General features: G+C 38.7%; 44 protein-coding genes and 2 rRNA genes (1 of these 46 cut by a window edge). 14 read left to right on the plus strand and 32 right to left on the minus strand.

What is annotated here, in order from left to right; genetic code table 11:
* Window positions 1-480: the 5' portion of a pyridoxal-dependent aspartate 1-decarboxylase PanP gene (gene panP, locus I6F45_RS13870; protein ID WP_024594075.1), read on the minus strand. The gene continues 1,146 nt to the left of window position 1, outside the view; 480 of the gene's 1,626 nt are visible here — the first part of the coding sequence; the start codon lies at window positions 478-480; its stop codon lies off the left edge, out of view.
* Between the two features lie 264 nt (window positions 481-744).
* On the opposite strand from panP, the gene I6F45_RS13875 reads away from it, so the two are divergent.
* Window positions 745-2,628 carry a bifunctional diguanylate cyclase/phosphodiesterase gene (locus tag I6F45_RS13875; RefSeq protein WP_197160823.1) on the plus strand — a complete coding sequence of 628 codons (1,884 nt, stop codon included), beginning with the start codon at window positions 745-747 and terminating at the stop codon, window positions 2,626-2,628.
* A 6-nt stretch (window positions 2,629-2,634) separates the two neighbouring features.
* Here the strand turns inward: I6F45_RS13875 and trmB are convergent, their stop codons facing one another.
* The 5 genes from trmB to mpl are packed head-to-tail and all read right to left on the minus strand — an operon-like array spanning window position 2,635 to window position 6,980.
* Window positions 2,635-3,306, minus strand: a complete 672-nt coding sequence (gene trmB, locus I6F45_RS13880) for a tRNA (guanine(46)-N(7))-methyltransferase TrmB (RefSeq protein WP_197160825.1) — start codon at window positions 3,304-3,306, stop codon at window positions 2,635-2,637.
* Complete coding sequence (locus tag I6F45_RS13885) at window positions 3,306-4,073, minus strand: ABC transporter permease (RefSeq protein WP_007584748.1); 768 nt, start codon at window positions 4,071-4,073, stop codon at window positions 3,306-3,308. The genes trmB and I6F45_RS13885 overlap by 1 nt, the downstream gene beginning before the upstream one ends.
* Window positions 4,074-5,003: an ABC transporter ATP-binding protein gene (locus I6F45_RS13890; RefSeq protein ID WP_024594076.1), complete on the minus strand. Its 930-nt coding sequence runs from the start codon at window positions 5,001-5,003 to the stop codon at window positions 4,074-4,076.
* Window positions 5,003-5,623, minus strand: coding sequence for a flavin prenyltransferase UbiX (locus tag I6F45_RS13895; protein WP_007584746.1), 621 nt, complete (start codon window positions 5,621-5,623; stop codon window positions 5,003-5,005). The genes I6F45_RS13890 and I6F45_RS13895 overlap by 1 nt, the downstream gene beginning before the upstream one ends.
* 1 nt (window position 5,624) lies before the next feature.
* The gene (gene mpl, locus I6F45_RS13900) at window positions 5,625-6,980 is read right to left on the minus strand and encodes a UDP-N-acetylmuramate:L-alanyl-gamma-D-glutamyl-meso-diaminopimelate ligase (protein WP_197160827.1); all 1,356 of its coding nucleotides are present in this window, start codon (window positions 6,978-6,980) and stop codon (window positions 5,625-5,627) included.
* A 251-nt stretch (window positions 6,981-7,231) separates the two neighbouring features.
* Here mpl and I6F45_RS13905 point away from each other — a divergent pair, with 251 nt between their 5' ends.
* The gene (locus I6F45_RS13905) at window positions 7,232-8,020 is read left to right on the plus strand and encodes a hypothetical protein (RefSeq protein ID WP_165728432.1); all 789 of its coding nucleotides are present in this window, start codon (window positions 7,232-7,234) and stop codon (window positions 8,018-8,020) included.
* Window positions 8,021-8,083: 63 nt separating this feature from the next.
* On the opposite strand, the gene I6F45_RS13910 is transcribed toward I6F45_RS13905, so the two are convergent.
* From I6F45_RS13910 to folB, 3 genes are read right to left on the minus strand one after another with little or no spacing between them, the layout of a single operon-like run.
* Window positions 8,084-8,884: an undecaprenyl-diphosphate phosphatase gene (locus I6F45_RS13910; RefSeq protein WP_197160829.1), complete on the minus strand. Its 801-nt coding sequence runs from the start codon at window positions 8,882-8,884 to the stop codon at window positions 8,084-8,086.
* Window positions 8,881-9,369: a 2-amino-4-hydroxy-6-hydroxymethyldihydropteridine diphosphokinase gene (gene folK / locus I6F45_RS13915; RefSeq protein ID WP_007584740.1), complete on the minus strand. Its 489-nt coding sequence runs from the start codon at window positions 9,367-9,369 to the stop codon at window positions 8,881-8,883. The genes I6F45_RS13910 and folK overlap by 4 nt, the downstream gene beginning before the upstream one ends.
* On the minus strand, window positions 9,370-9,729 hold the full coding sequence (gene folB, locus I6F45_RS13920; protein ID WP_007584738.1) for a dihydroneopterin aldolase: 360 nt from the start codon (window positions 9,727-9,729) through the stop codon (window positions 9,370-9,372).
* Window positions 9,730-9,959: 230 nt separating this feature from the next.
* On the opposite strand from folB, the gene plsY reads away from it, so the two are divergent.
* Window positions 9,960-10,571 carry a glycerol-3-phosphate 1-O-acyltransferase PlsY gene (gene plsY, locus I6F45_RS13925; RefSeq protein WP_165736229.1) on the plus strand — a complete coding sequence of 204 codons (612 nt, stop codon included), beginning with the start codon at window positions 9,960-9,962 and terminating at the stop codon, window positions 10,569-10,571.
* A gap of 174 nt (window positions 10,572-10,745) precedes the next feature.
* Here the strand turns inward: plsY and tsaD are convergent, their stop codons facing one another.
* The 3 genes from tsaD to I6F45_RS13940 are packed head-to-tail and all read right to left on the minus strand — an operon-like array spanning window position 10,746 to window position 12,734.
* The gene (tsaD, locus tag I6F45_RS13930) at window positions 10,746-11,759 is read right to left on the minus strand and encodes a tRNA (adenosine(37)-N6)-threonylcarbamoyltransferase complex transferase subunit TsaD (RefSeq protein WP_010554406.1); all 1,014 of its coding nucleotides are present in this window, start codon (window positions 11,757-11,759) and stop codon (window positions 10,746-10,748) included.
* A gap of 38 nt (window positions 11,760-11,797) precedes the next feature.
* The gene (locus I6F45_RS13935) at window positions 11,798-12,388 is read right to left on the minus strand and encodes a YjaG family protein (RefSeq protein WP_007584732.1); all 591 of its coding nucleotides are present in this window, start codon (window positions 12,386-12,388) and stop codon (window positions 11,798-11,800) included.
* A complete protein-coding gene (locus I6F45_RS13940) occupies window positions 12,381-12,734 on the minus strand; it encodes a putative signal transducing protein (RefSeq protein WP_010554404.1) in 354 nt (117 codons plus the stop codon). The genes I6F45_RS13935 and I6F45_RS13940 overlap by 8 nt, the downstream gene beginning before the upstream one ends.
* A 75-nt stretch (window positions 12,735-12,809) precedes the next feature.
* On the opposite strand from I6F45_RS13940, the gene I6F45_RS13945 reads away from it, so the two are divergent.
* From I6F45_RS13945 to I6F45_RS13955, 3 genes are all read left to right on the plus strand, one after another.
* Complete coding sequence (locus I6F45_RS13945) at window positions 12,810-13,232, plus strand: DUF2721 domain-containing protein (RefSeq protein ID WP_007584730.1); 423 nt, start codon at window positions 12,810-12,812, stop codon at window positions 13,230-13,232.
* A gap of 377 nt (window positions 13,233-13,609) precedes the next feature.
* The gene (locus I6F45_RS13950) at window positions 13,610-14,494 is read left to right on the plus strand and encodes a LysR family transcriptional regulator (RefSeq protein ID WP_007584725.1); all 885 of its coding nucleotides are present in this window, start codon (window positions 13,610-13,612) and stop codon (window positions 14,492-14,494) included.
* Between the two features lie 92 nt (window positions 14,495-14,586).
* On the plus strand, window positions 14,587-15,207 hold the full coding sequence (locus I6F45_RS13955; protein ID WP_007584723.1) for a 2OG-Fe(II) oxygenase: 621 nt from the start codon (window positions 14,587-14,589) through the stop codon (window positions 15,205-15,207).
* Between the two features lie 37 nt (window positions 15,208-15,244).
* On the opposite strand, the gene ubiA is transcribed toward I6F45_RS13955, so the two are convergent.
* Both ubiA and I6F45_RS13965 read right to left on the minus strand, forming a co-directional pair.
* Window positions 15,245-16,123 (minus strand): 4-hydroxybenzoate octaprenyltransferase, encoded by an 879-nt coding sequence (gene ubiA, locus I6F45_RS13960; protein WP_165741433.1) that lies wholly within the window; start codon window positions 16,121-16,123, stop codon window positions 15,245-15,247.
* A complete protein-coding gene (locus I6F45_RS13965) occupies window positions 16,120-16,659 on the minus strand; it encodes a chorismate--pyruvate lyase family protein (RefSeq protein WP_165741436.1) in 540 nt (179 codons plus the stop codon). The genes ubiA and I6F45_RS13965 overlap by 4 nt, the downstream gene beginning before the upstream one ends.
* 154 nt (window positions 16,660-16,813) lie before the next feature.
* Between I6F45_RS13965 and I6F45_RS13970 the strand changes: the two genes are divergently transcribed.
* Window positions 16,814-17,212 (plus strand): flagellar basal body-associated protein FliL, encoded by a 399-nt coding sequence (locus I6F45_RS13970; RefSeq protein ID WP_165729393.1) that lies wholly within the window; start codon window positions 16,814-16,816, stop codon window positions 17,210-17,212.
* Between the two features lie 3 nt (window positions 17,213-17,215).
* Here I6F45_RS13970 and glpG read toward each other — a convergent pair whose 3' ends face one another.
* The 6 genes from glpG to I6F45_RS14000 all read right to left on the minus strand — a co-directional run bounded on the left by glpG (window position 17,216) and on the right by I6F45_RS14000 (window position 22,477).
* Entirely contained in the window at window positions 17,216-18,034 is an 819-nt protein-coding gene (gene glpG / locus I6F45_RS13975; RefSeq protein ID WP_165729392.1) for a rhomboid family intramembrane serine protease GlpG, read from the minus strand.
* On the minus strand, window positions 18,031-18,348 hold the full coding sequence (gene glpE, locus I6F45_RS13980) for a thiosulfate sulfurtransferase GlpE (protein ID WP_010554397.1): 318 nt from the start codon (window positions 18,346-18,348) through the stop codon (window positions 18,031-18,033). The genes glpG and glpE overlap by 4 nt, the downstream gene beginning before the upstream one ends.
* A gap of 68 nt (window positions 18,349-18,416) precedes the next feature.
* Window positions 18,417-19,442 carry an L-threonine 3-dehydrogenase gene (gene tdh / locus I6F45_RS13985; RefSeq protein WP_007584716.1) on the minus strand — a complete coding sequence of 342 codons (1,026 nt, stop codon included), beginning with the start codon at window positions 19,440-19,442 and terminating at the stop codon, window positions 18,417-18,419.
* A 50-nt stretch (window positions 19,443-19,492) separates the two neighbouring features.
* Window positions 19,493-20,686, minus strand: coding sequence for a glycine C-acetyltransferase (locus tag I6F45_RS13990; protein ID WP_010554396.1), 1,194 nt, complete (start codon window positions 20,684-20,686; stop codon window positions 19,493-19,495).
* 169 nt (window positions 20,687-20,855) lie between these two features.
* On the minus strand, window positions 20,856-21,419 hold the full coding sequence (gmhB, locus tag I6F45_RS13995) for a D-glycero-beta-D-manno-heptose 1,7-bisphosphate 7-phosphatase (protein WP_024591459.1): 564 nt from the start codon (window positions 21,417-21,419) through the stop codon (window positions 20,856-20,858).
* A complete protein-coding gene (locus I6F45_RS14000; protein ID WP_197142698.1) occupies window positions 21,419-22,477 on the minus strand; it encodes a glycosyltransferase family 9 protein in 1,059 nt (352 codons plus the stop codon). The genes gmhB and I6F45_RS14000 overlap by 1 nt, the downstream gene beginning before the upstream one ends.
* A 122-nt stretch (window positions 22,478-22,599) precedes the next feature.
* Between I6F45_RS14000 and I6F45_RS14005 the strand changes: the two genes are divergently transcribed.
* Window positions 22,600-23,328 carry a 3-deoxy-D-manno-octulosonic acid kinase gene (locus I6F45_RS14005; protein WP_197142696.1) on the plus strand — a complete coding sequence of 243 codons (729 nt, stop codon included), beginning with the start codon at window positions 22,600-22,602 and terminating at the stop codon, window positions 23,326-23,328.
* 31 nt (window positions 23,329-23,359) lie between these two features.
* On the opposite strand, the gene I6F45_RS14010 is transcribed toward I6F45_RS14005, so the two are convergent.
* Both I6F45_RS14010 and I6F45_RS14015 read right to left on the minus strand, forming a co-directional pair.
* On the minus strand, window positions 23,360-24,445 hold the full coding sequence (locus I6F45_RS14010) for a glycosyltransferase (protein ID WP_197160831.1): 1,086 nt from the start codon (window positions 24,443-24,445) through the stop codon (window positions 23,360-23,362).
* Window positions 24,445-25,515 (minus strand): glycosyltransferase family 1 protein, encoded by a 1,071-nt coding sequence (locus I6F45_RS14015; protein ID WP_197142692.1) that lies wholly within the window; start codon window positions 25,513-25,515, stop codon window positions 24,445-24,447. The genes I6F45_RS14010 and I6F45_RS14015 overlap by 1 nt, the downstream gene beginning before the upstream one ends.
* Window positions 25,516-25,726: 211 nt before the next feature.
* Between I6F45_RS14015 and I6F45_RS14020 the strand changes: the two genes are divergently transcribed.
* Window positions 25,727-27,244, plus strand: a complete 1,518-nt coding sequence (locus tag I6F45_RS14020) for a capsule assembly Wzi family protein (RefSeq protein ID WP_197160843.1) — start codon at window positions 25,727-25,729, stop codon at window positions 27,242-27,244.
* A gap of 98 nt (window positions 27,245-27,342) precedes the next feature.
* On the opposite strand, the gene hldE is transcribed toward I6F45_RS14020, so the two are convergent.
* Both hldE and I6F45_RS14030 read right to left on the minus strand, forming a co-directional pair.
* Window positions 27,343-28,782 carry a bifunctional D-glycero-beta-D-manno-heptose-7-phosphate kinase/D-glycero-beta-D-manno-heptose 1-phosphate adenylyltransferase HldE gene (gene hldE, locus I6F45_RS14025; RefSeq protein WP_197160833.1) on the minus strand — a complete coding sequence of 480 codons (1,440 nt, stop codon included), beginning with the start codon at window positions 28,780-28,782 and terminating at the stop codon, window positions 27,343-27,345.
* A complete protein-coding gene (locus I6F45_RS14030) occupies window positions 28,782-29,372 on the minus strand; it encodes an SIS domain-containing protein (protein ID WP_024611243.1) in 591 nt (196 codons plus the stop codon). The genes hldE and I6F45_RS14030 overlap by 1 nt, the downstream gene beginning before the upstream one ends.
* Before the next feature lie 182 nt (window positions 29,373-29,554).
* Between I6F45_RS14030 and waaA the strand changes: the two genes are divergently transcribed.
* Window positions 29,555-30,853, plus strand: coding sequence for a lipid IV(A) 3-deoxy-D-manno-octulosonic acid transferase (gene waaA / locus I6F45_RS14035; protein WP_197160835.1), 1,299 nt, complete (start codon window positions 29,555-29,557; stop codon window positions 30,851-30,853).
* The gene (locus tag I6F45_RS14040; RefSeq protein WP_024598958.1) at window positions 30,850-31,398 is read left to right on the plus strand and encodes a DUF1415 domain-containing protein; all 549 of its coding nucleotides are present in this window, start codon (window positions 30,850-30,852) and stop codon (window positions 31,396-31,398) included. The genes waaA and I6F45_RS14040 overlap by 4 nt, the downstream gene beginning before the upstream one ends.
* Before the next feature lie 72 nt (window positions 31,399-31,470).
* On the opposite strand, the gene I6F45_RS14045 is transcribed toward I6F45_RS14040, so the two are convergent.
* The 4 genes from I6F45_RS14045 to purL form a co-directional block, all read right to left on the minus strand.
* Entirely contained in the window at window positions 31,471-31,800 is a 330-nt protein-coding gene (locus I6F45_RS14045; protein WP_002961068.1) for a YdbL family protein, read from the minus strand.
* 11 nt (window positions 31,801-31,811) lie between these two features.
* Complete coding sequence (locus tag I6F45_RS14050) at window positions 31,812-32,009, minus strand: YnbE family lipoprotein (RefSeq protein WP_002961070.1); 198 nt, start codon at window positions 32,007-32,009, stop codon at window positions 31,812-31,814.
* 2 nt (window positions 32,010-32,011) lie between these two features.
* Entirely contained in the window at window positions 32,012-34,480 is a 2,469-nt protein-coding gene (locus I6F45_RS14055; RefSeq protein WP_197160837.1) for a YdbH domain-containing protein, read from the minus strand.
* A gap of 135 nt (window positions 34,481-34,615) precedes the next feature.
* Window positions 34,616-38,506 carry a phosphoribosylformylglycinamidine synthase gene (purL, locus tag I6F45_RS14060; protein ID WP_197160839.1) on the minus strand — a complete coding sequence of 1,297 codons (3,891 nt, stop codon included), beginning with the start codon at window positions 38,504-38,506 and terminating at the stop codon, window positions 34,616-34,618.
* 211 nt (window positions 38,507-38,717) lie between these two features.
* On the opposite strand from purL, the gene mltF reads away from it, so the two are divergent.
* Both mltF and I6F45_RS14070 read left to right on the plus strand, forming a co-directional pair.
* Window positions 38,718-40,244, plus strand: a complete 1,527-nt coding sequence (gene mltF, locus I6F45_RS14065) for a membrane-bound lytic murein transglycosylase MltF (protein WP_197120088.1) — start codon at window positions 38,718-38,720, stop codon at window positions 40,242-40,244.
* Window positions 40,245-40,407: 163 nt separating this feature from the next.
* A complete protein-coding gene (locus I6F45_RS14070; protein WP_007584688.1) occupies window positions 40,408-40,575 on the plus strand; it encodes a hypothetical protein in 168 nt (55 codons plus the stop codon).
* 2 nt (window positions 40,576-40,577) lie between these two features.
* Here the strand turns inward: I6F45_RS14070 and tadA are convergent, their stop codons facing one another.
* A complete protein-coding gene (tadA, locus tag I6F45_RS14075) occupies window positions 40,578-41,093 on the minus strand; it encodes a tRNA adenosine(34) deaminase TadA (RefSeq protein WP_101162827.1) in 516 nt (171 codons plus the stop codon).
* 178 nt (window positions 41,094-41,271) lie between these two features.
* Between tadA and I6F45_RS14080 the strand changes: the two genes are divergently transcribed.
* Window positions 41,272-42,576 (plus strand): inosine/guanosine kinase, encoded by a 1,305-nt coding sequence (locus I6F45_RS14080; RefSeq protein WP_010554383.1) that lies wholly within the window; start codon window positions 41,272-41,274, stop codon window positions 42,574-42,576.
* A 37-nt stretch (window positions 42,577-42,613) separates the two neighbouring features.
* Here I6F45_RS14080 and glsB read toward each other — a convergent pair whose 3' ends face one another.
* From glsB to rrf (I6F45_RS14095), 3 genes are all read right to left on the minus strand, one after another.
* Window positions 42,614-43,537, minus strand: coding sequence for a glutaminase B (glsB, locus tag I6F45_RS14085; RefSeq protein ID WP_007584683.1), 924 nt, complete (start codon window positions 43,535-43,537; stop codon window positions 42,614-42,616).
* 537 nt (window positions 43,538-44,074) lie between these two features.
* Window positions 44,075-44,189 (minus strand): 5S ribosomal RNA (gene rrf, locus I6F45_RS14090).
* A 62-nt stretch (window positions 44,190-44,251) separates the two neighbouring features.
* Window positions 44,252-44,364 (minus strand): 5S ribosomal RNA (gene rrf, locus I6F45_RS14095); the annotation flags it as partial.

Genomic DNA, 44,364 nt, shown 5'->3' on the forward strand with positions numbered 1-44,364 from the left:
ACTGTGCATCCATTTAGAATAAAATGAATCTTCTTGCCCATAAGCTAAATGATGCATCATTCCAAGCACTTGACGCTCAAGAGGCGTAAACGCTTTAGACGTTTCTATTTTTACTAGATTTTGATTTAGCCCTACCATCAATTTTGACAGCGGTAATAAGAAATGCGGCAAGGCAGAGGTCATGTGACCAATAAAGCTAGGCGCAGCTGTATGCACAGAATGTGCAACAAGTTGCTCCATTATGTCTTGGGCATAAGCAGATACAAACGTTGGATCCTCTGGGATCACTGCCGACTGAAAATCTTTTTCGATTTCATGTAATGGTTTTTCAATTGCCGCTATATTTTCGTTTAGAAAACCTGCTAAATTACTCGAAATTTCAAGCTCGATTTTGCTTAAAGTTGAGTCTGGCGCTTCAGGTACAGTAAATATACGCTTAAGGCTTTCTTTAGAGGCGACGGCACAACGCTTTTGATCCATCTCAATACCTAGTGTGTGTAGCTAAAACACGCGCTTACCCATCAAAAACGCCTACTTATTAGGACATTTAGAGCAATCGTGTTTCTTTAAAAATTGCGCTAACTTTACTGCAATATAACTAAAATGTCTCGTTTAAACCTATAAAAGCAATCAAAGCGATGACAAAAAAATGATAATTTAATTAAAATTCGACTAAACATAATTATTTATTGGGCATTTACTTATTTTGGGTATAATAAATTTGATAACAAAAAAGGGACACATATGCCAGAAGGAAGAGTAAAGGTTAGTTGGATAGTGGCAGGCTTTAGCTTGTTTTTAATAAGCTTGCTTACCTACGTTTACTACACTTACCAAACCACGCGTGCCGAAATAATGCAGTCGGTTGATAATCGCTTACTTAACGCCGCCACCAGCGTTAAACATATTTTAGGTGAGGATTATTTAAGTGCGGTTAATCAAGGCGACAACATAAGTTTTTCTTACTATCAAGATAAAAGTAAACAGCTCTCTGAGTTTGCTCAAGCACTTGATATTGCTTATGTGTATTCAATGATTTTAAAAGACGGAAAGGTTCTTTTTAGCTCATCAAGCTACACGCAAGACGATCAGAATAATGGCAAAGTAACTCAATTTTTAGATCTCTACCCTGAAGCTACCGATGCCAATATAAGTGCTTTTTACTCAACCGAGCCTGTATTTGAAATATCGAGCGATCAGTGGGGCCACTTTAAAACTATTTTTATTCCTTACGTTGACCCTATTAACGGCAATACCTATTTAACGGGTGCCGATATAACTATTTACAATTTAAACGAGAAACTTAAAGAAAGCGTATCAAAAGCAGCTGCAATGGCTAGCTTCTTCTTTTTTATCGCGATACTTGTTGCCGCCATATATATTTATTTACTAAAGCGCTCGTTAGCAACTGACTCAAGTACTGGTTTTTCAAATCATATTGCTCTTGAGTACTTTATTAAAAAAAGTAATGCTCATCACATGCAGTTAGCCGTTATTTGGGTTAATGAAATAGAAGATATAAACAGTTTCTACGGCACTGAAGTGGGTGATAAAGTAATGAAAAACTTACTTATTCACTTTAAACTCAGAAGCTCTGCGCATTGCCATATATACAGACTAGCAACCAACAAAATAGTATTACTCGCGCCTAAAGAAATGAGTAATGACGAATTTACCGATCTCGTAAAAACATATAACTTTAATACCCCAGTGTTAACTGACCCTTTTATTTATATAACTCTATGTGCAGGTATTGCCAGTGGCAATAAATCGCTACTACTTGAAAACGCGCATATAGCGGCCCTACAGGCTAAGCAAGGTAGACACAACGTCGTTAACTACTCAAAAGCACTACACGATGTAAAAACACAATATCAATACAATGTGGAAATGGCTAAAGAAGTACGTGAAGCGTTTGATAACAACCGTATTGTGCCTTACTTTCAACCTATTATTGATACTAATACCAATAAAGTTGTTCAATACGAATGTTTAGCTCGAATGGTAACGGCGCAAGGGGAAGTGTTGAAACCTGATGCATTTTTAAATGTTGTTACTCGATCAAGAATGGACGGAATACTTACCCGTACTATATTTTCACAATGTGTTAGTCGCTTTAGAAAAACCGATATTTGCTGGAGTTTAAATATAACAGCACAAGATATGCTCGACCCTAATTTAAGCGAGTTTATTGCGGACGAACTTAAGCGCTACCCGCATCCTGGTAATATCACACTAGAGCTTTTAGAAACCCAAGCTATTGCCAACTTTTCTGAGGTAAAAGCATTTATTGGAATGGTTAAAACGAAAGGCGTTAAGGTTATTATTGATGACTTTGGTAGTGGTTATTCAAATATATCAAACGTACTTAAGCTGGAAGTAGATGGTATTAAGCTAGATGGCGCACTAATAAAGCAAATAGTGAATGACAAAGATATCTATTTATTTATTGAACATATAGCCAGTTTTGCTAATCAACTTGGTTTGCAATTAATGGCAGAGTCGGTAGAAAATGCAACCATAGTAACCGCACTTAAAAAAGCGAATGTGGTACTAATGCAAGGCAACTACTTTGCCCACCCAGTGTCACATGTTAGTACGGTTATAGAAGAAGAATTAGCACTTTAACTTACTTTAGCGAGGTAAGTTAATAACGAGTCGGTGGCTTTGCTGGTCACTGGCCCAGTATTTACGCTCAAAAGGCGTAATGGCATCGTCTGACTCATAAAGCGTTACATCGCAAGGGTTGCCTGTTAATTCGAGCGCCCGAGCAAACTCCTTAACGTAAATATCCCAATTGCTGCGTACTTCTAATTTTCCACCTAACTTAACAATAAATGGAAAAATAGCTGCGCCATGCCAGCGCCTACGAATATGCTTAGATTTAGGCCACGGGTTTGGATACAACAAATAATGGTGCGTAGGTTGCCAATTAGCAGCTACCGCTAAACGCCAAAAGTCATTTAAGTCTGCTTGCACTAAGATGTACTGACCACTGTCGGTTTGCTTATATTCAACATCGTGCTTATCTAATCGGTGCGACGATTTATCAATACCAATTATAAGTGCATCTGGGTGGCGCTTAGCTAAGTTAGCTGAGCTTTCACCTACGCCACAACACGAGTCTAAAATAAGCGGGCCACTAAAGGCTTGTACTTTAGCATTAACCTCGTCAAATGCGGCTTGGGTGTGTGCTGCAATTGGCTTTTTAAATTCAGCATCTAAGTGCTTATTTACTATTTCATCAAGCTTTTCGTGAATACCCGCTTGATTAGATACAATACTACGTGAATTTGCATCACTCATTAGTGTCTTAGCCCCACACCTTTTTTGATCAATGTAAGCGCTAATGTAAATAACGCTGTTATAAATACTAAAATAACCCCAAGAGCCACGCTCAAATCAACATCCGACACACCTAAAAAGCCATAACGAAATGCGTTAACCATATAAATTATAGGGTTGATTTGTGATACATTCTGCCAAAATTCAGGCAGCAACGTAATTGAATAAAATACACCGCCTAAGTAAGTTAGTGGCGTTAATATGAAGGTGGGGATAATGCTTATATCGTCAAAGCTGTTTGCGTAAATCGCATTAATTAAGCCACCTAAAGCAAACACGGCTGAGGTTAAAATAACCGTTGCCATAATTACAAAAATATTATGAATTTGAATATCAACAAATAATAACGATACACAGGTAACTATAAAGCCCACCATAATACCGCGCGTCATACCGCCACCCATATAGCCTAGAACAATGATGTAGTTAGGTACAGGTGCAACTAAAAGCTCTTCAATGCTTTTTTGAAACTTTGTTGAATAAAAACTAGAGGCTACGTTGGAATAGGAATTGGTAATGACCGACATCATTATAAGGCCCGGTACAATAAACTCCATGTAGCTAAAACCGCCCATATCGCCAATTCGTGAACCAATTAAGTTACCAAAAATAACAAAATATAAGCTCATTGTAATTGCTGGCGGTACTAAGGTTTGCACCCAAATACGTAAAAAACGAATACACTCTTTAATCCATAAACTCTTTAAGGCTACGCCATATTTAAACATTTATTCGCCCCGCCCTTGCTCTAGTAATCCTACAAATAACTCTTCTAGTCTGTTTGCTTTATTTCGCATACTCAATACAGTATTACCTTGAGCTGTTAATGCACTAAACACAGCATTTAACCCTTGTGATTTAGCAACTTCCACCTCAACAGTGCGATCGTCTGTCATGGTAAATTTATAGCCATCAAGCGTTACAGGATTTGCAGGCGTTTTTAAATCTAAAATAAACGTTTCTTTATCAAGCTTTGCAAGCAGTGCTTTAATTGTGGTGTTTTCAACAATTCGACCATTATCGATAATCGCAATGTTTTTACACAGTAACTCTGCTTCTTCAAGGTAATGTGTGGTTAAAATAATGGTAACGCCTTGCTGATTTATTTGGCGTAAAAAATCCCACATTGAGCGACGAAGCTCTATATCTACACCTGCTGTTGGCTCATCAAGTATAAGCAACTTTGGTTCGTGCATAAGCGCACGTGCAATCATTAAGCGGCGTTTCATACCACCTGAAAGCGTACGCGCTTGCTTGTCTTTTTTCTCAAGTAAACCAAGTTGAGCTAGGTATTTATCAGCACGCTTATGGGCTTCAGCGCGTGGAACACCGTAATAACCAGCTTGATTAACAAGTATTTGGCTAAGCGTTTCAAACTGACTAAAGTTAAACTCTTGCGGCACTAAGCCTAAATGCGCTTTTGCGGCTTCTAAATCAGTATCAATATCGCAACCGAATACTTCTACTTTGCCTTTTGTTTTATTAACAAGTGAGGAAATAACACCAATAGTGGTTGATTTACCAGCTCCATTTGGGCCAAGCAAAGCGAAAAAATCACCTTCGTAAACTTGTAAATCAACGCCTTTAATGGCCTCAACACCATTTTTATAAACCTTAGTAAGGCCTTCTATATTTAAAGCAATATTTTGCTTAACCATTACTTACCCTCACCATAACCCCAACGTTTTGTTAGGTTATGTTCAATGTTTAAATGATCTAAAATTCTTGCCACCATAAAATCGACTAAGTCTTCAATACTTTGTGGCTTATGATAAAAACCAGGTGCTGCTGGCATAATAGTTACCCCTAAACGAGATAACTTAAGCATGTTTTCTAAATGAATTTCGTTAAATGGTGTTTCGCGCGGTACTAAAATTAGCTGCCCGCGTTCTTTTATTACAACATCGGCGGCGCGTTCTAGTAAATTATCTGACGCCCCTACCGCAATTGCAGAAACCGATCCTGCACTACACGGGCATACCACCATTTTTTTAGGTGCCGCAGAGCCCGATGCCACAGGGCTAAACCAGTTATCTTTACCGTATACTTTTAACTGCCCAGATTTAGCATTAAACAGCGTACTTAACTGCTCAGTGGCTTTATCTTCGTTACCAGAGAGCTTAATATTTGATTCTGTATCAAGCACCACTCGCGCTGCACTTGAGATAAGTACGTAAACTTGAAATTGCTGTTCAAGCAATACTTCAAGTAACCTTAAACCATAAGGCGCACCTGATGCACCGCTAAAAGCGAGCGTAATTCTATCTTTAAATTGCACACTATTCTCCGCTGTATTTATCAGCTAAACCATCAACAAGGTGTTGATGAAGGCCATTAAAACCGCCATTACTCATAATTAAAATATGTTGATTAGGCTCAATATTTTCAAGCACCGTATCAATAATTGTTTGCGTGCTGCTAAAGCACTGCATGCCTGCTTTATCTGCTTGCTCTTTTAGCGACCAATTTAGATTCTCTGGTTCAAAAAGTAGTACGTCGTCAGCATCACGCAGTGAATCTAATAATGTATATTGGTGCACGCCCATTTTCATCGTGTTTGAGCGCGGCTCTAAAATAGCGATAATTTTTTCATCACCTACTTTTGCGCGCAGTCCTGCAAGCGTAGTTTTAATTGCTGTTGGGTGATGCGCAAAATCGTCATACACCTTAATATTATTAATATCAGCCTTTAGCTCCATACGCCTTTTAGGGCTAATAAATTCTCCTAAGGCATCAATACAATGATCAACAGCTATACCCACATGACGCGCTGCTGCGATAGTCATAATTGCATTTTTAACGTTATGCTCGCCTATTGCTTGCCAGCAAACAGTGCCCTGCTTTTCGTTATTTAAAAGTACATTAAACTCACTACCATCGGCTTTTATTAATTCATAGCTCCAATCATCGCCTAGCGTTTCGCTTTCGCTCCAAAGCCCTTGTGCTATTACGTCATTAAGCGCTACGTCTTGCTTTGGCCAAATTACCTTGCCGCTTTGAGGTAATGTACGCATTAAGTGATGAAATTGTTTTTTTATTGCGTTCAAATCTTCGAAAATATCAGCGTGATCGAATTCAAGATTATTTAAAATAAGTGTACGTGGAAGGTAATGGACAAACTTACTGCGCTTATCAAAAAAAGCAGTGTCGTATTCATCGGCTTCAATAACAAAAAATGGCGTTTCACCCACTTTTGCCGATACACCAAAATTTTGGACTATGCCGCCAATTAAAAACCCTGGTTTTAAACCTGCATACTCTAAAACCCACGCAAGCATACTTGCTGTGGTTGTTTTTCCATGCGTACCCGCTACAGCAAGTACCCACGATTTTTGTAATAAATTATGTTTAAGCCATTCAGGGCCTGAGGTGTAAGGCAGACCTTTATCAAGCACATATTCAACACACGGGTTACCACGGCTCATTGCATTACCGACAACTACCATATCTGGTTTTGGCTCTAATTGAGATACGTCGTAGCCTTGAGTCAGTTCAATGCCAAGCTCTTCAAGTTGCGTACTCATTGGTGGGTAAACGTTTTGATCAGAACCCGTTACTTTATGACCTAATGATTTAGCAATGGCTGCAATACCACCCATAAACGTGCCACAAATGCCCAAAATATGTATATGCATATACTTTCCTTAAATCGTATGCTCACTTTACAGCTATGCAAAGTTTAATGGCGCTATAATGCCAAAATTCGTGCTTAGTTACTATGTACGTCTGCACAATTCACTCGTGCCAAAAACACGTTAATTAGTTTTTTAAACGCTAAAAATCAAAAAATAGGCACGTTCACCTACCCTGTATTGCTTTTAATCAATTATTATCAATGTTATAAACCAGCTTGCTGTATAACTTTAAAACTTAAAAAGGACTTAATATGAAAAAACTATTCTTTATAGCCTGTATTTTACTTAGTCAAAAAAGCTTTGCTTTGGAATTTGCTAAGTACCCAATAGAACTAAGTTCGGGCGAAGGCGTTAATGTTGTTATTGCCCCAACAACAGATAAAAAACAAGCTTTAGTAAAAGTAACAGGCATAAACCATGATATTGATGGGATTGTATTTTTAACCGAATTAAAACCTCATGGTAGTAATAAAGCTTACAAATATACTTACGATGGTACACAAAGAAGTTTAGTAAGTGTTGAGGAAGGCTACCGCTGTTGCTCTTACAATCTTTATATTCCAGACACTCGTGATGGAATTTACTTATCAAAAAAAGAAGAGTCAAACCCTGCCATTGTTGAAGACTTAAAAGCGCAATACGATCAACAGTTAAATAAAGGTACTCAAGCTAAACTAGCGAAGTTTAATCGTGAAAAGCATTTAGGGTATCAACAAAAAAATATAGCTGCCGCTAATAGCGAAATAGATAAGCAATGCGGATTAAAAATAAATACCAATGTTGATTGGGAAAGCATTGATGATGAAAACCTAAAAGAATATCCAGTGGGTTCATTTTGTGCACAAGTTGCAAACGAAATGGCATACATGTGCGAAAAAGACCAAAGTTTTAAAAACGACATAGCTCAGTTCAATGCTATCGAATGTAAATTTACTAATGAGCTAAAACTACGTAAAAATGGTAATACACTTATATTTAAAACAGCGCCAAAAGCCGCTAACCAACGCCGCTTTATTGAAGCTTATTTATTAAATTTATAAGCTGAGTTTAAAACCAAAAAAGCACCTAAAGGTGCTTTTTTTGGTTTTACTAATTAAGTTTGTTTATAGCGTTAAAAATACAATCAAACCTACACCGAGTAATAAACGATATATTACAAATGGCAACATACCCATTCGCTCTATTACTTTTAAAAACATAAATATACATGCATAAGCCGATAAGAACGATAGCACCACACCAAGCAATAATGTATTCCAATCAACTACATGGTCACCCAGTGCAAGCTCTGCAATATAATAAAGCCCCATCATAGAAATAATCGGAATCGCTAGTAAAAACGAAAAACGCGCTGCGCTTTGCTTATTCATATCCAACATTAAACCAGCGGTCATCGTGATACCTGATCGAGAAGTACCCGGGATCATTGCAACAGCTTGTGCAAAACCAATGATAAGTGCCGTTTTCCAATTGAGCTGATAAATAGTTTTAATTTGTTTCCCTTTTGCATCCGCGTACCAAAGCAACAAACCAAATACAATGGTGGTAGTAGCAATTACCCAAGCGCTTCGCAAATATAACTCAATAAAGTCTTTTAAAAGTAAACCTAAAATAGCGGCAGGCACTGTACCTAGTATAATCCACCAGCCTAATTTACTGTCATCGGTAGTGCCTTGCTTACCAAAAGATTTAAACCATGCGCTTAGTATATCTACTACTTCTTTACGAAAATAAATAACAACGGCTATTAAAGTACCAACATGTACTGCTACGTCAAACGCAAGCCCTTGATCTTCCCAGCCTAAAATTTGCGATGGGAGAATTAAATGCGCAGAACTCGATATTGGTAAAAACTCAGTAAATCCCTGTATGAGGGCTAAAATAATTATTTCGATAATACTCATAGGTTAGAAAACTCCACCTTCCATAGCTTTTGTTGAGGGTTATTATATTCATTCCATAACTGCGCAATCGTTTGCTTAGCTACAGGATGATAAAAATCTGGGGCAACCTCACTCAGAGGTTGTAATACAAATGCATTTTTAGTTATTTCATCACGTGGTAATTGCGCTGGGGAATCGCAAGTTACATCATCATAAAACAGTAAATCTAAATCGAGCGTTCGTGGACTAAATTTTTTGTCGTTCGCTGTACGCCCATTATCACGCTCTATTTGTTTTAATAAAGCGCATACATCAGCAAGCGACATATCAGTTGTAGCGCCAACTACTGAATTATAAAAATTATTGCCAGCAAACCCAACTGCTTCACTTTCAAAAACAGACGAGTGCACAATGTGCTCAAAGTGCTGCTTAAGTGCAATTAATGCACATTGTATATAATGCGCTTTATTTATATTTGACCCTAGGCTGATATAAATTTGAGCCATTTAGTCAGTTGCCTTAACACGTGTAATTTCAACACCCACAGTTTGTGCTTGTGCTACTGCTGCTGGTTTACTTACTCTTATAGTAACTTGTGGCGTATTAAACTCGCTTAAAATAATCTCAGCCAACTGCTCAACCAAAGTCTCTAGCAACTCAACAGGTTTTGCAGTGCAGTGCTTAATAACGCGTTCGCTTACTTTTGAGTAATCCAGTGCTAAATTAATATCGTCATTTTCGGCTGCAGGCTTAATATCACTAAGCATTTCAATATCAAAATAAAGGCTCTGTTTACTTTCTTTTTCAAAGTCGTACACTCCAATAATAGTGTCGACGTGCAATTGAGATATAAAAACCTTATCCATTGATACTCCAAATAACAACAAACGACTAAGCAACTATACAAAGCATCAATAAAATTAATACTGTATATGGTTTAGCCAGTGTTTAAATATGTGAAAATAACTTCTACAATAGCAAAATAACCAAACTAGCTATTAAATAGCCTGTTAATAATTTTCACGATAAATTTTGCTGCCAATAATAGCTTAAAAGTACTATCAATTGGTATAGCAATTAAAAAATAAGGAAGCGTGTGTTAGCCACTTTAATGTTTGTTTTAGCTTATTTACTTGGGTCGATTTCGTCGGCTATTTTAGTGTCGCGGTTGTTCAAACTCCCTGACCCTCGTAATAGTGGTTCTAACAACCCAGGGGCTACAAATGTTTATAGATTAGGCGGAGCATTTCCGGCTTGCTTGGTTTTAGTGTTTGATATTTTAAAAGGCACTATTCCGGTATGGGGGGCTTATTTTTTAGAAGTTGAACCTTTAGAGCTTGGTTTAGTCGCAGTAGCTGCTTGTTTAGGCCATATGTACCCACTGTTTTTTAGCTTCAAAGGCGGTAAAGCCGTAGCAACGGCATTTGGCTCATTATTACCTATTGGCTTATCACTGGCTGGTTTACTTGTGTGCACTTGGTTAGTTATAGTGGCAATAACACGCTATTCATCACTGGCAGCGCTTGTAGCTGTATCTTTAGCGCCCTTATATACATGGCTAATAAAACCACTTTATACTCTTCCCGTTACTTTTATCACGTTGTTAATTATATTTCGTCACCGTACTAATATTATTCGATTATTTAGTGGGGAAGAACCAAAAGTAGGCGCTAAAAAAGCACCCACTGATGAAAACGAAAACAGTTAATGTAAGAGTAATACCAATTTTATTAAAAACATAATCATTCTAGCGTATTAAATAACTCACTAACTACGTTAAAAATTATTTATATAGAACAACTATGTATCATAATTTTAGCCTTGTTATTGAGCTATTTTCTTATCGCTATAATAGATCACTAATTTAATGCAATTGGTATAATTAAATAGGCTCAAGGCTATCTATTGGCCAGCGAGGTTTTGTTTTCATATCAAGACTTGCAAACTGACCTGCTTTTAATCGTTGCATTCCTGCATAAGCAATCATTGCACCGTTGTCGGTACAAAATTCAGTACGCGGATAAAAAACTTCGCCTTTCATACCTTTCATTACGCGTTCAAGCTGCAGTCGAAGCTGTGTATTTGCACTTACGCCACCGGCGATTACTAAACGCTTAATACCTGTTTGTTTAAGCGCTCGCTTGCACTTAATAACCAGCGTATCAATAACCGCTGTTTGAAATGCATGCGCTATATCAGCTTTAGTTTGATCGTCGTCGTCATTTTCACGAATAGTGATTGATGCTGCAGTTTTTAAACCACTAAAACTAAAATCAAGACCTGGTTTGTCGGTCATCGGGCGAGGAAAAATAAAGCGCTTAGCAACGCCTTGTTCGGCCATTTTAGCTAAGCGCGGGCCACCTGGGTAGTCAAGACCAAGTAACTTAGCGGTTTTATCAAATGCTTCGCCTGCGGCATCATCAACTGACTCACCTAGTACTTCGTATTGTCCAATACCCGCTACTTTAACCATCATGGTATGACCACCCGATACAAGCAATGCAATAAACGGAAACTCAGGAATATTTTCTTCAAGCATCGGAGCAAGTAAATGCCCTTCCATATGATGAACAGCAACAGCTGGAATATCCCAACCGTATGCTAATGAACGACCAATAGAAGTACCTACCAATAATGCTCCAACTAAACCTGGGCCTGCAGTATAAGCAATACCGTCTAAATCTTCTGGGCCGCAACCCGCTTGTGCAAATGCAGCATCAATAAGTGGTAGCGTTTTACGAACATGATCGCGCGATGCAAGTTCCGGTACTACACCGCCATAATCAGCGTGTACTTTTACCTGGCTGTATAATTGATGAGCTAACAAGCCTTTTTCGTCATCGTATATTGCAATACCTGTTTCATCGCATGACGATTCAATGCCTAAAATTCGCACTGTACTTCTCCTGCCTTTAAAATTTCACTTCGCTGTTTTTATAACGTAAGGCCAATATTTGTTTGGCCATCTTCTAGGGCAAACTTTTTAAGTGCCTTCACGCTATCAGAGGTAATACGCCCCATATTTTCTACAAAATCAATTAGCTCACCTAATACTTCAATTTCGTATTGCATTAATGGATGTTCTCTAACTGCTGTGTTATCAGCAACCTCACCTTCAACCGTCATTTGATATTCAATAAAGCGGGCCACTGTTGCTTGAGATATTTTACTGACACTAATGAACTCTTGCTCATCTTGCGCCATTAAACCATGCATTAAGCTAAGTAAAGACGTTGCAGCATCAATAGCAGGGTAAGTACCAAACATATCAAAATCAGCAAGTTCAGGAACATTCGGTTCTATTTTTTCAACTTGTTTTTCGAGATCTATTTTACTTTTAGGCAGTAATATTTTTTCCCAACAAACATTAAGCGAATTACGAAGTAAGGTTTCATCACCAAACCCCGTTGCTTCGCTAAATAAACCGTAATTTGGCAGCATTCGCTCTATTAAAGCACTTGCCAAAACAGCTTTTTGTAAATAGTTAAGCTCTCTAATACGCTGAAAATTATTTGCTTTAGTCATTCTTTAACGTCTCACACGACCAACAAAAATCAAATGTTGATCCATTATGCTCATTACAGTTAGGGCATACCCAATCTGGAGCGGATTGTTTTACTTGTTGATAGTTTACCAATATTTGGCGCGCATGGCGCTCTTTTATCGCATAAACCTGCACACTAACTTGTGCTTGATCAAATGGAATTTCTCCCAATGCGCCTTGGAGCATCTCACCTTTTATTTTGCATTCAATGCCACTGGTTTGTATTAAACCTTTAATAATATTAGCTTCAAGGGTATTTTCGGCTTTATAAATTGTAACCCATTGAAAAGAGCTATCAGTTGAATTTTTATTATTAATATTTTGCAATATTCACCTCATTTATTTTGTGTTAACAATATCCTACGCTAAATTATTAGCATGCTGCACTTTTAAGGAATAAACATGACACTTACAACCCCGGGCTTACTTTTTCCAGCCATATCGCTGCTATTATTAGCCTATACAAACCGATTTTTAGTTTTAGCGCAATTAATTAGGGAGTTAAATGCGCGCGAAGGTGAATCTATTCGACCTGTTGTAGTCGCTCAAATCACTAACTTACGTAAACGAATAAACTTAATCAGAACAATGCAGGTATACGGCGTAGCCTCTTTTTTACTGTGTACATTTTCGATGTTTGCTTTATTTATTGAATTTAATACCACAGGGATTATTTTATTTGGCATTAGCTTAGCTTGCTTAAGTTTATCGTTATTAACGTCTTTATTCGAAATACATATTTCCTGTGATGCGATTGAAATAGAACTACAAAGCATTGAAAATAAACCATTAAGCAGCCGAATAAATAGAAATTTTGTAAAATAAACTCTCATAGATAAAACACCCTATTATTTGTCATAATCATGTTATATGTGCGCCCTATCTTGGGGCGTACTTTTTTATTAATTAGAACAATTAAACTCCAACCTCCTAACTAACCCACTGAGTTAAAATAACTTTGCCTAGATAGTTAATTGCAAAAATATAGACAAAACACAATAAACAACTAGTTATCAATTAAAAAAGTAATACTATTTGGTCGCTTTCCTCTTTAATTAATACTAAAAGGGGGGTATCCTGCTGGAAACACGTATGAACTTGCAACCGTATTTCAATATAGAATTTTACTAAACTTTAGAATAAAAATTAATATATTTGATATCCGTGGTATCTGCGACTTACTTATAAAAAGGGACTATAAAGTGAGATTTGAACAATTAGAGCAATTTGTAGCACTTGGTGTATTACGTCACTTTAGACAAGCTGCTGAACAAACCCAAATTAGTACTTCAGCGCTAACGCGCAGCATTCAAACACTTGAAAATGAAATGGGATATGAGTTAGTAAAACGCTCAACTCGTTCTGTTAAATTAACGCCTGAAGGCGAACTTTTCCTTGAATATGCTAAAACGACTCTATCGGAACTTGAGCTAACGAAAAAACGGATTTTTCAATCAGTAAACGGTAATGCTAATGAAAAACTTGTTATTGGCTATACCAATAAGGCAAGCAGCATAGTACCTATTTCTTGTGGACAGTTTTTAGCTCAATATCCTCATATAAAAATTGAAATGCAGTTACAAGATCAACAAGAGCTAACACGCAGACTCCAACAAGGTGAAATAGACATAAGTGTATACTCTCAAGCTATTAATAGTATTGGCAGTGACATTCACTTACCTGATCAGCTTGTATTATTTGTTTCAAAAAATCACCCTCTTGCACATAAAAACGATATAAGTAAGCAAAATCTTGATAGCTACCCTATGTTTGGCTGCTTCTCTCAATCTAAACAAGTGCAAACTATGCTTAATGAAGCAATTGATTCTTTAAATAAATCATCAAGTATTAAAGTGGGTAGCATTGAGCAAGTAATGGCTGGTGTAGTTAAATCAGATCACTTTGCTATAGCAAGCATTGAGCATGCAAACACAATCGCAGAGAACTCTGAACTCGTGCAACTAAAAACAAATAAAGATTTAAATCACGAACAACTCGTTGTACAAACAAGCCAACAAACATCTATTACCGAACATGTAGAGCACTTGCTGTCGCTTATAAAAAAAGCGGGAGCTGCATTTAACTAACCCTTCTTTTTGAAAAAGTGCGGCACAATAAACAGTAGCTTTAAATCGCTTTTCGGCTACACTGTCGCACCTTTTTTAAACAGCTGATGTGAATGAACACACTTTTTGGTCCTGATGTCTATTTAGATGATATAGAACGCCAAGGATACACCGTAATTCATAACGCGCTTATTGCCGATTTAGTTAACGATTTAGTTGCAGATTGTCACCGTATAAACCCCCACTTTAGCCTTGCCGGTATTGGTCGATTAAATAACTTACAAATAGATAAAACTATTCGTACTGACAAAACCTATTGGTTTGACGGCAGCTCTCAAGCACAGCTTACGTATCAAGCAATAATGCAAAGTATAAAAACCACGTTAAATCGTAGCTTTTTTATGGGGCTATTTGATTACGAATGCCATTATGCAAAATATACACAGGGTGATTTTTATAAAAAACACTTAGATGCATTTAAAGGTCGATCTAATCGTGTATTTACAACGGTGCTTTATTTAAATACGCCAGAGCAAGGTGGCGAACTTGTTATATATAAACCTAAAAGTAAAGAAGTAGAAATAACCATTAAACCAACTGCTGGCACATTGGTTATGTTTGAAAGCGAACGTTTTGCTCATGAAGTGCTTCCTGCAGTTGACGAACGCTATTCTATTGCTGGATGGTTTAGAAAAAACGCCTCTATTAGCGGCATTATTGATCCACCCCGATAGCTCTAAATAGCGAATTTTAACAGCCTTTATTAAGGCTTTAAAATGCTATTGGGTATGAAAGTAATAACCCCATAAAGATAGCCAAGCCCACATAATGATTATTTAAAAACGCTTTAAAGCAGGCATCTCTTTCACGTTTATGAATAAGCGTTTGTTGATATGCCAATAAACCAGCTGCTACACTCAAACCAACGCCAAACGCGACACTTAAATGATTACTTATACCAATAAACGCAACCAGCGCTATAAATACAGCATTAAGTAAAAAGATTATGTGGCGGTCGAATTTACCAAATAAAATAGCGGTTGATTTTACCCCTATTTTTAAATCGTCATCTCTATCAACCATCGCATACATAGTGTCATAAGCGACTGTCCAGCAAATATTGGCTATAAATAATAACCATGCCTGCTGCGGTAATGCATTTATTGAAGCCATATACGCCATTGGAATAGCCCAACCAAATGCAGCCCCTAAAACAACTTGTGGTAATTGTGTATAGCGCTTCATAAAGGGGTAACAAAAAGCTAAAGCCAAAGCCCCAAAAGAAAGCAAAAGAGTATTAACGCTAAGCATTAATACTAAAATAAACGCAATAACTATGAGCAGTAAAAATAGGCTAAGTGCTTCACCACTACTAACCCGCCCTGAAGCTAGCGGCCGCTGAGCTGTGCGTTTTACAGAGCCGTCTATTTTCCTATCTGCAAAATCATTAATTACACACCCTGCACTTCGCATAACAACAACGCCCAGCGTAAATATAATAAAGTTGAGTAAGCTCGGCATCCCACTATTAGCAAGCCATAAAGCCCAGTATGTTGGCCAAAGTAATAACAAGGTACCAATGGGCTTATCTATACGCATTAGCTGTATATAGTAAGAAATATGTTTTGGCTTTAAAACGGCTAATTTCATGAGTATAAATATGCTCCTGGTAAAAACACTTCACACACTAAAAATTTATATTCTTTGAGTGCAAATACACTTCGACGGCCTAGTAAGTTTTTTTCGGGTAGGTTTAATTTTGCAACTAATTGCTGAACGGGGTGCTTGGCATCAAAATGAGCAATTTCTATATCCGTTCGTTTTAGTGCTGGGTCTTGAAAAATCACATCACCAAGAGGTCGTTCACCCATATTGTGCAAAGGATTGCTCGAATCATTTTTAGGAAGCCAGCTCTGTGCGTATACCACAGGTTTGTTATCGCACAATAAGAGTACTTCTCTATTAATCGCTGTTTTAGCGCTACAGTTTAGTAATAACTTTTGCTCTAGACTTAAAGTAAATAACTGTTCGCTCAATACTCTTACACTAAAAATTTGTGATTTACTTTTTAATTTAGCAGTTAAAGAATTAGGTTCAAAAAGCCATTCTTGCTCTAGAGGAGATAAATCACTTACATATGAAGTGGACTGCCAATTAGCAGATATAGACAGAGGATAAGTAATCACAATAGCTCAACAAAATAAAAAACAACGAGATGATACCATTGCCAAAGCTTTTGAAAAAGTGATGTTTTATAACCATAAATAATTGCTTGGCGCTGTTTATTACCCACTATTAAGTATAAACTATTTGTAACAAGTTTTAAGAAACGCTTTAAATATGAAAAAAATAGTATACGCAGGTCTTTTTACGTTCTTTGTAAGCGTCATAAGCTTTACAGCTCGTGCTGAATCTACAGTTGGTTATTTTGGTTTTGAGCCCGATATAATCACCAACTACATTGGCGCATCAAGTAAGAAAATGGGCTATGTGCGTGTAACTATTGATTTAATGCTTAATGACACTTCAAATATTGCAGTAGTAGAGCACCACACGCCATTACTACGTGATGCCCTAGTAGAAATTTTATCTAAAGAGCCTGAAGAAAAAATAAAATCCCTTACTGGCCGTGAAGAAATACGCGCAAAGTGCGCCGAAAAACTAAAAAGCCTCTTAAAAGAAGAAACAGGACAAGAGATCATCCGTGAAGTCTTGTTCACTAAGTATTTATATCATTAGTATTTAACGTTTTGCGTTAAATACTTTGGCGGTGTAGGCAAAAGCCATACCGCTAACTAATCCACCTAAGTGCGCCCAATTAGCCATACCTACAAACAATACATCTGCAAAACCAAGCACTAACCAAATCAACATAAAACCAACAATAGCCGTACTAACCAGTGCTGGTTTGTTCGGATTTAAAAAGCTATGAATCCAACAAAAACCAAGTAACCCATATACTACGCCACTCAAACCGCCAAAGTTAGGACCAACCATTAGGTATTGCGCCCAATTACTAATAAGTGCAGTCACTAAAAACAAACCTATTAAGCTGAGTTTTCCGCATTGCTTTTCGATATTGTCGCCAAGCGACATCCACCAAATTAAATTAAACACAATATGCATCGCGCTAAAATGCACAAGCGCAGGTGTTAACCAACTGAGCGGTTGTGATGGATTAAATTGCAGAGCTGTATAAATTTCATCAAATCCACCCAATAAAAAAGCGACATAAATAACAATACTTAATATGCTAACAGTTTGGTTAAGCCAGCTAAGCGCTTTAAATCGCGCCATAAGATTAAGTGATTGCCCTTGATATTTAAGCGGCGATTGCGTGCTGCCTACATCCCAAGATGCTTGCTGGTATTTTTCATGATTGGGATTTTGTGTAAATTCAGTCCATAGCGGCTGAACTTGATGAAAGTCCTCTTCAGTCACGCTAATGATGACATTACTACCATCTGCTGAGTGTATCTTTGCATCTAGGCCTTGGCTTTTTAAATAATCTATAAAGCCCTGTGCGGCGCGTGGGTTATTTAAACTGCCAAGCTCTATCATCGCTCTACCTTCTCGCTGTAAGCCGCTTCCCAAGCAGTGAAGCCACCATCCATGCTGTAAACATCTTCAAAGCCTTGTTCAACTAAATAACTAGCTGCGCCCTGAGAGCTCATACCGTGGTAACACACAATAATAATTGGCTGATCGAATTCTTTTTCCATCATAAATTGTGCAATATTACCGTTAGAAAGTGCTTCTGAGCCTGGAATACGACCAGCTTGATACGAATTTGGATCGCGAATATCTGCAATTACAACGTCTTCTTTATCTAGAAGTTCTAACGTTTGCGCTATAGAAATGTGTTTAAATGCCATTGAAGTCTCTTTAATTAATAGTATAAAAAAGGCGGCTAAAGCCGCCCTTCTTGTAATTTAGTTAGGAACTAATCCCAGTTTAAAATTACTTTACCTGACTGACCTGAAATCATCATATCAAAGCCAGCTTGGAAGTCATCCACAGAATACTGATGTGTAATAATTGGGTTCAAATCAAGACCAGATTGAATCAAGCTTGCCATTTTGTACCACGTTTCGAACATTTCGCGACCGTAAATACCTTTAATCACTAAACCTTTAAAAATAACTTGGTTCCAATCAACTGCCATATCAGATGGTGGAATACCTAGCATGGCAATTTTACCGCCGTGGTTCATGTTATTAAGCATTGAATTAAAAGCGCTTGGCACACCTGACATCTCAAGACCAATATCAAAGCCCTCTGTCATACCTAAGTCTTTTATTACATCTTCAAGCTTTTCGCTTGCCACGTTTACAGCACGTGATGCACCCATTTTGCGGGCTAAATCTAGGCGGTATTCATTTACGTCGGTAATAACGACGTGGCGAGCACCAACGTGTTTTGCAACCGCTGCTGCCATAATACCAATTGGGCCTGCACCAGTAATAAGTACATCTTCGCCAACTAAGTCAAACGATAATGCGGTATGAACTGCATTGCCAAACGGGTCAAAAATAGAAGCCAGTTCGTCAGAAATGTTATCTGGAATTTTAAATGCATTAAATGCAGGAATAACTAAATACTCTGCAAATGCACCTTCACGGTTTACACCTACGCCTGTTGTATTTCGGCATAAATGTACACGCCCAGCACGACAGTTACGACAGTGCCCACATGTAATATGACCTTCACCCGATACGCGGTCGCCTACTTTAAAGCCACGAACTTCCTGGCCCATATCAACGACTTCACCAACATACTCGTGACCAACAACCATTGGAGTAGGAATAGTTTTGCTTGCCCATTCATCCCATTTGTAAATATGTACGTCGGTACCACAAATAGCTGTTTTACGAATTTTAATCAGTAAGTCGTTATGACCGACTTCTGGCTTTGGCGCATCTGTCATCCAAATGCCCGGTTCTGCTTTTAATTTAGATAATGCTTTCATAATTCACACTCAACTAAAAAACCGAAGCAAGGCTTCGGTTTAAAATAAAATTAAATAACGCCCATTTCTTTACCAATGCGGGTAAATGCATCAATAGCAATATCGAGTTGCTCAATGCTATGCGCCGCTGAAATTTGTGTACGAATGCGGGCTTGCCCTTTTGGTACTACAGGGAATGAAAAACCAGTTACGTAAATACCTTCAACAAGTAACTTATCAGCCATTAACGAGGCTACTTTTGCATCTCCCAGCATTACTGGGATGATTGCATGATCTTTACCTGCACACGTAAAACCAACAGCTTCCATTTGCTCACGGAAATATTTAGCATTTGACCAAAGTTTAGCGCGAAGCTCGCCGCCATTTTCTAGCATTTCAAGTACTTTAATTGATGCAGTAACAATTGAAGGTGCTAATGAGTTTGAGAATAAGTATGGGCGTGAGCGCTGACGTAACCATTCAACAATTTCTTTTTTACCTGATGTATAACCACCTGAAGCACCGCCTAGCGCTTTACCTAATGTACCGGTGATAATATCTACACGGTCTAATACATTACAGTACTCTGGTGTACCTTTACCGTTTTCGCCAACAAAGCCGACTGCGTGAGAGTCATCAACCATTACAAGTGCATCGTATTTATCAGCTAGGTCGCACACAGCTTCTAAATTACAAATAACGCCGTCCATAGAAAACACGCCATCGGTAGCAATTAGTTTAGTTTTAGCGCCAGCTTCATCTGCTGCAATAAGTTGCTTTTCAAGATCAGCCATGTCGTTATTTGCATAACGAAAACGCTTAGCTTTACACAAACGTACACCATCAATAATTGATGCATGGTTTAACGAATCAGAAATAATAGCATCTTCTGCGCCTAAAATAGTTTCAAACAAACCAGTGTTTGCATCAAAACACGAAGAATATAGAATGGTGTCTTCAGTTTCCAAAAACTCACTGATTTTTTTCTCTAGTGTTTTATGAATATCTTGCGTACCACAAATAAAACGAACAGACGCAACACCAAAACCATGATTATTTAAACCGTTTTGCGCAGCTTCAATTAGCTCTGGGCTATTAGCTAGACCTAAGTAGTTATTAGCACAAAAGTTGATTACTTTACCTGATGCAACTTCGATTTGAGCTTGCTGCTGAGATTTAATAATACGTTCGCTTTTATACAAACCTTCGGTTTTTACGTCTTCAATTTGCTGTTGTAGCTGGCTAAAAAAAGCAGATGCTCTCATCTGTGTTCTCCATTTATTTGAACGGGTAAACAACCACATTTAAGCGACTGTTTATTATGGGGGGTATTGTAAAAGTTTAATGGGAAAAATGCACGGTTTGTAGTTCGTCGCAAACGCCCTAAACTGGAAGGAATTCCTGCCAGTTTACAGGCTAATCTGTTTAGTTTATTTATGTCTTTAAAAGTGCAGGTAAACTGTTTATAGAATCGATAATTAAATCAGCCTCTTGCTTGGCACTTTCATCAAAGCTTTGACCTGAACGCACTAAAACGCGGGTAGTGATCCCTGCTTTTTTCGCAGCCTGCATATCACTGAGTTTATCGCCCACCATAATACTGCAAGCAGGGTCGATGTTATGCTCTTGTATGCCTTGCAATAACATCCCTGGCGCAGGCTTTCTGCAACTGCACTCTTTCAAATATTCAGGGTGCGCTTTTTTAGGGTGATGAGGGCAAAAGTACACATCGGCAACTTCAATACTGTGATCGCTAAATTGGGTTTTCATCCAATCAGTTAGTGCTAAAAAATCAGTTTCGGTGTAATAACCTCGGCCAATTCCAGATTGATTAGTGACGATTATGATTTTATAGCCCGCATCATAAAATGCTTTACAAGTACTAAAAACACCTTCAATAAATTCAAATTTATCGCTTTGATACACATAACCATGATCAACATTTACTACGCCATCTCGGTCTAAAAAAAGTGCTTTATTTTTTTTTTGTGCATTCATTACAAAGACTCTTTTTGTACAACATGATCAAACATCGCTTTTACGTCATCAACTGTAATTTGGCTCATTAAATCATCGCCTTTTACGCGCGTACCCCACGGCACTTGCTCAGCTGTTTTACCAGTTTGCTTAAGCAAATTTTGATGATAAACCTCTACCACGTAGTCTTGGTATAAGTAAGGACCTGTGCGTGCTGGGTTTGAATGTGCGTATAAACCAATAACCGGCGTACCAACCGTTACCGCCATATGTGCAGGACCCGTATCGGGCGCAAGCACTAAGCTGCCACGCTTTAACACGCACAACAACTCTTTGAGTTTCGTTTTACCCACTAAATTTAAAATAGGTGTTTTACTATACTCAACAATACTATTTGCTAGGTTAATTTCAAGTTCTGTTGGCCCCCCCGTCAATACCACCTTAAAGCCTTGCTCATTTGCATAATCAGCCAATGCTGCATAACGATCAGCGAGCCAATTGCGTTGTGCTTTACTTGCTGCTGGCGATATTACTAACAGTTTATTAGTTAGGTACTTTGGTGTTAGTAACTCATCTGCAATCGCTTGGTCTTGCTCTGTATATGGCATGTTCCAACTCGGTTTATAATCAGCAACACCAATGGCTTTTGCAAAACCTTTAAAGCCTTCAAGCACATGCGCCTGAGCTTGTGGCTCTATTCGTTTATTAATAAACAAGCTGTGCAATTCTTTTGAACGCGCCCAATCAAATCCTATTTTTACTTTTGCAGGAATACAATGCGCTACAAATCCAGCCCTTAATGCAACTTGCATGTTAAGTAGTACATCAAACTGTTGATCTTTAAAGCGTTGCTTTAAGCTTTTAAGTGCGGCTTTTCCTTGCTTTTTATCAAATACCACCAGCTCAACACCAGGTAAGTCAGCAAGTAACATGGCTTCTATTTTGCCAATAACCCAGGTGATTTTTGCATTAGGGTGTGCTTTTTGAATGGCTTGTACAGCACTCACACCATGACATACGTCGCCAATGGCTGAGAGTCTTAATATACAAATAGATGAATAGTTAGGAGCTTGAGTCACACATTCCCTTAGGTATTAAATACAAAAGCCGATCTTAAATTATAATCACGCTATTGCAAGCACTTATCCTCAGCTTTAAAACGCGCTAATATAGGCATATTATTTAGCAATTACGCAGAGCTATGTTTAAACAACACGTGCAAGGCAATCACACTGTATTAAGCCACCCTAAATACACGAGCCAAATTACTCTCGATTGGTTTGATGCAAATTATTGGCAACAACGAAATAAAATTGTGGGCGCTAAAAAGGGCCGAGCAACTGCGTGGTTTTTTAAACAAGACGAATTAACAGCCGTACTTAGGCATTATTGGCGCGGTGGCTTAGTGGGTAAATTGCTAAGCGATCAATATTTATATCCAGGGCTTGAACAAACCCGTGTGTATAAAGAGTTTAGCTTAATGAGTAAACTTATAGAGCTTGGTTTAAACGTACCAACCCCTATTGCAGCTAAAGTAACCCGCAGCGGATTAATTTATCGTGGGGATATTATTACCGAGGCTGTTAAAGGCGCTAAAAGCGTACTCGATATATTAATTGAACGCCCATTGACCGAAGATGAGTTGGAGCGCATAGCTAAAACAATCGCGCTATTTCATTCAAAAGGTGTTTATCACGCCGATTTAAACATTAATAACATTTTGTTTGATGATACTGGTGATGTGTACATTATCGACTTTGATAGAGGTGAAATAAAAATGCCTAATGTGCAGTGGCAACAAAGTAATATGGAACGACTTGAGCGCTCATTTTTAAAAGAACAAGGTAGAAACGAGACATTTAATTGGCAAGCGACTGACTGGCAAACTCTGCACAGCAACTACTTCAAAGCGCTCGCTAATATAAGTTAACCTAATATAAGTTAACCTAATATAAGTTAACTTAGTTAGCCAATGCTAAATACTTCAGAGCAACCTGCTCTGCCTGTACTTGTTTTAGAATATCTGCGTTTTCTACATTTGGCTTATCTGCTAGCACCTGCTTAACGGCATTGGTTAATGCCTCACCTTGCTGAACGGTTACTAAATATTTACTTAGCTCGCCTGTTAATATCTCGCTTGGTCCAAATGTACAATTAGTGCTAACTACCGAAGTACCCACCGCTAAAGCCTCAATTAATACCGTTGGAAGTCCTTCAAAATCAGAACTCAACACTAAAGCTTTGGCATGCTTAATCCAGTTGTACGGGTTTTGTTGAAATCCTGGCACTACTAACTGTTTTTCTATGCCATATTGCTGTGCAAGCTTTAGCGCTTTAGCCGGTTTATTACATAAAAGTACTAACTTGTATTTTTTATCAAGCTTTGCAAATGCTGCAAATAATATATCGTGGCGTTTTTGTTTGGCGAGTCTTCCTACATGAATTAAGTAGGGCTCATTTGGGATATTGTTATTTTGCTCATTTGCTTGTTGTTTTATTTTTTCAAAATCGAACGGGTTGTAAATAGTCGCAATTGCACTTGGGTTAATTAAATCCCCTTGTGTTATTTCTTTTTCAACACCCTTTGATACGCAAATAAGTGATTTACCATTTAAATTTTGCTTACTTTTTTTAAGATATAAGTATGAAAATGGACCTAACTTTTTTTGACGTGCAAGTTCTGCATTAACTGAGTTGTGAATAACAAAATGAACATTTTTGATATTACTACGCGCGAGCAAGTTATTACTTCTATCAAGATTAGAAAGCACTAAATCAATATTGCCCAGCTCGCTTTGTTTTTTTTCAAACCAAGTTTGTAGTGTTAAAATGCTATTTTTACGCTGCCAAAATCGATCTACTTTTGATGCCCTATGTGCGAATAAACTCTCCACGTTAAGTACTTCAGGGATATTATATTCAATAGAGTTAGCAAGAGACAAAATAGTGATTCGGTGCTTTAACTTGGCCATTTCCTCAGCAAGGGTAAGCATTACTTTTTCAGCACCACCACCCACAAGGGAATCAATTACAATCACTATATTCATTAGCGATCCCCTATAAGCATATTTTTTATGCCATTAGTGATCACATCGAAGCTATGTGTATTATCAAGTTGGCTATATTTAGCAACGAATTCATTATAGAAAGGCTCGCTAATAACTTGAGCTATTTTCGTAGTGATTTCATCAATATCAAGATTTGCTTTTATGACAACACCTGCATTAACACAATGATCCAAACGTGTATTTTGATCTTTTGAGATAGCACATGCCACAACGGGGGTTTGAACTGCAATTGCTTGCAGTAAAGTATCTCCACCGCTAAGTAATGCGATTTTAGCTTGGCTCATTAATGCCAAAAAATCAGTACTTTGCAGACTTGCTAAACAAGTAACCTCATCACTTTCAGGAATGGCTTTCTTATAATTGGGACCAAACACAACAACTGCTTTTAAACCAGTGTGCTTAGTAATTTTAAGCGCGGCTTTAAAGTAAACATCAGCGCAATTAAGGTTATTTAATACATGTCCGCCTGAGCCAGCATTTACAATAAAATAGCCTTCCGATACTAAGTTATAGCGATTTAAAACATCACGTTTTTGCGCGCAAGAGGCAAATGTAACAAAAGGACCTACATTTCGAGGATGTGCCAAGGGAAACATGTCTAACTTCGTACTTTCAGCCCATGTAAGTGGCTCAATACAATAATCAGGCTGTACAACCCAATGTGTATCAATTAAATTAATTCTGTTAAGTTTTAAGCCTTTAGCACGTTTTTTTGCATGCTGAGAAATGAATATAACTTTAGCGCCTACCTTTTTAGCCGCCTTCATATGCCCTGCACGTCCTGCACAATCAAAAACAACGACATCAGGTTTAAATTGCTCTATAAAGTCGCAAACAAAATCAAGCTCTTTAGTCGCTGAGTGTTCGAGTAGTGTAGCTTTAAAAGGACAAGTTTTAGCATAAGGAGTATGCTTATTTAATATAAAATGAATATCGAGAGAATCTGCAAGTTCTGCCTGTAAACTTTGAGCCAACAACAACGAGCGCATATATTCACCAATGCCTTCCGGTGATGATACTGGAATAAATAAAAGTCGTTTGTTGCTCATTGCATTCTCAATGTCCTATTTGAGCTCCAGTATATCAATCAGATACTTATTACGATAGACAGGTTACATTTTAATATATTAAATTAACTCTATAAATTTGATTATTTACTGCAATAGCAGACTTAGATTGATAAACTTAGCCGCAATCTTAATCACAAGGATCTGAACTTTGCGAAACAGAATTTTTCTACTTTCTACTCTTTTTTGCGCTATGAGCGCATCAGTTAATGCTGAGCCATGGGTAAAACCCGATGATTATGGTCTAAGAGCTGATATTCAACAATTAGCTGATGCCGGTGTTATTTTAGCTCCTGTAACTACCTATCCGCTTATGTGGAAAAGTTTTATAAGCGATGTAGAAAGTATGCCGCTGGAGCAATTATCTCCAAGCTTACAAGATGCTTTACTTCGCGTTAAACATCGATATAAATCAGAAAATAGTAGCTCACATAGTCTTCAATTATCAGCTTTTGCAGCCACAGATCCAATCATAGCAACAAGCTTTGGTGCAACAAATACTCAAGAAACAGAGCTTTCTGCAGCTTACGCTTATTTAGGCGATAACTTTGCAGCTAAAGTAGCTATAAATTATAGAAAAGACGGTAAAAAGTGTTTAGTTGATGGAAAAACGACTGACGATATAGTTACCAACGAGCAAGCTTTAACCGATTGTAACGATACCTCACTTGATGATAGTTACTTAGCTTACCGTTTAGGTAACTGGATTTTTAGAGCCGGTGCTGTTGAACAATTTTGGGGACCTGGTGTTGATAACAGCTTAATTATGTCAGGTAATGCGAAACCTTTACCTGCACTAAGTGTTACCAGAGAAAAAAGTACTGCTTTCGAGACACCATGGCTGAGCTGGATTGGTCAATGGAGCTTTACTGCACAAATGGCTAAACTTGAGTCTACGCGTGTTATACCTGATGCTTTACTGTGGAGTACCCGTGTTAATTTCCGCCCTATTCAACAGCTAGAAATTGCACTTAGCTGGTCTGCACAATGGGCTGGCGAAGGGCAACCTAGCTCTGCGGGTGATTTTATTGATGTTATAACTGGCCAAACAACTTGCACAGATGGTAATGACAGCTGTGACAGTCAATTTGAGTCAAAAATAGGTAATCAACTGGCTGGTATTGATATGCGCTGGTCTGATACCTTGTTAACACACCCATATGCAATCTACATTAGCACTATAGGTGAAGACGCAAGCTCTCAATTTAAGCCTTCCGACAGAGCATATCTTTTTGGTATTCAAACAACACAACGCATATACGCTCAGAACATATTAGTAAATGTTGAATATATAGATACTGGTGTTTCATGCCAAGCTGAATCAAAAGTTGAAAATTGTTACTATGAGCATGATGATAAGTTGTCGGCTTATAGATCAGGCTACCGATACCATGGTCGTACAATTGGCTCAACCTACGATAACGATGCACAATCAGTCGTTTTAACTCTGCTAGGTCAGTTATCTAATGGAAACGATTGGCAGGTAAAATTACGTAGTGTTGATTACAACAGCGATAACAGGGACCTTTACCCTAACAACCCAGATTTAGGCAATTCTATTACTAAAACAGGGTTTAACTCTAAGCAATTAGAACTTCGTTACAGAATGCTTTCTATGGGAGGACGCGTCACTTTAGGTGCTTTTGCGTCTAACAACGACGGTGCTGAAAACGATACTTCTGCGTTTGCTAAGTACGAATATAACTTTTAATACGTTACTTTTAATAAAGTAACGTATTAAAAGTAAGAAAGGGATGAAAACAGTGTTTTCATCCCTTTTTTGTATTTTTTAGCAAACTAAATCAGTAATTACTGTTTAATTTTACTAATTACTTTTGATGTTGAGCATCCATCTAAAAATTCAAGCACTTCAACTTTTCCGCCATGGCGAAGTACATGCTCAGCACCCGCTATTTGATCTACGGTGTAGTCGCCACCCTTAACTAAAATATCAGGGCTTATCTGCTCGATTAATTTAGCGGGAGTATCGTTTTCATCTAGACTACCAAACGGAATAACCCAATCAACTGATGAAAGTGCGCTAAGTACCATTGCACGCTCATCTAGCGGGTTAATAGGACGATCTGCCCCCTTTAAGCGCGTAATAGATTCATCATTATTTAATCCAACAACGAGTCTATCGCCTCGGGCTTTAGCTTGTGCTAAATAACGCACATGCCCAGCATGTAAAATATCAAAGCAGCCATTAGTAAATACAATGGTTTCGCCATTTTGTTTTGCAAACTCAATATGTTGAAGGACATCATCAAATGGTGTTTGGTAATGCTCACCAGTAGTATGTAAATACTGACCAAGCTTACGACTTAACTCTTCTGGCGAAACTGTAGCTGCACCAAATTTACTAACCGCTATACCTGCCGCTAAGTTAGCAATTTCGACAGCATCTTTGGGTTCCATGCCCGCACCAAGCATAACGGCTAATGTAGCTATAACCGTATCACCAGCCCCAGTCACATCACTTACTTCAAGTTCTTGTGCTGCAAAATCAAATTTTTCATCTGCATTAATTAACGACATACCTTGCTCAGAACGCGTAAGCAACATGGCTTTAATGCCATTTTTGCTAATTAAATCACGTGCACTTGCAGCTAAAGCTTCTTCTGAATCGGTTTGACCACCCGCTAACTTAAACTCATGTAAATTAGGCGTAATGTAATCAGCACCTTCATATAAATGTAAATCTGGCGATTTAGGGTCGATTAAAACCGTTTTTCCGGCGCCCTTAGCTAGGCTTACCATTTCTTTAATTAAGCTTAAAGATCCCTTGCTGTAATCAGAGAACACAATAAAGTCGTATTCATCTAGCACAAGCTCTAAGCGGTTTAGTAGTAATTGACTATGTTGCTCAGTAAATGTTTCTTCTAAATCAAGACGAACGAGTTGTTGATGGCGACTAATAACGCGCATTTTAGAAATAGTAGGTAAATCACATACACTGACTAATTGTGAGCTTATTTTTTCACCTTTTAAAATGGTCTCTAAAATCTGCCCACTTTCATCTTCACCAATTAAGCCCAGTAAGCCAACTTTTGCATCTAACCGCGCTATATTTTTTGCAACGTTAGCTGCGCCGCCCGCTTTGTCTTCAAATTTACTTACTTTAACAACAGGTACTGGCGCTTCAGGCGAAATTCGACCTGTATCACCATACCAATAACGGTCTAGCATTACGTCGCCAACAACTAATATTCGTGCCGCTGATAAGTTTTTTAATAACGATAAATCCATTACTGCTGCTCCGCAACAACCATATCCATGGCTTCACATAACCAGTGACCTATAAACATGTGAGCTTCTTGGATACGTGCTGTTTCGTCGTTTTTTATAATGATAGGTAACTTAGCAATATCTTTTACTTTACCGCCATCACGTCCAGTTAATGCCACAGTAAAAGCACCTAGTTTATTTGCAGCTTCTAATGCTAAATTAATATTATTACTAGTACCTGAAGTGGTTAAACCTATAACTAAATCTTCTGGTTTACATAGCGCTTGAACTTGGCGTTCAAACACCGTATCAAAGTGATAATCGTTGCTGTGTGCAGTTAAAATTGATGTGTCTGTAGTCAATGCCATAGAGGCAAGCGGACCACGCTCTAATTTATAACGCACTACAAACTCGGCTGCTAAATGCTGCGCATCGGCTGCACTACCGCCGTTACCAAACCAAACAATCTTGCCTCCAGCTTGTAATGCGCTGTGGCATGCTTCTAACAGTTGCATAGATTCTTGATGATAAGCTTCCATCGTTTCAAATAATGCTTGATGACGGTTTAATGTTTCAACGTAGCTAGCTGCCACTGAATCGATAATTGACATGAAAAATTCCTCTAGGAACTGAAATAGCAGGGAAAAATTAAATCCATTATTCCATAATTTTATTTAATTGTGTGCATTTTATCGGGTTATAACTGAACCCAGACCATATTTTATAACGAGTATGTTTAGAAAACGGCTATTTCACGGTAAACTAACGCCACTTCCCTTTAAGAAAGATCAGTATGGCACGCATTTTTTACTCTCTAGCATTAATTTTTATTAGCCCACTGATTGTATTTTATCTCTATATTTTACGAGGTAAAAAAAACCAAGGCTATCGTGCACACTTTAAAGAGCGTTTTGGGTTTGTCAGTAAGTCTTTATTTAAGGTTAAAGCTAAACCTTTAGTTTTTCATTGTGCGTCTGTTGGTGAGGTACTTGCCGCAACGCCACTTATTAAAGCGCTTCAAAAAGCGCATCCAAATTTAAATATACTTATAACCTGTAATACCCCAACAGGTAGAGAGCAAATACTTAGCCAATTTAAAAACACAGTAGCATGTAGCTACTTACCAATCGATTTTCCGTTTGCGACAGCCAGATTTTTAAAGCGTATAAAGCCACAAGCATTATGTATTTTAGAAACCGAGCTATGGCCAAATTTAATGGCGATAAGTCACAAAAAAAACATACCAGTGCTTGTCATCAATGCAAGACTCTCTGAAAAATCGCAGCAGGGTTATCAAAAGGTAGCCAAATTAACGCACATTATTATGCGCTCAATTACAGTACTTGCGAGCCATAACAAAACAGATGCTGAGCGTTTTATAGAGCTTGGTCTTGATAAGCCAAAAAGCCATGTAACAGGTTCGATAAAATTTGATATAGCACCGAGTGACGAGCAATTATCCAAGGTACAAAGCCTTAAACAGCTTTATAGCAGTAATGAGCACGATACTGACGAGCGCTTTGTATGGGTTGCAGGCTCAACACACCCTGTAGAACATGAATTAGTATTGGCAGCTCACCAACAGTTACTAAAAAAACAACCTAATGCATTGCTTATAATTGCTCCGCGTCACCCAGAGCAATTTGATAAAGTAGCAGAGTTTTTAACACAAAGCCCACTTAGTTTTAGCCGCCGCAGCCAAAACAATTATAGCAATAAGCAAGTCCTCCTTGCTGACACGCTTGGTGAACTACAGTGTTTGTATGGCGCTGCAAATGTGAGCTTTATTGGCGGCAGCTTAATCCGCAGAGGTGGGCACAATCCATTAGAATCAGCAGCATTTTCGGTGGGCGTAATAACGGGTCCGCATACATACAATTTTGATCATGTTTACCCTGAACTTATAAAGCTTAAAGGCGCTGTAGTGGTTGATAACAACGACGAGCTTGCAAAACAGCTTATAACGTTTAGCCAAAATACAAAAGCATGCCAAACCTTAGGTATTAAAGCTGCTCAATGCGTTGCTAAAAACCAAGGTGCTATACAAAAAACACTTAACATTATTAATCAATATTTAGAGCCAAAATCGTGACCAACATAGCCATAAGCCAAACCCGCGAATGGGTATCATCTGTTATTGTTAAATATAACTTTTGCCCGTTTGCCCGCAAAGAAGTAGAAAATAACTGTATTCATTACATCGTAAGTCCAGCAGCAAGTATGGATGATGCTGTAATGGATATGCTTGAGCAATGTGTTGAGCTTGACCGCGAACCAGAGCGCGAAACAACCCTTATCATGTTTGACAACGGCTTTAGTGACTTTGAAGACTTTTTAGACTTGGTCGATTTAGCAAATGCGCTTTTAGTCGCGCAAGGATTTGAAGGTAAGTATCAAATTGCTAACTTTCATCCTGATTACGTATTTGCCGACAGCGATGAAACTGATGCCGCAAACTACACAAATAGAGCGCCTTTTCCTACTCTACATTTAATTCGCGAAGCAAGTATGAGCGAAGCGCTTGATAGTTATAACGAACCTGAATCTATTCCAGAGCATAATATAAACCTAGCAAGGCGTAAGGGTATTGATTTTTGGCAGCAGTTACTCGAAGGCTGTAAAAAACCGAGCGCTTAAATGCTCGGTTTTATTTTGGTTTGTGTAAAACTTTGTGCAAAGCTTCTTACAAAATAAGGCAATAACTAACGCTTATTTTTTAACCCAGTTACCATTTACTTCAACGTAATGACCACTTTGGGTTTTTTCAATTGTTTTAGCGGCAGCAAGCGCTTCAACTTGTGAAAGCGACAAGTTATTCTTTTTAGCGAGCTTTAAGTACTGCGCTTTACGCTTTGCATTTATGTCATCAACAACGGCTTTTGCCTCTGCGTTTTGTACAACAAGTCCTAAATAACCAGAGCTATCTTCACCTACTAAACCTTGGTTTTTAGCGTCATCAAGGCTAATAGCCCACGCAGAGAACGACATACATACTGCACTAACTAACGTAATAATGTTTAATTTTTTCTTCGTATTCATGTTCTAGCTCCTTAAAATAACTCACTGTCGTCACTAAATAAATTGTCGAGTTCTTTATCTACTTTTACGCGAATTTCGTGATCGACCTTCACATTTAAATTAATAGTAATGGGCTCTTTAGCAGACACCTCAACACGATGCGTGCAAGCACTTAGTGCACTAATAGCACCTAGCGCGAGCAGTACTTTTATCAATAACGACTGTCTCATTATTAGTTTCCTTTTTGTGAGTATTGTTGCTCAACTTTTTGTGTAATTTCGTCACTTAAACGCAGTGCGCGTAAAAGTGTAAATACGTTTTCTTCGTGGTTATAATTAAAGTTAACTTGCTGCTGCTCTTGTTTATTATAGCCTTGTAAATTAACCCCAAGCTTTAACCAGCCATCGTTTTTTAATGCCACACTGCTATTAAGTTTTTGAATATCTAAATTAGTTAATAGCCCTAATACAGGTTGCAACTCTTGCTGTTGCTGCATTACTGAATCAAACGCGGCATTATTGGTGATTTTTAAATTACCTGTTCCTTGGCTAAATAAACTACCGTCAATTATTTCAATTTTTCCACTATCAAAATGGACAGGTAAAGACCCCGCCAAGCGTCCCGTTAATACAATGCCCGACTTATCGTCGAGTGTAACGAGTTTACTTGCATCAATATTTTCAAACTTAACATTGGCAACTTGGTTTGGCTTCCCTATTGTGTAGGTATCTAATGAAAATTCGCCACCAAACACACTTCCTTTTACATCATTTATAAGCGCGGTATTACTACTCACTTGCCATTGCCCTTTAATCGCTTTAACTACGGCACCCGCTCTAAACTCATTTAAATTAAAGGTAGTTGGTTTTACATTAAGCTTACCTGAATTATATTCCCCGCTAAATACACTGTTTAAATCACTCGCAAGGTAATCGTTATACAGTGCACTTGTATGACTAATCCCCATATTGAACAGTGCATTTTGTAAGTTTATATCGCCACTAATATAGCCATTAAATTCGCCCTCTGTTAGTTGTGCAAGTGGCTCAAATTGCCTAATAAGCGCATTTAACAGCAGCGTACTTTGTTCAGGAATAATGACTTCAAACGGATGAGCTTGCGAGGACATATGATGATTTACAACTAACTCAACATCGTTTATAAATGCGTGATGCGTGGCTTTTAGTGCACGGCTTTGCAAGCCTGTAGACTCTACTTTTATATTATTAAGTTTTATGTCGGGGCTATTAACAGCCTTTATATTCGTTTTTGCTGTTAGATTAGCAAATAACTCACCTACGCCTAAATTAGTATTTGCTGTTAATGTGTTACTTATATCTGTGACTTCAAATTCTTTATATTCTGCGCTTTTTAATCGCTGAGTTAACGCTACCTCTGCGTTTAACTGTTTATCCATTTTTGCTGTTAAATCACCTTGGTATTGCACTGCACTTATATCAAACGCATCTACACTATTAAGCGTTAATTTAGCATTTATAAGCCCAATTGGTTTTGAGTCTATAAACTCACTTATATTAAAGTGACCACTAAGGCTAAGCCCATTCGCTGTTGCAGGAACAAACTCAGGCAAGCTTTCAAGCATAACGGCGTAATCGCCTTTAATTACAGCGCCAGATAACTGAGCATTAACGTTAATATTATTTGTATCGGGTGTATTTATTTGAGCTGATAAAGTTGTCTGTAAGTACTCAAATGGAGATGTAATATTTAGTGTTGTATCTGTTATTAAAAAATCGAATAGCTTATCGCCTTCACTCATCAAATTAATTACAGGTACACTGAGATCACTACCCTCTAAGCGAATTGATTGAGGGAGTTTAAGTTGCCAATTTAAAGGAACTTGTTTGCTAAAAAAGCCTGCATATTCACTCGGTGGAATTAACTCAGTACAGCTTGGTGTTAGATTAATTTTGTTATTAAGCAAATCGGTATTAAACATTAACACTTGGCTATTTAAATTAAAATGAGTCGCCAACTTACCTGTAGTTAATACGTTAACTTTGCACTGCTGATTTGTATGAGAAAACTCATACGTGTGAGTAAACTGGGAGCTAATATCGCCATTTAACTCAAACTTTATACCGTCAAAGCTAAATGCTTGCTGAGTATTAAAGTTAAAATCTGCTATTAATGTATTTTTAGTGTTTATAACGTGCTTTAAAAGAGTGTCATTAATTAAAAACTGACCACTTACTTTATTAGCAGTCAAAATTGCGCTCGCGTTTATATCACCCGTGACATTAAATTTATTTAGTGTGGGTTCTAATATACTTATTTTAAGTGGCTTATTGAGCTCGTCACTTTTTACTACAAACTGTTTAATACTGATTAATGGGCGATTTAAGGGAAGCGCTAAATCGAGATTTTTAGCAAGTTGATTAGCATTATCACTTTTAGGGAGTGAATTAACCGTTAGCACTGCATTTTTAATATCTACACGCTTTGTATTTGCAGTAATACCAGTGAGTTGTAATTGTTGATTTTGATAATTTACACACACTCTGTCAGCATGAATATTTAGTTCAGACGTAATTGAAAAATCGAGACAACTTAACGTAATGCCTGCTTTTTTGAGCTCAGGCGCTATAACCCACTGCAATAGCGGCAAGCGAAATACATAACCAAGCAGCAAGGTACTTAGCAATAAAACACCAACAATTAAACCAACTCGCTTAAACATACTATCCTTAAATGCTTTGTGCTTTTAGCTTTTAGCTTTTAGCTAAAACTATACTAATCAAAAAAGGCTGCACAATGCAGCCTTTTTTATTTTACAGTAAGATTATGAATCTAACTTGTATAAACGCAAATGTAATTAACCTACATTTTTACGTGCGTTACGGAACATACGCATCCACGGGCTATCCTCGATCCACTCATCAGGATGCCAAGAGTTGGCAACGCTTCTGAATACACGTTCTGGATGCGGCATCATTACAGTGGCGCGACCATCAGTTGACGTAATACCTGTAATACCTTCTGGAGATCCATTAGGGTTAGCTGGGTACTGCGTAGTAGGGTTACCGTAGTTATCTACAAACTTAACCGCTACAGTGCCGCTATTAAGCGCCGCTTTAGTGGCTGCATCGTTTGCAAACTCAGCATGACCTTCACCATGAGAAACCGCTATAGGCATACGCGAGCCAGCCATTCCGTTAAAGAACACAGACGGATTTTCTTGTATTTCTACTAAACTAAAGCGTGCTTCAAAACGCTCTGATTTATTAGTTACAAAGCGCGGCCAATGTTCAGTGCCAGGGATCAACTCTTTTAATGTTGATAACATTTGGCAACCGTTACATACACCTAAGCTAAAGGTATCTTCGCGGTGGAAGAAGTTTTGGAACTGATCGCGTGCCATATCGTTAAACAAAATAGACTTAGCCCAACCTTCACCCGCACCAAGTACGTCACCGTATGAGAAACCACCACATGCCACTAAACCTTTAAATTGCTCTAGCGTTAAACGACCTTCTAAAATGTCGCTCATGTGTACATCAATGGCAGCAAAACCAGCACGATTAAACGCAGCCGCCATTTCTAAATGAGAGTTAACACCTTGCTCACGTAAAATAGCCATTTGCGGTTTAGCACCGGTTGCAATGTATGGTGCAGCTATATCTTCGTTTAAATCAAAGTTTAGTTTTACGTTTAAGCCTGGATCTTTTGCATCAAACTTTGCATCAAACTCTTGCTTAGCACACTCAGGGTTATCACGGCGTGCTTGCATTTGATACGTTGTTTCAGCCCAAATAGTACGAAGCTCAGTACGCGTATGATTAAGTACCGTATTTTCGCCACGGTTAAATATAATCGTATCGTCACTGTTAAGCGTGCCAATATTGTGGCTAATTGCTACTATACCATGTTGTTCAAACACCGCATTTACTGCATCTAAATCAGCATTTGCTACTTGGATTACGGCACCTAGCTCTTCGTTATAAAGTGCTTCAATGTCTGAACCTGTTAAAGCTGCTAAATCAACCGTTACACCGGTATGACCCGTAAACGCCATTTCAGCAACCGTGGTAAATAAACCACCGTCTGAGCGGTCATGATAAGCAAGTAACTTACTATCGGCCACAAGCGCTTGCATTGCGTTATAAAAGCCTTTTAATAACTCTGGGCTATCTACATCAGGTGTTACATCACCTAATTGCTTATAAACTTGCGCAAGGCTTGATGCACCCATGCGGTTTTTACCCGCACCTAAATCAACTAATATAAGCGATGTGTCGCCTTTATCTGTGCGTAGTTGTGGAGTGACTGTTTTACGTACGTCGTCAACACGACCAAACGCAGTTATAACCAGTGAAAGCGGCGACGTTACTGACTTCTCTTGTGAGTCACCTTCATCTTTCCATGTCGTTTTCATCGACATAGAATCTTTACCCACTGGAATCGTTAAACCAAGCGCAGGACAAAGCTCTTCGCCTACGGCTTTAACAGCTTCGTATAAACCAGCATCTTCACCTGGGTGACCCGCTGCTGCCATCCAGTTTGCCGATAACTTAATGTTTTCAAGGCTACCGATGTTTGCACAGGCAATATTAGTTAACGACTCAGCTACAGCTAAACGAGCAGATGCACCGTAATTAAGTAATGCTGCAGGAGTACGCTCACCAAGTGACATAGCTTCACCGTGGTAAGTATCATACGTTGCCGCAGTTACTGCACAGTTAGCAACAGGTACTTGCCAAGGACCGACCATTTGATCGCGTGCTACTAAACCCGTAACTGAGCGATCGCCGATTGTGATTAGGAATGTTTTTTCTGCAATGGCAGGTAAACGCATTAAGCGCTGCGCTGCATCTGCTGCATTTATTAATGTAGTATCAAGCGCTTTACCAACAACTTGCTTTGACGTTACATCGCGGTGCATTTTAGGTGCTTTACCTAATAATACGTCCAGCGGTAAATCAACAGGGTTATTTTCAAAATGGCTGTCTGACACTGTTAAGTGAGGTTCAGCGGTTGCTTCACCAATAACAGCGTACTGGGCACGTTCACGCTTACAAATTGCTTCAAAGCGATCAAAGTCCTCTACGCCAACAGCGAGTACATAACGTTCTTGTGATTCATTACACCAAATTTCGTGTGGTGCCATGCCTGGCTCATCGTTAGGAATGCTACGTAATTGGAACTTACCACCACGTCCGCCATCATTAACAAGCTCAGGGAACGCATTTGATAAACCGCCAGCACCTACATCGTGGATGAATGCAATTGGGTTTTCGTCACCTAGCTGCCAACATTTATCGATAACTTCTTGGCAACGACGTTCCATTTCTGGGTTTTCGCGTTGTACTGAAGCAAAATCTAAATCTTCGTTTGATTGACCTGAAGCCATGCTTGATGCAGCACCACCGCCTAAACCAATGTTCATTGCAGGTCCACCTAGCGCAATTAATTTAGCGCCAATAGGAATATCGCCTTTTTGAACATGATCAGAGCGAATATTACCTAAACCACCGGCAAGCATAATGGGTTTATGGTAACCACGTACTTCTTCGCCATTATGGCTTGTTACTTTTTCTTCGTAAGTACGGAAGTAGCCTAATAAGTTAGGACGACCAAACTCATTATTAAATGCAGCGCCACCTAGTGGTCCCTCTGTCATTATATCAAGCGCGTTAACAATACGACTCGGCTTACCAAAATCGCTTTCCCATGGTTGCTCGTAACCTGGAATACGTAAGTTTGATACAGTAAAGCCAACTAAACCTGCTTTTGGCTTAGAGCCACGACCAGTTGCGCCTTCATCGCGAATCTCACCACCAGAGCCTGTAGCCGCACCTGAGAATGGGGCAATAGCTGTTGGGTGGTTATGCGTTTCAACTTTCATTAGTATTTCAATGTCTTCTTGATGATACGCATATTCACCTTGCGCATTTGGGAAGAAGCGACCCGCTTTTGAGCCTTTCATTACTGCCGCGTTATCTTTATACGCCGACAATACATTTTCAGGATTTAACTCAAACGTATTTTTAATCATTTTAAACAGCGATTTTGGCTGCTCTTTTCCATCAATTGTCCAGTCAGCATTAAATATTTTATGGCGACAATGCTCTGAGTTTGCTTGTGCAAACATAAACAATTCGATGTCGTTAGGGTTACGTCCTAACTTTATAAAGTTTTCTACCAAGTAATCTATTTCGTCATCAGCAAGGGCAAAACCTTGCTCAACATTGGCTATTGCTAATGCTTCGCGTCCGCCACCTAAAATATCAACAGACGACATTTGGCGCGGTGCATCACTGCGAAACAGTTGTGCAGCATCTTCAAGCTCACTATGCGTGGCTTCGGTCATACGGTCGTGTAATAACGCAATTACTTGTGCAAGTTGTTCTGCGTTTAAGTCACCTTCAACATAATAAGCAATACCGCGTTCAACACGGTGAACCTGTTTTAAACCACAGTTATGGGCAATATCGGTTGCTTTAGATGCCCAAGGTGAAATGGTACCTGGGCGAGGTGTAACAAGTACAAGTTTGCCGGCTGGGGTATGCTCAGCAATAGTTGGACCGTAAGTTAATAGTTTTTCAAGCTTGGTTTGCTCGGAGCTACTCAACGGCGATGTTAAATCGGCAAAGTGAGCATACTCGGCGTATACGTTAGTGACTGGAAGTTGCGATTGTTGGCAACGCGCTAAAATTTTATTAACTCTGAACTCTGACAGTGCTGGTGCACCACGAAGGATCAACATAGGTAATTTCATCCGGGGTTAGGGATTGAACGATATTTTAGGCACGCATTATAGTCCAATTAGCATTCAGATTTAACTCAAAATTACGCTTTTCATAAAATTAACTTTTTAGCTTTATTTATAGCCTCTTTTGGTTAATAAAATAAAAGGTAAAGTGACGCGATGGCTTAGTTTTGCTATAACGGTGACTGGCGAGCTTAAGGGGCACTCAATGTTCAAAGAAAAACTAATAATAATCATTACTTTAGTTATGCTGTTATGTGCATGCGATATGCAAGAGCAGCCAACTCAACTCGCCCAAATAAAAGAACACAATAAAATACGTGTGGGTACCCTTGCGAGTGCTAGTAATTATTATCAAGCCGTTCAAGGTGAGCAAGGCTTTGAATATGAGTTATCTCAAGCCTTCGCTGAATATTTAGGTGTAGAGCTTGAAATAGTCCCTTTCTTTAACTTATCTGACATGTTTGAACGCCTTGAAAGCGGTGATTTAGACTTAATAGCGTCAGGACTTACCTATAATAAAACCCGTGCAGAGCAATACCGCTTTGGGCCAACTTACAGAACAATTAGCCAAAAATTAGTTTATAAGCAAGGTCGCGTTCGTCCTCGAGAGTTTGACGATTTAGACGGTAACTTTACTGTTATAGCTAAAAGTAGCCACTCGCTTACTCTACAAAAAATGAAGAAGAACAATCCAGACCTTACCTGGATAGAGAGCGAAGAGTTTGATGAAGAAGAATTACTTCAAGCGGTTATTGATGGCGAGATAGATTACACCCTAGCCGATACACATACATTATCGTTGTTTCGCCGTTATCACCCCAATTTAAGCATCGGTTTTTCAGTTAGCCATAACGACCCTATTGCATGGATACTCAATAAATCAGATGACGACTCTTTATATGCGTTATTGGTGCCATTTTTTGGTGACGTTAAGCAAAGTAACCAGCTCTACGTACTCGAAGAAAAGTATTTTGGTCACGTACGCCAATTTAATTATGTAAATACCCTTGCTTATATCGAAGCAATTAAAGAAACCTTACCAACATACCAGCCATGGTTTGAACAATATGCAGGTAGCCTTGACTGGCGATTATTAGCAGCACTAAGCTATCAAGAATCTATGTGGAATCCTCGCGCTAAATCACCAACAGGTGTGCGCGGCATCATGATGCTAACTCGCAGTACAGCCAAACAAGTGGGTGTTACTAACCGATTAGAGCCAGAGCAAAACATTCGTGGTGGCGCTAAATACTTAAGCAAGCTTATTAAACGTATTCCTGACCGTATCCCGCAACCCGACCGCACATGGCTTGCTTTGGCCGGATACAATGTAGGTTGGGGGCACGTTAACGACGCACGTATAATTACCGAACAGCAAGGTGCAAGTCCTGACAAATGGGCTGATGTAAAAAAACGCCTACCGCTATTAATTAAAAAGCGCTATTACCGTAAAACTCGCTACGGTTATGCTCGTGGGGATGTGGCAGTTAAGTATGTCGATAATATACGCCGTTATTACGATGCGCTTGTCTGGTTAGATGAGAATGATGCCATTGCCGAAACGCCTGAACCAGAACCAATTACAGAGCTGAGCACTGATACTGAGCTAAAGCTAAAGCTAAACGAAAAAAGTGAAGTGAAAAGTGAAGTAAAAAGTAAGGCAGATGAAGCTCAAACAGAAAAACAACAACCTATAATCGAACCCGAACAATCAAGTGAAAATAATAACTAAGATTAATATAGGTATCCGTTTTTGAAGCATGTCAGTAAACAAAATTTAAGTAAATTAAATATCTGTTTACTTGTCACCAAATGATCACTAATGTGTGTTAATTGTATATTATTATTTTATAAGATATACCCGTGCCTTTCTCACTCTTGCATTAGGAGAAAACATGCTAAAACGTAGACGCACACAAAGATTAAAACGCAATGTCATTTATTCAACGGCCACACGTCGTCGTGTTATGTTGCGAAAACTACACAAAAAAATCATCTGGCGTCGCCGAATGTTTGCTATGCAGCAAATGGCCGAATCAGAAATAGAGCCAATCGCTAGTTAACTCTAGTTAGGCTTATTTATTTGTTCATCACGAGCAGCTTTCTTAGCTGCTTTAATTTGCGCTCTTCTACGTTTAAAAAAATTCGAAATAGTATCACCGCACAGCTGTGCCAAAACACCACCGCACACCTCAACTTGATGATTTAACTTAGGCTCTTGTAATAAATTCATAATTGAACCCGCAGACCCTGTTTTAGCATCGACTGCTCCAAATACTAAACGCTTTATTCTGCTATGCACTAACAATCCCGCACACATAGAACATGGCTCTAACGTTACGTATAGGGTGCAATCAATTAAGCGGTAATTGTTAAGGACTTTTCCAGCTTCTCGCACTGCAATCATTTCGGCATGGGCAGATGGGTCATTATCCGTTATTGAGCGGTTATACCCGACTGAAACTAGCTGGTTATCTTTGACTACAATTGCTCCAACCGGAATTTCATCAAGCAGCTCTGCTTGCTTTGCATACAAAAGCGCTTGTTCCATCCAGTAGGAATCATCAAATGGTTCGTTCATTATTTCTACTTAAATAACCTTTTATGCTGTAATTATACCTAGTTAGCACTCTAAAGTGCGCCATTCATTACTTTATTCCAAAAATAAAACAATATTTACCCGTTTGTAATGGCTCACTCGTGCTGATTTACGCTATAATCTCACGCTTTTTTTATTTAGCTCACAACACGGGTAGCAAATGAAATTTCCTGGACGCCGCAGGCATAAACATTATTTTCCAGTGGAAGCCAAAGATCCACTTACCAATCAACTTAACGCAACAGAGCGATTACAACGTAGTTATATTACGGGTATCGATCAGATCGTTGTTGATATAGAGGCAAAAGTTGATCAAGCTTTCCTTGACGAATTTCAACTACGTAGAGGGATGTCGCAAGTTATTGATAGCGATACAACAAACGCCTTATACGATCGTTTAAAATTAAACAATATGGTTGATTTTGAGTTTGCCGGTGGAACCATTGGTAACACTATGCACAACTACTCTGTACTTGCAGATGATCGCTCAGTTTTATTAGGCGTAATGAGCGAAAATATAAAAATAGGTAGCTACGCTTACCGTTTTTTATGTAATACCTCAAGCCGTGTAGACTTAAACTACCTTCAACCAGTTGATGGGCCTGTAGGCCGTTGTTTTACATTAATTGATGAAACCGGTGAGCGTACTTTTGCAATAAGTGCAGGCCTAATGAATCACTTACGTCCTGAATCTATCGATAAAGACCTTATTGAGAATTCATCAGCGTTAGTGATTAGTGCCTATCTTATGCGTACTCAAGGTAGCGAAACAATGACTGAAGCCACTATGCAAGCGGTAAAATACGCTAATGACGCAGGTGTGCCAGTTGTGCTAACACTCGGTACTAAGTTCTTAATTGAACAAGACCCTACTTGGTGGGCAAACTTTGTTGAAAAGCATGTTGATATTCTTGCTATGAACGAAGAAGAAGGTTTAGCTATTACAGGTTTTGAAGATCCTCTTCTAGCTGCTGATAAAGCACTTGATTGGGTAGACTTAGTTATTTGTACCGCTGGCGAAAAAGGCTTATTTATGGCCGGCTACGTAGACGAAAGCTTAAAGCGTGAAACCGAATACCCGTTACTACCAGGCGCCATACCTGATTTTAACCGTTACGAATTTTCACGCGCTATGCGCAAAGATGAATGTGATGAACCTATCAGAGCATACAGTCATACGGCCCCATTTATGGGTGGACCTGATTCAATAAAAAACACCAATGGTGCAGGTGACTGCGCACTTGCGGCTGTACTACATGATTTGTCAGCGAATGTTTACCATAAGCTTAATGTGGCAAACTCAGCTAAACATCAGCAACAAGCTATTACTTACTCGTCACTATCGCAAATTAGTAAATATGCTAACCGAGCGAGCTATGAAGTATTAGTTCAGCACTCTCCGCGTTTATCTCGTGGTTTACCTGAACGTGAAGATTGTTTAGAACAAGTTTATTGGGAACAATAAATAACGGTGGGAGCAATTATTGCTCCCTATCGATTTCCTAAAAAATAGAAATATCGAGCTTTTTAGATAGCAGTTCTAATGCTGCTATTCCTGCAACGGAGTTACCAAACGAATTAAGCCCCGGAGAATAAACAGCTACAGTAAACTTATTTGGTAACACAGCTAAAATAGTTCCTGACACTCCCGACTTACCTGGCATGCCCACTCTGTAACCAAAATCACCCGCAGCATCATATAAACCACTCGTGAATAAAAGCGAATTAAGCTGTTTATTCTGACGACTACTTAAAACACGATTGCCCGATCGATTATCAACACCTTTATTAGCTAAAAAATTATAAGCTTTTGCTAATTCAATACAGTTGAGCTCAATAGAACAAAAGTTAAAGTAAGCCCACAAAACATCATCAACTTCGTTTTCAAAATTACCAAATGACTTCATTAAATGTGCCATAGCAGCATTTCGGTGCCTGAACTCATACTCTGAATTAGCGACTTTTTTATCAATTACTATGCCTCTATTACCAGCTAATAACCTGAAAGTTTCGAGCATAGAATGCATTGGCGCAGATAAGCGGCTGTATAACGCATCACACGTTACAATTGCGCCTGCATTGATGAATGGGTTACGAGGAATCCCCTTTTCAAACTCAAGCTGTGTAAGCGAGTTAAAGGCTGTACCTGAGGGTTCCTTTCCGACTCTGTGCCAAAGTTCATCACCATAACGCTGTAGTGCCATAGTAAGTGTCATAACTTTAGAAACTGATTGAATAGTGAAGCGTTGAGAACAATCCCCCGCACATACAGTTTCACCATCAGTTGTATAAATAGCGATAGAAAATTGTTCCGGATCAACCTCGGCAAGCGCCGGTATATAATCAGCTACTTTCCCTTGTGATAATAAAGGACGTACTTCATGTGCTATTTCATCAAGCACCTTTTGGTAATCAGCTGTAGGCAATCTAGACCTCTATATCGTCATTCATAAAAATTGGATTTTAACACGCGCGATTAAGTGCACCTAGTTTTGTTGTCGAATTTAACGGTGAGATTTTACTAAATTTAAATAGAAAAAAACGTCACATTACTGTATTTGGTTTCTCTTAATTAAATCCTGGTAATGTCATGATGCCCACTGCGGTGGAGAGTCACAGTGCAAATGCTACGAACTCATTGTCGAGCGGAGATTTTTATGATTTTAGCGTCGGGAGTCGCTACGCTCGCCCGACCTACGTGATAGGTGTTGATGTGAGTGTGTGTTAATTGCGTGTTTTTCACTTTTCTGCAGACATAAAAAGCCCGAATCTTAAGTTCGAGCGCTCTACAATGTGAAGTCGGTGCGCTACGCAGTAGGATGTCGTAGTGCCCACAGCGGTAGAGAGTCACAGTGAAATACTACACTATTATTAATCGTATCGTCTCTTAGTATGCAGAGTTTTACTAATTTCAAAAAGCAAAAAACCCGTTATATTGCTATAACGGGTTTCTCTTAATTAAATCCTGGCAATGTCCTACTTTCACATAGCAAATGCTACACTATCATCGGCGCTGTTTTGTTTCACTACTGAGTTCGGCATGGAGTCAGGTGGGTCCAAAACGCTATTGTCACCAAGAAAATTCTTTTCAATTTTCTTATTTTAATTATTAAGATTAAAGTCCTTCGACTGAATTTGAAGCCTGGTAATGTCCTACTTTCACATAGCAAATGCTACACTATCATCGGCGCTGTTTCGTTTCACTACTGAGTTCGGCATGGAATCAGGTGGGTCCAAAACGCTATTGTCACCA

The sequence above is a fragment of the Pseudoalteromonas sp. SWYJZ19 genome, from assembly GCF_015864375.1.
Lineage (GTDB): Bacteria > Pseudomonadota > Gammaproteobacteria > Enterobacterales > Alteromonadaceae > Pseudoalteromonas > Pseudoalteromonas arctica.

Excerpts from the sequence above, each read along its gene's own strand:
- folK (WP_007584740.1), bottom strand. The coding sequence starts at position 9,369 with ATGGCTCAAATTTATATCAGCCTAGGGTCAAATATAAATAAAGCGCAT.
- tdh (WP_007584716.1), bottom strand. The coding sequence starts at position 19,442 with ATGAAAGCATTATCTAAATTAAAAGCAGAACCGGGCATTTGGATGACA.
- I6F45_RS14050 (WP_002961070.1), bottom strand. The coding sequence starts at position 32,009 with ATGAGACAGTCGTTATTGATAAAAGTACTGCTCGCGCTAGGTGCTATT.
- hldE (WP_197160833.1), bottom strand. The coding sequence starts at position 28,782 with ATGGATTTATCGTTATTAAAAAACTTATCAGCGGCACGAATATTAGTT.
- I6F45_RS14080 (WP_010554383.1), top strand. The coding sequence starts at position 41,272 with ATGAAATTTCCTGGACGCCGCAGGCATAAACATTATTTTCCAGTGGAA.
- I6F45_RS14005 (WP_197142696.1), top strand. The coding sequence starts at position 22,600 with ATGTTTAAACAACACGTGCAAGGCAATCACACTGTATTAAGCCACCCT.
- I6F45_RS13935 (WP_007584732.1), bottom strand. The coding sequence starts at position 12,388 with ATGACTAAAGCAAATAATTTTCAGCGTATTAGAGAGCTTAACTATTTA.
- I6F45_RS13990 (WP_010554396.1), bottom strand. The coding sequence starts at position 20,686 with ATGAGAGCATCTGCTTTTTTTAGCCAGCTACAACAGCAAATTGAAGAC.
- I6F45_RS14015 (WP_197142692.1), bottom strand. The coding sequence starts at position 25,515 with ATGAGCAACAAACGACTTTTATTTATTCCAGTATCATCACCGGAAGGC.
- I6F45_RS13885 (WP_007584748.1), bottom strand. The coding sequence starts at position 4,073 with ATGTTTAAATATGGCGTAGCCTTAAAGAGTTTATGGATTAAAGAGTGT.
- folB (WP_007584738.1), bottom strand. The coding sequence starts at position 9,729 with ATGGATAAGGTTTTTATATCTCAATTGCACGTCGACACTATTATTGGA.
- I6F45_RS13955 (WP_007584723.1), top strand. The coding sequence starts at position 14,587 with ATGAACACACTTTTTGGTCCTGATGTCTATTTAGATGATATAGAACGC.
- I6F45_RS13875 (WP_197160823.1), top strand. The coding sequence starts at position 745 with ATGCCAGAAGGAAGAGTAAAGGTTAGTTGGATAGTGGCAGGCTTTAGC.
- glpG (WP_165729392.1), bottom strand. The coding sequence starts at position 18,034 with ATGATAGAGCTTGGCAGTTTAAATAACCCACGCGCCGCACAGGGCTTT.
- ubiA (WP_165741433.1), bottom strand. The coding sequence starts at position 16,123 with ATGAAATTAGCCGTTTTAAAGCCAAAACATATTTCTTACTATATACAG.
- glpE (WP_010554397.1), bottom strand. The coding sequence starts at position 18,348 with ATGGCATTTAAACACATTTCTATAGCGCAAACGTTAGAACTTCTAGAT.
- I6F45_RS14045 (WP_002961068.1), bottom strand. The coding sequence starts at position 31,800 with ATGAATACGAAGAAAAAATTAAACATTATTACGTTAGTTAGTGCAGTA.
- I6F45_RS13890 (WP_024594076.1), bottom strand. The coding sequence starts at position 5,003 with ATGGTTAAGCAAAATATTGCTTTAAATATAGAAGGCCTTACTAAGGTT.
- I6F45_RS13945 (WP_007584730.1), top strand. The coding sequence starts at position 12,810 with ATGACACTTACAACCCCGGGCTTACTTTTTCCAGCCATATCGCTGCTA.
- I6F45_RS14030 (WP_024611243.1), bottom strand. The coding sequence starts at position 29,372 with ATGTCAATTATCGATTCAGTGGCAGCTAGCTACGTTGAAACATTAAAC.
- mltF (WP_197120088.1), top strand. The coding sequence starts at position 38,718 with ATGTTCAAAGAAAAACTAATAATAATCATTACTTTAGTTATGCTGTTA.
- gmhB (WP_024591459.1), bottom strand. The coding sequence starts at position 21,419 with ATGAATGCACAAAAAAAAAATAAAGCACTTTTTTTAGACCGAGATGGC.
- I6F45_RS14020 (WP_197160843.1), top strand. The coding sequence starts at position 25,727 with ATGAGCGCATCAGTTAATGCTGAGCCATGGGTAAAACCCGATGATTAT.
- I6F45_RS14070 (WP_007584688.1), top strand. The coding sequence starts at position 40,408 with ATGCTAAAACGTAGACGCACACAAAGATTAAAACGCAATGTCATTTAT.
- I6F45_RS13905 (WP_165728432.1), top strand. The coding sequence starts at position 7,232 with ATGAAAAAACTATTCTTTATAGCCTGTATTTTACTTAGTCAAAAAAGC.
- I6F45_RS14055 (WP_197160837.1), bottom strand. The coding sequence starts at position 34,480 with ATGTTTAAGCGAGTTGGTTTAATTGTTGGTGTTTTATTGCTAAGTACC.
- tadA (WP_101162827.1), bottom strand. The coding sequence starts at position 41,093 with ATGAACGAACCATTTGATGATTCCTACTGGATGGAACAAGCGCTTTTG.
- trmB (WP_197160825.1), bottom strand. The coding sequence starts at position 3,306 with ATGAGTGATGCAAATTCACGTAGTATTGTATCTAATCAAGCGGGTATT.
- mpl (WP_197160827.1), bottom strand. The coding sequence starts at position 6,980 with ATGCATATACATATTTTGGGCATTTGTGGCACGTTTATGGGTGGTATT.
- I6F45_RS14010 (WP_197160831.1), bottom strand. The coding sequence starts at position 24,445 with ATGAATATAGTGATTGTAATTGATTCCCTTGTGGGTGGTGGTGCTGAA.
- I6F45_RS13910 (WP_197160829.1), bottom strand. The coding sequence starts at position 8,884 with ATGAGTATTATCGAAATAATTATTTTAGCCCTCATACAGGGATTTACT.
- waaA (WP_197160835.1), top strand. The coding sequence starts at position 29,555 with ATGGCACGCATTTTTTACTCTCTAGCATTAATTTTTATTAGCCCACTG.
- I6F45_RS13970 (WP_165729393.1), top strand. The coding sequence starts at position 16,814 with ATGAAAAAAATAGTATACGCAGGTCTTTTTACGTTCTTTGTAAGCGTC.
- purL (WP_197160839.1), bottom strand. The coding sequence starts at position 38,506 with ATGTTGATCCTTCGTGGTGCACCAGCACTGTCAGAGTTCAGAGTTAAT.